Source organism: Pantoea sp. Sc1 (assembly GCF_000255315.1).
In the GTDB taxonomy this organism is placed as follows: Bacteria; Pseudomonadota; Gammaproteobacteria; order Enterobacterales; family Enterobacteriaceae; genus Pantoea; species Pantoea anthophila.
Genome location: NZ_AJFP01000002.1, coordinates 341,404 through 398,907 on the forward strand (window position 1 = coordinate 341,404; position 57,504 = coordinate 398,907).

General features: G+C 58.4%; 52 protein-coding genes (2 of these 52 cut by a window edge). 24 read left to right on the plus strand and 28 right to left on the minus strand.

Features of this window, described 5'->3' with window-relative positions; all coding sequences use genetic code 11:
• Together S7A_RS19400 and S7A_RS19405 are read right to left on the minus strand one after the other, a co-directional pair.
• A protein-coding gene (locus S7A_RS19400) for an NAD(P)H-binding protein (protein WP_009093035.1) crosses the window boundary here: on the minus strand, positions 1–651 show its 5' portion. Its footprint begins 6 nt before the window's first position; 651 of the gene's 657 nt are visible here — the first part of the coding sequence; it begins with the start codon at positions 649–651; its stop codon lies off the left edge, out of view.
• A 74-nt stretch (positions 652–725) separates the two neighbouring features.
• Complete coding sequence (locus S7A_RS19405) at positions 726–1,793, minus strand: SDR family oxidoreductase (protein WP_009093036.1); 1,068 nt, start codon at positions 1,791–1,793, stop codon at positions 726–728.
• A 100-nt stretch (positions 1,794–1,893) separates the two neighbouring features.
• Between S7A_RS19405 and S7A_RS19410 the strand changes: the two genes are divergently transcribed.
• Positions 1,894–2,796 carry a LysR family transcriptional regulator gene (locus S7A_RS19410; RefSeq protein WP_009093037.1) on the plus strand — a complete coding sequence of 301 codons (903 nt, stop codon included), beginning with the start codon at positions 1,894–1,896 and terminating at the stop codon, positions 2,794–2,796.
• Positions 2,797–2,880: 84 nt separating this feature from the next.
• Here S7A_RS19410 and S7A_RS19415 read toward each other — a convergent pair whose 3' ends face one another.
• From S7A_RS19415 to malT, 4 genes are all read right to left on the minus strand, one after another.
• A complete protein-coding gene (locus S7A_RS19415) occupies positions 2,881–3,354 on the minus strand; it encodes an OmpA family protein (protein WP_033736773.1) in 474 nt (157 codons plus the stop codon).
• Positions 3,351–4,565, minus strand: coding sequence for a diguanylate cyclase domain-containing protein (locus S7A_RS19420; protein ID WP_009093039.1), 1,215 nt, complete (start codon positions 4,563–4,565; stop codon positions 3,351–3,353). Before S7A_RS19420 ends, S7A_RS19415 begins: the two co-directional genes overlap by 4 nt.
• A gap of 1 nt (position 4,566) precedes the next feature.
• Positions 4,567–5,127, minus strand: a complete 561-nt coding sequence (locus S7A_RS19425) for a YfiR family protein (RefSeq protein ID WP_009093040.1) — start codon at positions 5,125–5,127, stop codon at positions 4,567–4,569.
• 181 nt (positions 5,128–5,308) lie between these two features.
• Positions 5,309–8,011 carry an HTH-type transcriptional regulator MalT gene (gene malT, locus S7A_RS19430; RefSeq protein ID WP_009093041.1) on the minus strand — a complete coding sequence of 901 codons (2,703 nt, stop codon included), beginning with the start codon at positions 8,009–8,011 and terminating at the stop codon, positions 5,309–5,311.
• 283 nt (positions 8,012–8,294) lie between these two features.
• Here malT and malP point away from each other — a divergent pair, with 283 nt between their 5' ends.
• A complete protein-coding gene (gene malP / locus S7A_RS19435) occupies positions 8,295–10,700 on the plus strand; it encodes a maltodextrin phosphorylase (protein WP_009093043.1) in 2,406 nt (801 codons plus the stop codon).
• Positions 10,701–10,708: 8 nt separating this feature from the next.
• Positions 10,709–12,778 (plus strand): 4-alpha-glucanotransferase, encoded by a 2,070-nt coding sequence (malQ, locus tag S7A_RS19440; RefSeq protein WP_009093044.1) that lies wholly within the window; start codon positions 10,709–10,711, stop codon positions 12,776–12,778.
• 220 nt (positions 12,779–12,998) lie between these two features.
• On the opposite strand, the gene malM is transcribed toward malQ, so the two are convergent.
• The 3 genes from malM to malK all read right to left on the minus strand — a co-directional run bounded on the left by malM (position 12,999) and on the right by malK (position 16,498).
• Positions 12,999–13,940 carry a maltose operon protein MalM gene (gene malM / locus S7A_RS19445; protein WP_009093046.1) on the minus strand — a complete coding sequence of 314 codons (942 nt, stop codon included), beginning with the start codon at positions 13,938–13,940 and terminating at the stop codon, positions 12,999–13,001.
• Between the two features lie 104 nt (positions 13,941–14,044).
• Entirely contained in the window at positions 14,045–15,346 is a 1,302-nt protein-coding gene (locus S7A_RS19450) for a maltoporin (RefSeq protein WP_009093047.1), read from the minus strand.
• 42 nt (positions 15,347–15,388) lie between these two features.
• Positions 15,389–16,498: a maltose/maltodextrin ABC transporter ATP-binding protein MalK gene (gene malK, locus S7A_RS19455; protein WP_009093048.1), complete on the minus strand. Its 1,110-nt coding sequence runs from the start codon at positions 16,496–16,498 to the stop codon at positions 15,389–15,391.
• A gap of 362 nt (positions 16,499–16,860) precedes the next feature.
• Between malK and malE the strand changes: the two genes are divergently transcribed.
• The 3 genes from malE to malG all read left to right on the plus strand — a co-directional run bounded on the left by malE (position 16,861) and on the right by malG (position 20,631).
• Positions 16,861–18,051 (plus strand): maltose/maltodextrin ABC transporter substrate-binding protein MalE, encoded by a 1,191-nt coding sequence (gene malE / locus S7A_RS19460; protein ID WP_009093050.1) that lies wholly within the window; start codon positions 16,861–16,863, stop codon positions 18,049–18,051.
• Between the two features lie 56 nt (positions 18,052–18,107).
• Positions 18,108–19,634: a maltose ABC transporter permease MalF gene (gene malF / locus S7A_RS19465; RefSeq protein ID WP_009093052.1), complete on the plus strand. Its 1,527-nt coding sequence runs from the start codon at positions 18,108–18,110 to the stop codon at positions 19,632–19,634.
• 106 nt (positions 19,635–19,740) lie between these two features.
• A complete protein-coding gene (malG, locus tag S7A_RS19470) occupies positions 19,741–20,631 on the plus strand; it encodes a maltose ABC transporter permease MalG (protein WP_009093054.1) in 891 nt (296 codons plus the stop codon).
• Positions 20,632–20,712: 81 nt separating this feature from the next.
• Here malG and S7A_RS19475 read toward each other — a convergent pair whose 3' ends face one another.
• The 6 genes from S7A_RS19475 to S7A_RS19500 all read right to left on the minus strand — a co-directional run bounded on the left by S7A_RS19475 (position 20,713) and on the right by S7A_RS19500 (position 26,040).
• Positions 20,713–21,321 carry a TetR/AcrR family transcriptional regulator gene (locus S7A_RS19475; RefSeq protein WP_009093056.1) on the minus strand — a complete coding sequence of 203 codons (609 nt, stop codon included), beginning with the start codon at positions 21,319–21,321 and terminating at the stop codon, positions 20,713–20,715.
• On the minus strand, positions 21,318–21,914 hold the full coding sequence (locus tag S7A_RS19480; RefSeq protein WP_009093058.1) for an NAD(P)H-dependent oxidoreductase: 597 nt from the start codon (positions 21,912–21,914) through the stop codon (positions 21,318–21,320). Before S7A_RS19480 ends, S7A_RS19475 begins: the two co-directional genes overlap by 4 nt.
• A gap of 844 nt (positions 21,915–22,758) precedes the next feature.
• The gene (locus S7A_RS19485) at positions 22,759–23,427 is read right to left on the minus strand and encodes a methionine ABC transporter permease (protein WP_033736777.1); all 669 of its coding nucleotides are present in this window, start codon (positions 23,425–23,427) and stop codon (positions 22,759–22,761) included.
• On the minus strand, positions 23,415–24,203 hold the full coding sequence (locus S7A_RS19490; RefSeq protein ID WP_009093061.1) for a methionine ABC transporter ATP-binding protein: 789 nt from the start codon (positions 24,201–24,203) through the stop codon (positions 23,415–23,417). The genes S7A_RS19485 and S7A_RS19490 overlap by 13 nt, the downstream gene beginning before the upstream one ends.
• Positions 24,196–24,999: a MetQ/NlpA family ABC transporter substrate-binding protein gene (locus tag S7A_RS19495; protein WP_033736835.1), complete on the minus strand. Its 804-nt coding sequence runs from the start codon at positions 24,997–24,999 to the stop codon at positions 24,196–24,198. Before S7A_RS19495 ends, S7A_RS19490 begins: the two co-directional genes overlap by 8 nt.
• A 21-nt stretch (positions 25,000–25,020) precedes the next feature.
• Complete coding sequence (locus S7A_RS19500) at positions 25,021–26,040, minus strand: isopenicillin N synthase family oxygenase (protein ID WP_009093064.1); 1,020 nt, start codon at positions 26,038–26,040, stop codon at positions 25,021–25,023.
• A gap of 464 nt (positions 26,041–26,504) precedes the next feature.
• Here S7A_RS19500 and proP point away from each other — a divergent pair, with 464 nt between their 5' ends.
• A complete protein-coding gene (gene proP / locus S7A_RS19505; RefSeq protein ID WP_009093065.1) occupies positions 26,505–27,971 on the plus strand; it encodes a glycine betaine/L-proline transporter ProP in 1,467 nt (488 codons plus the stop codon).
• 85 nt (positions 27,972–28,056) lie between these two features.
• Here proP and S7A_RS19510 read toward each other — a convergent pair whose 3' ends face one another.
• Entirely contained in the window at positions 28,057–28,647 is a 591-nt protein-coding gene (locus tag S7A_RS19510) for an ABATE domain-containing protein (RefSeq protein ID WP_009093066.1), read from the minus strand.
• 178 nt (positions 28,648–28,825) lie between these two features.
• Here S7A_RS19510 and S7A_RS19515 point away from each other — a divergent pair, with 178 nt between their 5' ends.
• On the plus strand, positions 28,826–29,692 hold the full coding sequence (locus tag S7A_RS19515) for an alpha/beta fold hydrolase (protein WP_009093067.1): 867 nt from the start codon (positions 28,826–28,828) through the stop codon (positions 29,690–29,692).
• A 51-nt stretch (positions 29,693–29,743) separates the two neighbouring features.
• On the opposite strand, the gene S7A_RS19520 is transcribed toward S7A_RS19515, so the two are convergent.
• Together S7A_RS19520 and S7A_RS19525 are read right to left on the minus strand one after the other, a co-directional pair.
• Positions 29,744–30,292, minus strand: a complete 549-nt coding sequence (locus S7A_RS19520) for a YbhB/YbcL family Raf kinase inhibitor-like protein (protein WP_009093068.1) — start codon at positions 30,290–30,292, stop codon at positions 29,744–29,746.
• A 110-nt stretch (positions 30,293–30,402) separates the two neighbouring features.
• Positions 30,403–32,043 carry a dihydroxyacetone kinase subunit DhaK gene (locus tag S7A_RS19525; RefSeq protein WP_009093069.1) on the minus strand — a complete coding sequence of 547 codons (1,641 nt, stop codon included), beginning with the start codon at positions 32,041–32,043 and terminating at the stop codon, positions 30,403–30,405.
• A gap of 264 nt (positions 32,044–32,307) precedes the next feature.
• Here S7A_RS19525 and fucO point away from each other — a divergent pair, with 264 nt between their 5' ends.
• The 5 genes from fucO (at position 32,308) to glsB (ending at position 36,596) form a co-directional block, all read left to right on the plus strand.
• Positions 32,308–33,456: a lactaldehyde reductase gene (gene fucO / locus S7A_RS19530; protein WP_009093070.1), complete on the plus strand. Its 1,149-nt coding sequence runs from the start codon at positions 32,308–32,310 to the stop codon at positions 33,454–33,456.
• Positions 33,457–33,760: 304 nt separating this feature from the next.
• Entirely contained in the window at positions 33,761–33,934 is a 174-nt protein-coding gene (locus tag S7A_RS19535) for a GhoT/OrtT family toxin (protein ID WP_009093071.1), read from the plus strand.
• Between the two features lie 103 nt (positions 33,935–34,037).
• On the plus strand, positions 34,038–34,208 hold the full coding sequence (locus S7A_RS21535) for a hypothetical protein (RefSeq protein ID WP_009093072.1): 171 nt from the start codon (positions 34,038–34,040) through the stop codon (positions 34,206–34,208).
• Between the two features lie 170 nt (positions 34,209–34,378).
• A complete protein-coding gene (locus S7A_RS19540; protein WP_009093073.1) occupies positions 34,379–35,578 on the plus strand; it encodes an MFS transporter in 1,200 nt (399 codons plus the stop codon).
• 52 nt (positions 35,579–35,630) lie between these two features.
• Positions 35,631–36,596 (plus strand): glutaminase B, encoded by a 966-nt coding sequence (glsB, locus tag S7A_RS19545; protein WP_050544670.1) that lies wholly within the window; start codon positions 35,631–35,633, stop codon positions 36,594–36,596.
• A gap of 272 nt (positions 36,597–36,868) precedes the next feature.
• Here the strand turns inward: glsB and S7A_RS19550 are convergent, their stop codons facing one another.
• Positions 36,869–37,807 carry a D-2-hydroxyacid dehydrogenase gene (locus S7A_RS19550; RefSeq protein ID WP_033736781.1) on the minus strand — a complete coding sequence of 313 codons (939 nt, stop codon included), beginning with the start codon at positions 37,805–37,807 and terminating at the stop codon, positions 36,869–36,871.
• A gap of 221 nt (positions 37,808–38,028) precedes the next feature.
• Between S7A_RS19550 and S7A_RS19555 the strand changes: the two genes are divergently transcribed.
• The 3 genes from S7A_RS19555 (at position 38,029) to S7A_RS19565 (ending at position 41,025) form a co-directional block, all read left to right on the plus strand.
• Positions 38,029–38,421 carry a DUF2946 domain-containing protein gene (locus S7A_RS19555; RefSeq protein ID WP_033736836.1) on the plus strand — a complete coding sequence of 131 codons (393 nt, stop codon included), beginning with the start codon at positions 38,029–38,031 and terminating at the stop codon, positions 38,419–38,421.
• 69 nt (positions 38,422–38,490) lie between these two features.
• Positions 38,491–40,221 carry a DUF2534 family protein gene (locus S7A_RS19560; protein ID WP_009093077.1) on the plus strand — a complete coding sequence of 577 codons (1,731 nt, stop codon included), beginning with the start codon at positions 38,491–38,493 and terminating at the stop codon, positions 40,219–40,221.
• Between the two features lie 126 nt (positions 40,222–40,347).
• A complete protein-coding gene (locus tag S7A_RS19565) occupies positions 40,348–41,025 on the plus strand; it encodes a pirin family protein (protein WP_009093078.1) in 678 nt (225 codons plus the stop codon).
• A gap of 94 nt (positions 41,026–41,119) precedes the next feature.
• On the opposite strand, the gene S7A_RS19570 is transcribed toward S7A_RS19565, so the two are convergent.
• The gene (locus S7A_RS19570) at positions 41,120–41,347 is read right to left on the minus strand and encodes a hypothetical protein (protein ID WP_009093079.1); all 228 of its coding nucleotides are present in this window, start codon (positions 41,345–41,347) and stop codon (positions 41,120–41,122) included.
• A gap of 171 nt (positions 41,348–41,518) precedes the next feature.
• Between S7A_RS19570 and S7A_RS19575 the strand changes: the two genes are divergently transcribed.
• From S7A_RS19575 to crtB, 6 genes are all read left to right on the plus strand, one after another.
• On the plus strand, positions 41,519–42,049 hold the full coding sequence (locus S7A_RS19575; protein ID WP_009093080.1) for a YtfJ family protein: 531 nt from the start codon (positions 41,519–41,521) through the stop codon (positions 42,047–42,049).
• A gap of 220 nt (positions 42,050–42,269) precedes the next feature.
• Positions 42,270–43,178 carry a polyprenyl synthetase family protein gene (locus S7A_RS19580; protein WP_009093081.1) on the plus strand — a complete coding sequence of 303 codons (909 nt, stop codon included), beginning with the start codon at positions 42,270–42,272 and terminating at the stop codon, positions 43,176–43,178.
• 9 nt (positions 43,179–43,187) lie between these two features.
• On the plus strand, positions 43,188–44,480 hold the full coding sequence (locus S7A_RS19585; RefSeq protein WP_009093082.1) for a glycosyltransferase: 1,293 nt from the start codon (positions 43,188–43,190) through the stop codon (positions 44,478–44,480).
• Complete coding sequence (gene crtY / locus S7A_RS19590; protein ID WP_009093084.1) at positions 44,467–45,627, plus strand: lycopene beta-cyclase CrtY; 1,161 nt, start codon at positions 44,467–44,469, stop codon at positions 45,625–45,627. The genes S7A_RS19585 and crtY overlap by 14 nt, the downstream gene beginning before the upstream one ends.
• Entirely contained in the window at positions 45,624–47,102 is a 1,479-nt protein-coding gene (locus S7A_RS19595; protein ID WP_009093085.1) for a phytoene desaturase, read from the plus strand. Before crtY ends, S7A_RS19595 begins: the two co-directional genes overlap by 4 nt.
• The gene (gene crtB / locus S7A_RS19600; RefSeq protein WP_009093086.1) at positions 47,099–48,028 is read left to right on the plus strand and encodes a 15-cis-phytoene synthase CrtB; all 930 of its coding nucleotides are present in this window, start codon (positions 47,099–47,101) and stop codon (positions 48,026–48,028) included. Before S7A_RS19595 ends, crtB begins: the two co-directional genes overlap by 4 nt.
• On the opposite strand, the gene S7A_RS19605 is transcribed toward crtB, so the two are convergent.
• The 6 genes from S7A_RS19605 to S7A_RS19630 all read right to left on the minus strand — a co-directional run bounded on the left by S7A_RS19605 (position 47,967) and on the right by S7A_RS19630 (position 54,434).
• Positions 47,967–48,494, minus strand: coding sequence for a sterol desaturase family protein (locus S7A_RS19605; RefSeq protein ID WP_009093087.1), 528 nt, complete (start codon positions 48,492–48,494; stop codon positions 47,967–47,969). The genes crtB and S7A_RS19605 overlap by 62 nt on opposite strands.
• Before the next feature lie 190 nt (positions 48,495–48,684).
• Positions 48,685–49,794, minus strand: coding sequence for a fimbrial protein (locus S7A_RS19610; protein WP_009093088.1), 1,110 nt, complete (start codon positions 49,792–49,794; stop codon positions 48,685–48,687).
• A gap of 16 nt (positions 49,795–49,810) precedes the next feature.
• On the minus strand, positions 49,811–52,255 hold the full coding sequence (locus S7A_RS19615; RefSeq protein WP_009093089.1) for a fimbria/pilus outer membrane usher protein: 2,445 nt from the start codon (positions 52,253–52,255) through the stop codon (positions 49,811–49,813).
• A gap of 141 nt (positions 52,256–52,396) precedes the next feature.
• Entirely contained in the window at positions 52,397–53,065 is a 669-nt protein-coding gene (locus tag S7A_RS19620; protein WP_033736783.1) for a molecular chaperone, read from the minus strand.
• Between the two features lie 54 nt (positions 53,066–53,119).
• Positions 53,120–53,710 (minus strand): fimbrial protein, encoded by a 591-nt coding sequence (locus tag S7A_RS19625; RefSeq protein WP_009093091.1) that lies wholly within the window; start codon positions 53,708–53,710, stop codon positions 53,120–53,122.
• Positions 53,711–54,164: 454 nt separating this feature from the next.
• Positions 54,165–54,434: a hypothetical protein gene (locus S7A_RS19630; RefSeq protein WP_009093092.1), complete on the minus strand. Its 270-nt coding sequence runs from the start codon at positions 54,432–54,434 to the stop codon at positions 54,165–54,167.
• A 318-nt stretch (positions 54,435–54,752) separates the two neighbouring features.
• Here S7A_RS19630 and S7A_RS19635 point away from each other — a divergent pair, with 318 nt between their 5' ends.
• Positions 54,753–55,295, plus strand: a complete 543-nt coding sequence (locus S7A_RS19635; protein WP_009093093.1) for a thioredoxin domain-containing protein — start codon at positions 54,753–54,755, stop codon at positions 55,293–55,295.
• Between the two features lie 237 nt (positions 55,296–55,532).
• Positions 55,533–55,946 (plus strand): ASCH domain-containing protein, encoded by a 414-nt coding sequence (locus S7A_RS19640; RefSeq protein ID WP_009093094.1) that lies wholly within the window; start codon positions 55,533–55,535, stop codon positions 55,944–55,946.
• Positions 55,947–55,954: 8 nt separating this feature from the next.
• On the opposite strand, the gene S7A_RS19645 is transcribed toward S7A_RS19640, so the two are convergent.
• Positions 55,955–56,923, minus strand: coding sequence for a HesA/MoeB/ThiF family protein (locus S7A_RS19645; RefSeq protein WP_009093095.1), 969 nt, complete (start codon positions 56,921–56,923; stop codon positions 55,955–55,957).
• Positions 56,924–56,932: 9 nt separating this feature from the next.
• On the minus strand, positions 56,933–57,504 hold the 3' portion of the coding sequence (locus S7A_RS19650; protein ID WP_009093096.1) for a thiazole synthase. It continues 187 nt past the right edge of the window; 572 of the gene's 759 nt are visible here — the last part of the coding sequence; the start codon falls outside the window, past its right edge — the gene reads right to left on this strand; the stop codon is at positions 56,933–56,935.

Below are 57,504 nucleotides of genomic sequence, written 5' to 3' on the forward strand. Positions count from 1 at the left end.
ACGCTGCAACCGCTGCAACGCCTCATCGATCGGGCTGTCGCCCTGAGTCAGTTCGATGATCTGATATTTAATGGCTGGCTGTTCGATCAGCCCGACCAGGGTTGCCGCCACATCTGCCCGCGGCACCACGCCATAGGGGATCGCCAGGTCGGCATGAATCCGTCCGCTGCCCGCTTCGTCAGTCAGCGTGCCAGGGCGCAGGATCACCCACTCCAGGCGGCTCGCCACCAGCTCAGCATCAGCCTGTCGTTTGACCCGCATGTAGTTCTCAAAGCCCTCTGAAGGGGTTTTGCCGCGACCTGCATCGGGAAAAGCCGAAACCAGCATAAAGCGTGGAACATCTGCCTGCTCTGCTGCCGCCACGGCCAGTGTCAGCCCCTCACCATCAATGGCATTGGTCAGCGCGATCCCGGCACCACCGGCCCCCGCCGTAAACACCACGACATCATGCTCAGCCATCAGCTGTGCCAGCTCCGCCGCGCTCAGCTGCTGAAGGTCGCCTGACACAGCCGTTGCGCCTGCTGCCTGCAACGTCTCAGCCTGCTCCGGTTTGCGGTGAAGTGCCGTCACCCTGTGCCCCTTGCTGCTCAGCTGACGGGTCAGCTGCTCACCCACCTTGCCCGCAGCCCCGATAATGAAACATCTCGCCATGGGTTCTGAACCTCCACTGAATGATCAAATATGCCGGAAACAAAACAGGCGCCGGATAGGGCGCCTGCAGGTTTTTACTCAGGGATCACTTTTTCCGCTTTCAGCTTATCGAACAGCTGGGTGAAGGAGTCCAGCGTGCTGCGGTAGCCGGTAAAGCCCGCTTTGCGGCTCTTACTCATGTCGGTAAAGGCTTCCATCGGACGTCCCAGATCGGCATCGGTGTGCCACCAGGAGGCGAGTTTATTGATATCCGCCTCACGCAGCTGATGCTTCTCTGCAATCGCCTGCCATGCGCTGGCGGCCTCATCCATCCGCCCTTCCAGCGGCATCATCTGCGCCGGATAGTCCGCCGCCTCGATACCAAAGTATTCTGCCAGTTTCGGCCACATCCAGTTCCAGCGGAAGACATCGCCGTTTACGGCGTTAAAGTCCTGGTTAGCGGCATTGGGCGAGGTGGCGGCCCAGAGCAGCTGCTCAGCCAGCAGACCCGCATCGGTCATATCCGCCACACCGTTCCACTGCTCAGGCGAACCCGGGAAGATAAACGGCCAGCCCTTCTCTTTACACAGGGTGGCGTAAACGGCCAGCGTCTGCCCCATGTTCATCGCATTACCCACCGCGTAGCCGATGATGGTGTGCGGACGATGCACGCTCCAGCGATAGTCATACTTCTCAGCGCCAGCGAACAGTTCATCTTCCTGCGCGTAATAGAAGTTATCAACCGGCTGACGGCCCTGCTCTTCGCGGAATGGCGTAACCGGCACCGCACCTTTACCGTAGGCTTCAAACGGGCCCAGATAGTGCTTCAGTCCGGTGACCAGCGCCACGTGAGAACCCTGCAGGCGATCGCCCAGTGCTTCGATCACGTTGCGCACCATGCCGCCGTTGACGCGGATATTCTCTTTTTCATTCTCCTGACGCGCCCAGACACTGAAAAACAGCGCATCCGGTTTGACCGATTTCAGCGCGTCACGCACCGCATCGGCGTCGGTCAGATCGGCAGTCAGGCTGGTCGCGCCCGCTGGCACGGCACCACGGCCGCGTGACAGGCCGCTGACCTGCCAGCCTTCCTGCTGTAATTTGTCTGCCAGTGCGCGACCGATTACGCCGCTGATGCCCACAATCAAAGCGTGCTTTATCATTTGATTTCTCCTCAATTTGCGTAATGCTAAGCCTAATAGAGAATTCAGTTCTTATCTCTGTCATTTATTCACATCATTCTCAACCTGAGTTCACGAATCGATGCACGATCATCGCCTGAAAGACATCCTGCCGTTTGTTGCCAGCGTCGAGTGCGGCAGTTTCACCGCGGCGGCCGAACGTTTGCATGTCACCGGCTCGGCGGTCAGTAAAAGCCTCAGCCGGCTGGAAACACGCTTAGGCTCGCGCCTGCTGGAACGCACGACGCGCAGTCTGCAGCTCACCGACGCGGGCAGCGCCTATTACCAGACCTGCCTGCGGGTGCTGGAGGATCTGGCCGAAGCAGAAGCGGTGCTGGCGGCGCAGCGCACCATTCCTTCCGGCCGCCTGCGGCTGGCCGTGCCCACCACCTATGGCCGCCTTAACGTCATGCCGCTGCTGATGCCCTTTTGTCAGCAGCACCCCGAACTGGCGCTGAGCCTGAGTCTGTCCGATCGCTTTGTTGACCTGTTTGAAGAGGGGGTGGATGTTGCGGTACGGATTGGCGGGGCACCTGACCTGCCTGCCTCTCTGGGCTGGCGCAATATGGGTCGCGAGAAGATGCAGTTCTGTGCGTCACCCGCTTATCTGGCACGTGAGGGACGCCCGGAAGATGAGGCGGCGCTGCTGAATCACCCCGCCATCCTTTATGAGCGGGTAGATGGCAGCACCAAACCCTGGCTGTTTACTACTCAGGATGGGCAGGCGCACTGGCGGGAGGTGCCCTGGCGGCTGGCTGTCGGGGACGTTGATGCGCAGTTGCAGGCGGTTATCGCCGGGCTGGGTGTCGCACAGATGCCATCCTGGCTGATCCAGCGCGCCGTGGACGCGGGTGAACTCGACATTATTCTGCCGGAACTGCAGCCTGACGGGCTGACGCTGAGCGTGGTATGGCCACGGCGCAAACAGTTTCTGCCCAAAGTGGATGCGCTGCTGTCGGCGCTGAATGAACTGACCATCCGCTAATCTCTCTTCGTGCGCCAGGCGCGCCACCCTGCCAGCGTCGTGTCATAGCGAGGCCGGAACCCTGCGTCCGGCCTGCCGGGAGAATTACGGCGCCGTGATGACGATGGCCACACGGCGGTTCTGCGCCCGCCCCTGAGGAGTGCTGTTGCTGGCCACCGGGGCGCTCATGCCTAACCCGCGTGTGATGATATTCTCAGGGGGGATCGCCGCGCCCTGCGCCCACTGCGCCGCGACCGCGTTTGCCCTTTTCAGTGACAGCTGCTGGTTGTAATCCGGTTTGCCATAGTTGTCGGTGTGCCCGTCAATGCGCACATGCTCAATACCGGTCGAGGCCAGATTTCTCGCCATCGTCTGAATGGTCGTTTTGCTGGCAGGAGTCAGTTCGGATTCGTTGATACCAAACAGGATTTTATCGGACAGGCCCAATCCCCAGCCCTCCATGTTCTGCGTAAAGCCGGCGCTTTTCATCGCAGCGATCTGCGCCTCACTGAAGCGCGAAGTCGACTGACAGCCCGCCAGCGCCATCACAAGTAATACCAGGGAAAATTTCATTCTCATCTTTTCGCCTTACCTGCTCGTTTATTCCTGTACATGTTCATATCGGCACGTTCGAGAATGGCCGCGACCGTGTCACCCTGCTGTGACCAGGCATAGCCAACGGTCACCGAGGTCGTTATCTGCGTATCCCCGGCAAGCGTGATCGCCTGCGTGATAACCTCATGAATGCACTGCACCAGACGCTGAAGCTCCTCCTCACTGACGCGACTGCTCACCAGCATGGCAAACTCATCTCCCCCTAAGCGGGCAACCAGATCCTGATCGGCCGCCAGAGACAGGAGGCGTGAGCCTATCGCTTTTAAAACGTCATCGCCTGCGGCATGACCCCAGCTGTCGTTGATGCTCTTGAAACGGTCGCCATCCAGAAACAGCAGAGCAAAGCGCCCCTTCTCCTGCTGTCGATCCAGAAGCCGGGCGAGATGCGCCGTAAAGGCGCTGCGATTGGCCAGCCCGGTCAGCGGATCTTCCAGCGCTTTGGCCGCCAGCGAGCGATTGTCACGGATCAGCGAAGCCTTCAGCGACTGCATCTCCTTCAGCAGCGAATTGAGATCATCGGAGAACAGCTGAAACTCACTCGTCGGGCTGCCGGGTATGCGCAGGGAAAAATCGCCCGAATGAATCACATAGTGAATGGAACTGGTAATGTTGCGCAGCGTCGCGACGATCCCCCGATGCAGGAAGGCGCTCAGCATCAGCGAGACAATCAGCACACACAGCATTCCGCTGGTCAGGATCAGGAAAGAGTAGCGAATAAAACGCATCGCGCCGGTCACGGTCCCTTCCAGCGTCAGTGTGCCGACCGTGACGTCAGCGTGATTGATGGCGACATTAAGCGGTTTGCTATACATCCACTCGCGTAACCAGTGTGAATACCAGCCCGTCGGTTCCTGCTGCGCATGCCAGCTGACCAGTTCAATATTATCCCGGGTGACGAGCTTTGCAGAGGCATAAAGGCCCTGTTCACCGAGCTGTTCAATTTTATTACGCGCATCATAGCTGTCGGCAAAAACGGTCGCGGCGGTCAGCGTCGTGCTGAGCGTAGAGCCAATCAGTTCAAGATTACATTTCTCATAATTTTTAATGAAGAGCAGCGAGGTCGAGGAGAGCAGCAGCCAGCACAACAGTAATATTACCGCCGCATTGATGGTGCTTATTTTCTGCAGCTTATTACGTATTGATGATTTGTCGTTTCTTACTTTATCGAATTTCATATTATTCGACTCTCTGGCGGGAGAGCAAAAGCACATCCGGACTCACCCTGACGCCACTTCTGGCGAGCGAGTCAAGATTAACGGAAAAAAGCGTTCGGTCCGGTTGAAATATCAGGCAAAAAGCGGCCCCCACGGTGCACTCCGGGCTGCTCTCTGCAAGGGTAAGCACCGCTCTGCCCTGTAGCTGCTGAATAGTTTTTGCCTGCTGCTGCGAGGTTTCCGCGCCAAAATAGAGTGCATCGCACCGGTGCGTCGCAAGCTGGCTGACAGTCGCTATATAGACAACGGTAAAGGTTGCAGCAGGCGAAGTGATATTTTCCGGCAGGGAGAGATGCCGTGCCGATGAAAAGACACATAACTGGGGCGGACTGTTCAGGCCGGGCCAGTGGCTGAAGCTGATAATTCCGCTGACGATACGATTGGCTTTGCCATCCCGTATTTCGCCATAAGCCAGATGAGGAATGAGCAGCAGCAGAATAATGAGTGTCAGGACGCTTCTGCAGACAGGGCGCAGGGAATGCAGCAAACAGGCATTCAGATAAAAAGGATATTTTACGGTCATACTGCGTTCCCGGAAATAGATCGCTCGGCAGGACGCCTGAATAAGCGCCGGAATATTAACACAGCGTTAATAAGAATTGTACCGGATGAATAATTAAACAGGGTGGTGGAAAACTATATTGTCTTTCTGTCACAGGGACTGTGACGCGATGCTGACCGGAAGACGGACATCGCGCCAGACGTCAGACATAGCCCATCATTTTCAGCAGCGACTGCACCTGGTTCATCGCTTCACTGCGGTGAGAAACGCCCAGCTTCTGATAGAGATTGCGGATATGGGTCTTGATGGTGGTGGAGGCCACAGCCAGCTCCCCGGCAATCTGATCGTTGCTGTAGCCCGAATAGATCAGCCCCAGCACCTGCCATTCACGCTGTGTCAGCGGGCTGGTGCGGATCAGCTCCGGCACGTCAGGATGGTTGAGCAACCGGCTGACAAAACCCTCATCGAAATGGGCAAACTTGTGACGGTGATATTTATTGATCTCCAGCAGGATGCGGCGGGCGCGATGGCTGTCCAGCTCATTCAGGGTATTCAGCTGAATCAACTGCCGCAGCTGTTGTGCCATCATCTCGCCTTCAATCACAAAGTGACTGATAAAACCGGTACTGCGCGCCAGTTTCAGCGCCTCGATCAGCACACGCTGCGCCTCCGCTTTGCGTTCAGTCTGCCAGTAGATCTGATTCAGCAGCAGCAGGTTGCGGTTCAGATCGCTCATCAGGCGGAGGGCGCGGGCATTCTCGTTCAGCTCTTCCAGCACCACTTCTGCCTGGCTGACATCGCCCAGCAGGATCTGCGCACGGGCAATGTTGCGCCACTGTCCCTGCAGAAAATGGTTGTTGGCAAAGGCAGGTTTTGGCGTCTGGCGCATCCAGTCGCGTGCGTTCTGACTGTCGCCGGTCATCTGCCAGTAGATCACCCGGACCTTATCGGCATTGGCAATCCAGTCGCTGTGCCAGTTGCCGTTGTTCAGCAGGTTTTCCAGCCGGTTCAGGTAGCTGCGGGCATTATCCAGATTACCCCGCGCCAGCGAGCACTGCACCAGCAGGCCCAGACACTGGATCTGCTGCTGCGGCTGAAAACCGTTCAGTACGCTGATGCCGTCGCGGGCGGCCTGTTCCGCCTCTTCCAGCCGCCCCCAGGCCCACAGCAACTGAGCGCGAATGCGCAGCAAAAACTCATGCAGCGGGAACTGTGCCAGATGCTGCTCTTCCACCAGCACAAAGGCGCGACTCTGGATCTCATAGGCTGCCTGCAAAAAGCCCTGCGCAAACAGAATTTCGCTCTGCTGAATCAGGCTCCAGAGGGCGTAGTGCCACACCTCATCGCGGCGCGCCAGCTGCTCGGTCTGACGCATCAGCTTGAGGGAATCCTCCAGCTCGCCTTTGCAATGCATCACTTCGCCATGCACCGACATCGCCACAATACGGCTGTAGTGACGATTGCCGGGCAGCGTGTCGAGCGCCACTTTTGCCAGTCGCTCCGCTTCGTCGATGTTGCCGTCGTTAATCGCTACCTGAGCGCGTAATGCATTAAATTCGCCGCGCAGCGCCGCGTCAATCTCGCAGCGGCTGGCCTGTTCAAAGCGTGCCAGCAGGCTGTCCACCTCGGAAAAGCGATGCTGAGTCTGCATCAGCCAGGCCTGCAGCAGCACCAGCATCGGGTTCTCCAGCATCATCTCCCACGGCAGCGCCCTGAGGGAGTTCTCCAGCAGCGGCAGCTCACTCTGATTGAACAGTGTCCAGGCGTGCTCCAGCAGCACGTCGCGCAGCATGCTGGCGTCGCCGGACGCCAGCGCATGATGAATCGCCTCGCCAGGGAAACCCTGCGCCATCCAGCTCTCAGCCGCCGCCCGGTGCAGCGCGGGCAGCTCCGCCGCCAGCTCCCACTGACAGCGCTGCCGCAGGAAATTACCGAACAGAGGGTGGTAACTGAACCAGCAGCCGGAATCATCCATGCGCTGCAGGAACAGCCCCTGACGCTCGATCTCTTCAAGCCGCATCTGGCCGTTCTCTTCACAGGTAACCCGGGCGATGAGTTCATCATTCATGGAGCGCAGCAGCGCGGTTTTCAGCAGGAAATGGCGGGTGGGGAGATCGACATGATCCAGGACCTCCTCCACCAGATAGTCAGAGAGGTGGCTGGCATTGATGCCGGAGAGACGCCGGGCCGAATGCTGAGCCGAACTGGCTCCCTGCCGCGCCGACAGCACAATCAGCTGCAGCGCGGTCGCCCAGCCCGCCACATCGTCACATAACCGGCTGCTCTCTTCGCTCTCCAGCGGGGCCGCCAGACGACAGTCGAAGAATTGCCGCGCCTCCTGATGGGTAAACGCCAGCTGCTGACTGCCCAGTTCAATCAGTTGCTCGCGCACCCGCAGGTTGGCAATACCCAGCTGGGGCAGATTGCGCGACATCAGGATCAGCGTCAGATTTTCAGGCTGGTGACGCAGGAAAAAACGCATCGCATCGTGGATCACCGGATTGGTGATGAGGTGGTAATCATCGACGATCAGCCACAGCGGCTGCTGCCACTCCACCAGCTCGATAAAAAGCTGTGAAAACAGGGCGTTAAGATTGACATACTGCCGCTTCTGCGCCAGCTGTTCGCTGCGCGGACAGCCACCGTGGGTGGCCTGCTGCAGGGCCGCAATCAGGTAATCGGCAAAACGCTCCGGCTGGTTGTCGCCCTCATCCAGAGAGACCCAGCCCAGATCGCTTTTCCCCGCCGCCCACTGTGACACCAGCGTGGTTTTGCCGTAGCCCGCCGGACTGGTGACCAGCACCAGACGATAGTTTCCGGCTGCGGTGAGCTTTTGCAGCAGGCGCTCACGGATGACGGTGCCATCAAGACGCACCGGGCGGCTGAGTTTAGCGGGTATTAACATGGGCGCGCGTATCTCCGTTTGTCGAGCGCAGCATTATTTTACGCTTCGTAATTATTCCTTACACAGGTTCAGCATTTCGTCAGATGAATGCAAGCAAACCCATTAATTAAACTTTACAAAAGTGTGCGCTATCACACTCCTGAACCGATTTCGGATTAGCCTCATCCTCTCCACCCTCCCTATCCTCCTGCGCTAATTCTGTTCAGGAGGAGGAGCGCCAGCTTTCGCGCGGGCACACTGTCGCCATATTGACCCCTTTTTCTGTTTTTCCAGGAGATCAACCATGACGACACAGCCCGAATTTAACCCGATTCAGTTCAATGCCGCCCTGACCCGTCAGTGGCAGCGTTTTGGCCTGCGCGAAGCGCAGGAGATGACCCCGTCACAGTGGTGGCAGGCGCTCAGCGGTGCGCTAGCGGATATGCTGGCCGCACAGCCAGGCGCCCCGGCACCCGCCACACAGCGCCACGTTAACTATCTGTCGATGGAGTTTCTGATTGGCCGTCTGACCGGTAACAACCTGCTGAATCTGGGCTGGTATGACGCGGTCAATGACGCGCTCTCTGCGTGGCATATTTCGCTGACTGACGTGCTGGAAAATGAGACGGATCCGGCGCTGGGCAACGGCGGACTGGGGCGGCTGGCCGCCTGTTTTCTCGACTCTATGGCCAGTGTGGGCCAGCCTGCAACCGGCTATGGCCTCAATTATCAATATGGCCTGTTCCGCCAGCGCTTCGAACAGGGGGCGCAGCACGAAACGCCGGATGAGTGGCAGCGCGATCGTTACCCCTGGTTCAATCATAACGCGGCGCTTAACGTTCGGGTCGGACTCGGCGGCAAAGTGGTCACCACAGAGGGGCAGCCTCAGTGGCAACCGGCGTTTGAACTGGTGGGTGAGGCCTGGGATTTACCGGTCGTTGGCTACCGGAATGGCATTACCCAGCCGCTGCGTTTGTGGCAGGCGAAACACGCTGAGCCGTTTAACCTCAATCGCTTCAACGACGGCGACTTTCTGCGCGCAGAGCAGCAGGGCATTGATGCTGAAAAACTGACGAAGGTGCTCTATCCCAATGACAATCATCAGAACGGTAAAAAACTGCGTCTGATGCAGCAATATTTTCAGTGCGCCTGTGCGCTGGCGGACATTCTGCGCCGCCATCATCAGGCCGGACGGTCAATTGAAACCCTGCCCGATCATGAAGTCATTCAGCTGAATGATACCCACCCTACGCTGGCGATCCCGGAGCTGATGCGTCTGCTGCTGGATGAGCACCAGCTGAGCTGGGATCAGGCCTGGCAGATTACCCGCCACACCTTTGCTTACACCAACCACACGCTGATGCCGGAAGCGCTGGAGTGCTGGGATGTCCGGCTGGTACGCAGCCTGCTGCCGCGCCATATGATGATCATTAACACGCTCAACGCCCGGCTGAAAGCCGTGGTCTCAGCACGCTGGCCGGAGGATGAGGCGAAATGGGCTAAGCTGGCGCTGGTCCACAATAATCAGCTGCGGATGGCGAACCTCTGCGTCACCAGTGGTTTTGCGGTAAACGGGGTGGCCGCGCTGCATTCGAAACTGGTGGTGCAGGATCTCTTCCCGGAGTATCACCAGCTCTGGCCGGAGAAATTTCACAACGTGACCAACGGCATTACCCCGCGTCGCTGGATCAATCAGTGCAACCCGGCGCTGAGTGCCCTGATTACCCGAACCCTGAACACACCCTGGCTGAACGATCTGGATGCGCTGCAGGGGCTGGAAGCCTTTGCGGATGACGCCGCGTTCCGCGCCGAATACCACGCCATCAAGCAGCAGAACAAGCAGACGCTGGTCGGCTGGGTCAAAAACCGCACCGGCATTGCGATCGACCCCACGGCGCTTTTCGACGTGCAGATTAAGCGCCTGCATGAGTACAAACGCCAGCATCTGAGCCTGCTGCATATCATCGCGCTGTGGCAGACGCTGGTGATCGATCCGCAGGCGAATCGTGTGCCGCGCGTGGTGCTGTTTGGCGCCAAAGCCGCGCCGGGTTACGCCCTGGCGAAGAACATCATCTATGCCATCAATAAAGTGGCTGAGGTGATCAATCACGATCCCCGCATCGGCAACCGTCTGAAGGTGGTCTTTATCCCCGACTACAACGTCTCCGTCGCGGAACGGCTGATCCCGGCCGCCGATCTCTCCGAGCAGATCTCGACCGCCGGCAAAGAGGCTTCCGGCACCGGTAACATGAAACTGGCGCTGAACGGTGCCCTGACCATCGGCACCCTCGACGGCGCAAACGTTGAGATCGCTGAGCAGGTTGGCAGTGACAACATCTTTATCTTTGGTCATACCGTGGAACAGGTCGTGGCCTTAAAAGCTGGCGGATATGATCCCGCTCAGTGGCGTAAAAAAGATCCGCAGCTTAATCAGGTGCTGCGGGCGCTGGAGGATGGCACCTTCAGCCAGGGCGATCGTCACGCCTTTGACGCGATGCTGCACAGTCTTGGCCCGGAGGGTGGCGACCCCTATCTGGTGCTGGCCGACTTCCAGCCCTACCTGGAGGCCCAGGCGCAGGTGGAAGCGCTCTGGAGCGATCAGGAAGCCTGGACCCGTGCCACTATCCTGAATACCGCGCGCTGCGGGATGTTCAGCGCCGACCGCGCTATCCGCGATTACCAGCAGCGCATCTGGCAAGCGAAACGCTGAGGAACGCCATGAAAACGAATCCGGTTAAGGATGATTTTTCCGTGGCGGGTATCGCTGCGGAATATATTAACGCCCACGGCAGGCCGCAGGCGATCCCGGCCCTGACCCGCCAGCGTCTGCTGGCGGTGATGCAGCCACCGCGTCAGCAGAGCACGCCGCTGCCGCCAGTAGTGATCTTTCGCAGCGGCGATCTGCTGAGCCTCTCCCCTCAGCTGACGCAGGATGCGCAGTGGCAACTCACCCGTGAGGCGGGAGGAGTCACTTCGGGTCGCTGTCATCCCGCTCAGCCGCTGCATCTGCCGCCGCTGCCGGAGGGCTACCATCAGCTGACGCTGCATCAGGGTGCCCGACAGTGGTCGTGCCGGATCATCATTGCTCCGCCCCGCTGCTATGAGCCGCCAGCGTTGCAGGCGGGGGAATCGCTGTGGGGAGCCTGTGTGCAGCTCTATACATTACGTTCGGCGGAGAACTGGGGCATTGGCGACTTTGGCGATCTGCGCCGGATGCTGCCCGCTGTCGCGGCACGCGGCGGCGCGTTTATCGGGCTGAATCCCATTCACGCGCTGTTTCCCTCCAGCCCGGAGAGTGCCAGTCCCTACAGCCCCTCCTCCCGCCGCTGGCTCAATGTCCTCTATATTAATGTGAATGCGGTCAGTGACTTCCGGCAGAGCAGCGCCGCCCAGGCCTGGTGGCAGCAGCCGGAGACACAGCAGGCGCTGATGCAGGCGCGCGCCGCGGAGTGGGTCGACTATGCGGCGGTCACCCGCCTGAAAATCACGGCGCTGAGCCTGGCATGGCCGCAGTTCAGCCAGCGTGAGGCCACCGATCCTGAGGTGCAGGCATTCCACGCCTTTATCAAAGAGGGTGGCGTCAGTCTGCAGCATCAGGCGCTGTTTGATGCCCTGCACGCCGATCAGATTGCGCAGGATAGCCAGCGCTGGGGCTGGCCGGTGTGGCCGGAGGCGTTGCAGGACCCTGCAAGCCCGGCGGTGAAAACCTTTCTGCAGCAGCATGCCGATCAGGTCCGTTTCTGGCTCTGGCTGCAGTGGCTGGCCGCGCAGCAGTTTGCTGACTGCTGGCACGGCTGCCAGCAGCAGGCAATGCCCATCGGCCTCTACCGCGATCTGGCGGTCGGGGTGGCCAAAGGAGGAGCCGAGACGTGGAGCGATCGCGACCTCTACTGCATGGAGGCCAGTATCGGAGCCCCGCCCGATATCCTCGGCCCGCGCGGTCAGGACTGGGGACTGCCGCCGATGGACCCGCAGGTCATGCAGCAGCGCGCCTGGGAGCCGTGGATTGCCCTGCTGCGCGCGAATATGCGCCACTGTGGCGCACTGCGCATCGATCATGTGATGGCGCTGATGCGACTCTGGTGGATACCGGCCGGCGAACCGGCGATGCACGGAGCCTATGTTCACTATCCCATCGACGACCTGCTGGCGATTCTTGCGCTGGAGAGCCAGCGACATCGCTGCATGGTGATTGGGGAAGATCTCGGCACGGTGCCGGAGGCGATTGTCGATAAGCTGCGGGATGGCGGCGTTTACTCCTATAAAGTGCTCTGGTTTGAACAGACCTCTCCGTCGGGATTCCGTCCACCCGCCGCCTGGCCGCGGCAGGCGATGGCCGTCGCGACCACCCACGATCTTCCGACGCTGCGCGGCTGGTGGCAAAGCGACGACCTGACCACGGGTGCCCGGCTGGGCCTCTACCCGGACAAGGTGGTGCTGGCCGGGCTGTATCAGGATCGGCTGCGGGCAAAGCAGGCGCTGCTCAACAGCCTGCATCAGGTGGGCGCCCTGCCGAAACGGGCCGGACGGTCTGCCGGACGTACCGGGATGAGCAAGGCGCTGAACCGGGCGATGCAGCGCTATCTGGCGGACAGTCACAGCGCCCTGCTGGGTCTGCAACCGGAGGACTGGCTGGATATGGCCACGCCGGTCAATATCCCCGGCACCAGCGATGAATACCCGAACTGGCGACGCAAGCTGAGCGTCACGCTGGAGGCGCTGTTCAGCGATGCGGAAACCCGTGCACTGTTGCGGGATCTGACGGCGCGACGGAAGCGGTCAGCATGAATCAGGGGAGATGAAATCAGCGCGGATCAGGGATGACCGCGCTGTATTGCATGAATAACGCTTTAACCTTAATGGCAGACAACGGCTCTTTCTCCTGACATCTCTGTCACTGAATCCGCTCACAGGTCATATCTCCCCCTCATTCAACATTATTTCAATTCAAAAAAAAGGTGCGCCGGAGCGCACCAGATGGGACAACATCCCTGGTGTCGGGGCGGTTTCACCCCTTGCCTTTAACACCACGGATAAAGGTTTGCCGGGCGGAGGTGGAACCCAGCCGTTCAGCTTCATCCAGCAGCTTCAGCGCTTTGTCAATATTGCCGCTGTTAATCGCCTGAGTGATCTGCTGATTAAAGTAGCGCTCAGTGTCACTCATGATCGGTTCTGCCGCTGTTTTCGTCGCGGGTAAAGGCGCGGCCGTGGCGGCAGGGGCCGAACGATAAGCAGGCGCAGGCGCGGTGTTACCGACGGTGACCGGGCCGGGACCGGACGATCCAAACAGCGGCCCGACCAGAATGGAGGAGCCGGAACTGGTCTGCATTTTCAGTTTGAGGGTGCCCTCCCGGCTGTGGCTGGCGATGGGATCGGGGATGTCCGGCACAGCGTGTCCGGTGCCCTGCGCGTAGGCTTTAGCCGGATCGAGCAGGGTGGTGGTCTGGGTCAGATCGCTGTCGGTGGTGAACACCAGCAGGTAAATTTTTTGCTGGCCCAGCGCCGGGGTCAGTTTCATCACCCCTTCCAGCCGGTCTGCCGCCATCACGCCTGGCTTCTGGTAGGTAAAGTAGCGGCTCGGGAACCAGGCGGCGGGCCGCAGAGTTTCATCCAGTACCAGCACGTTAGGCGCAAAAACCTGCCCGTTGACCACTTCACTGCTCAGCGTCAGCGTCAGTTCGCCGATATTCGCTGGCAGGCTGTAGGCCGCCACCGGTCCGGCAATGTGCGGCGCGTTGAGCGTCTGCCCGCTGCTGGCGAGTTTTGTCGTCTGGGTCTGTGAGGCGGCCAGCGGCTGCCAGCTCAGATGTTGCAGGGTTTCAGCAGGGACAACCGGGGCGGAGGTGAGATCCTGCGGCACCAGGTTGACGTCCGCCAGGGCGGGCAGGCTCTGTCCGGCCAGTAATGTTGCACTCAGGCAGAGTGCAGTCAGCGTCTTTTTCATTTTCATTATGCGTACCTTATTACAGGTCGCGGCATGCACCAGGCAATGGCACACCGCGACCAGAGAGATTCATCAGGCGTGCAGGCACGCCTGTCAGAAACGGTGCGGGTTTACCACCAGATTTCCATCTGCGCGCCGAAGGTAAATTCATCGTTATTACCGCGGCTGTTGGTCAGGATGCCGTTGCCGGTAGAGTCAGCCGAGGCGAAGGTGGTGAGATCGCCGGCGCTGTCTTTGTTGTAGCCCCACTTCTCATCCCATTTGGCATAGGTCGCAAACAGACGCAGCGCCGGACGTGACCAGATGCTGTCACCCGCCTGCCACTGCTGTGCCAGCGTCACTTTGTACTGACCGTTGCGCTCGCTGGCCTGCTGTGACTTCACATTGTCATAGCCCAGTTCCAGCAACGTACTCATGATCGGCGTCCATTTGTACATCGGACGCACGCCGACGGTATACCACTCGGTGCCGCGGTCGTTATCCAGATCGATGTTCTGATACATGGCGACGTACATCAGGTCCCAGCGTTCTGCCAGCGAGATCGCCCCGTGGTCGAGGATGCGGTACATGTCACCATTGTTATTGAGACTGGTGCCCTGCGGCACCCCTTTGCCCTGCGAGGTCATCGCGTCGGTGGCGTACTGCAGTACAAACTTGTTGTAGCCCTTAAGCATGCTCTGGGTATGTTCGGCGGTGAACATCCAGCCATCTTTTGAGGCGCCATCTTCCAGACGGTAGTCGTCACGGGCATTGGCACGACCATAATCGACCCCCAGCTCCAGCACGCCATCCGGGTTGGTTTCCAGGCCCGCCAGGCGCACATCAAATACGTCATTCGCGGTGCTGGTGGCGAAGTCACGGATACGATCGCTGGAGAAGGTGTAAGAGCCGCCCGCTTCCGAAGAGCGGGTTGCCGCGAAGGAGAGTTTACCGAAGCCGAGATCGACATCTTCCAGACCGGCACCCGGTCCGGAGATATCCCAGTAGTAGAAGTCGATCATATGAACGTCATGACGCTGATAGAAACGCTTACCGGCCCAGAGGGTCGATCCTGGCAGCGCATCGATCAGGTTTTTCCCTTTTACGTTGGCTTCACGGAATGCCGGTGAGGTGGCTTCCCAGTCGTTCTGCTGGGCTACGGAGTAAGCCACGTTGGTGTCGAAATAGAAGCTTTTGTCGCCCTCTTTCCACACTTCCTGACCTAATTTCAGTTCGGCGTAGGTTTCACATTCGTTGCCCAGACGGTATTTACTTTGAGCACCGGTAGCCTGGAAACATTGCTGTTCGCCACCGCTGCCCGTCCAGCCGATGCCGGAACGGGCATAGCCGGTGAAATCGACCGCCATCGTCGGGGCGGAGAGCGTGCCCACCGCGACGGCAACGGCAAGGGGAAGTTTGCGCAGAGTTAACATTTTCTATCTCCTGAGGTCATGGCTTTTATTGTTTTGGCAGGGCTACACACCCGGCTCCTGGTACAGCCTGCGGCACGCGCTCCCGTCCTCGCGGAACAGGTGACAACGCTCGGGCGGCAGGCCAATCGCCAGGATCGCGCCCTCTTTTACCAGCACGACGTCCTCCTGGCGGTAGACCAGGTTCTGACGGATTGCGGGAATCTCGATGTGGATCTGTGTTTCATGCCCCAGCTGTTCCACCACCTGCACTTCTCCTTCAAGGGTGACGTCGGCGATATCGCTGGAGAGCAGATGTTCCGGGCGAATGCCCAGTGACATATTGCTGCCGACCAGTACGCCGGCGCTGTCAACCGGCAGCCAGACCAGCTGCTGATTCGGCAGACGGACCTGAACCTGATCGAGGGCGGTGGCGGTCACTTTGACCGGCAGGAAATTCATTTTGGGTGAGCCGATAAATCCGGCGACAAAGCGGTTGGCGGGATAGTGATAGAGCTCCAGCGGCTTGCCGACCTGCGCGATGCGCCCGGCATCGAGTACCACAATTTTGTCAGCCAGCGTCATCGCTTCAATCTGATCGTGGGTTACGTAAATCATGGTGCGCTTCAGGCGCTTATGCAGACGAGAGATCTCAATGCGCATCTGAACGCGCAGGGCTGCGTCGAGGTTGGACAGCGGTTCATCCAGCAGGAAGACGCGCGGTTCCGCCACCAGCGTGCGGCCGATGGCGACGCGCTGACGCTGCCCCCCTGAGAGAGCTTTTGGCCGGCGATCAAGCAGGTGCGCCAGCTGCAGAATTTCGGCCACCTGATTGACCCGCTGATGGATTTCAGCCTTTTTTACCCCGGCCAGTTTCAGGCCAAAAGACATGTTTTCCGCTACGGACAGGTGCGGATAGAGCGCATAAGACTGAAACACCATGCCGATGCCGCGCTCGGCAGGCGGCACCTCATTCATGCGCCGGTCGCCAATGAGCAGCTCGCCGCTGGTGATGGTTTCCAGTCCGGCAATCATGCGCAGCAGCGTCGATTTGCCACAGCCCGACGGGCCGACGAAAACAACAAATTCCCCTTCACGAATGGTGAGATCGATCTCTTTCGACACCACCGTTTCGCCCCAGGCTTTTGTGACATTGCGTAGCACAACGCTCGCCATGATCCCTTCCCTCTTAGCTGCACATTCGTGTCTGCTCAGCGGCAGACGGGTTCCGGGGCTCACTATGCGAGAGGAAACCGGCGGTCACATCCTCCACCGCAGCGCAATCCACTGGGGGAGGAGACGGGAGGAGGAGAAACCGCGGCGGACGAGTCAGCCAGCGCGCCGCCGCGGTTTTTTGTGATCGTTCACGCAGACCTGCACGATTTTTTGCCGCGCCATCTCCCGCTCCGGACGCTTTTTGCCAGCGCGATCACAGTGATGGGCGGCGGGGCGTAGAGCAGAGGAGGATGAGATGCCGGTGTGGATACGCACAATGATGCCGACAGAGTCTTCACCACTTCCGCTAACAGGATGAATTTATGACGATGAAAACCGGAGCAAGAATTCTGGCCCTCTCGGCCCTCTCTGCCGTGCTCTTTTCGGCCAGCGCGATGGCAAAGATTGAAGAAGGTAAACTGGTCATCTGGATCAACGGAGACAAGGGCTATAACGGTCTTGCTGAAGTGGGTAAGAAATTCGAGCAGGAGACCGGTATCAAAGTCACCGTTGAACATCCTGACAAAATGGAAGAGAAGTATCCGCAGGTAGCGGCGACGGGCGATGGTCCGGACATTATCTTCTGGGCGCACGACCGGTTTGGCGGCTATGCGCAGTCGGGCCTGCTGGCGGAAATCAGCCCGGATGCCAGCTTTCAGCAGAAGATTTTCCCCTTCACCTGGGATGCGGTTCGCTTTGACGGCAAGCTGATTGGCTATCCGATCTCGGTCGAGTCACTCTCGCTGATCTACAACAAAAAGCTGCTGCCCAATCCGCCAAAAACCTGGGAAGAGATGGCCGGTCTCGATAAGCAACTGCGCGCTAAGGGCAAAAGCGCCATTATGTTCAACCTGCAGGAACCCTACTTCACCTGGCCACTGCTGGCCGCTGGCGGAGCCTACGCCTTTAAGCTGACCGACGGGCGCTATGACGTGAAAGATGTCGGCGTGGATAACGCGGGCGCGAAAGCCGGGATGCAGTTCCTGGTCGATCAGGTCAAAGCTAAAACCCTGAATGCGGATACCGATTATTCGATTGCCGAGGCGGCCTTTAACAAAGGAGAAACCGCGATGACGATCAACGGCCCCTGGGCATGGAGCAACATCGACAAGAGCGGGATCGACTATGGCGTGACCACGCTGCCAACGCTGAACGGTAAACCCTCTAAGGCGTTTGTCGGCGTGCTGAGTGCCGGGATCAACGCCGCCAGTCCCAATAAAGAGCTGGCGAAGGAGTTCCTGGAGAACTACCTGCTGACCGACGCCGGCCTGGATGCGGTCAATAAAGATAAGCCGCTGGGCGCGGTGGCGCTGAAATCGTTCCAGCAGACGCTGGAGAAAGATTCCCGTATCGCCGCCACCATGACCAATGCCCGTCAGGGTGACATCATGCCGAATATCCCGCAGATGGCCGCATTCTGGTACGCGATGCGCACCGCCACGCTGAATGCCCTGGGCGGTCGTCAGAGCGTTGACGCCGCACTGAAAGATGCCCAGGCGCGTCTGAAGAAATAATTTTTCCCTGCCGCCGGGGCAACCCGGCCTGAGTGACCGTTAAGGAAAACCGCATCATGTCAGGAAAACCGAAAACGCACAGTCTGCTGTTAAAGGGCGTTCTCATCGGAATGGGCTGTCTGCTGGTCGGCTATCTGCTGGTGCTGATGTACGCGCAGGGCGAATATCTGTTTGCGCTGCTGACGCTGATCCTCAGTGCCACCGGGCTGTGGATTTACGCCAACCGTCGCGCCTATGCGTGGCGTTATGTCTATCCCGGCGTGGCCGGGATGGCGCTGTTTGTCCTGTTCCCCCTCGCCTGCACCGTGGCCATTGCGTTCACCAACTACAGCAGCACCAATCAGCTGACCTTTGAGCGCGCGCAACAGGTACTGCTGAGCCGCACCTTCCAGTCGGGGGACGCCGTCAGTTTCGCACTCTTCCCGGCTGGCGACCGCTGGCAGCTGGTGCTGAACGACGGCAAAGCAGACTTTGTCTCGCCGCCGTTTCAGTTTGGCGCTGAACAGACGCTGAAAATGGCCCCCGCGACGCCACCAGCGGGTGAGCGGGCGACCCTGAGGGTCATCACCACCCATCGCCAGGCGCTGAGCCAGATCCATGCTGAGCTGCCGGATGGCCGTCAGCTGCGGATGAGTTCGCTGCGCCAGTTCTCCGGAACTCAGCCGCTCTACCGGGTGGGCGCGCCGGATGAGCTGATCAATCAGCAGAGTGGCGTGCACTATCGCGCCAATCCGCAGACCGGTTTTTATCAGGCCGTCAACGCCGCGAACAAATGGGACAACGAAACGCTGAGCCCCGGCTTCACCGTGAATACCGGCTGGAAAAACTTCGCGCGGGTCTTTACCGACGAAGGGATTCAGAGACCGTTCCTGGCGATTTTTGGCTGGACGCTCTTCTTCTCGCTGATCACCGTGGTGCTCACCGTCGCCGTCGGCATGGTGCTCGCCTGTCTGGTGCAGTGGGAGGCGCTGCGCGGCAAAGCCGTTTACCGGGTGATGCTGATCCTGCCCTATGCCGTGCCAGCGTTTATCTCAATTCTGATTTTCAAGGGGCTGTTTAACCAGAGCTTCGGTGAGATTAACGTGATGCTCAGCGCGCTGTTTGGTGTGAAACCCGCCTGGTTCAGCGATCCGACGCTGGCGCGTACCATGCTGATCATTGTGAATACCTGGCTGGGCTACCCCTACATGATGATCCTCTGCATGGGGCTGCTGAAGGCGATTCCGGACGATCTCTATGAAGCCTCGGCGATGGATGGCGCAGGCCCATTGCAGAACTTTTTCCTGATCACCCTGCCGCTGCTGCTGAAACCGCTGATGCCGCTGATGATTGCCAGCTTTGCCTTCAACTTTAATAACTTTGTGCTGGTGCAGTTACTGACCAACGGCGGGCCCGATCGTCTCGGTACCACCACGCCAGCCGGGTATACGGATCTGCTGGTGAACTACACCTGGCGTATCGCCTTTGAAGGCGGCGGCGGGCAGGACTTTGGTCTGGCGGCGGCGATTGCCACCCTGATCTTCCTGCTGGTGGGTGCGCTGGCAGTGATCAACCTGAAAGCCTCGCGGATGAAATTCGACTAAGCGTCTGGCCCGACAGGCGCAGACCCGGACCGTGAGGATGATAAGCACGATCCGGGTTCAGACTGACAAATCAAATCGCCTGAGGAACCAGGTTTAAGGAGCTGTTATGGCTATGGTACAACCCAAATCGCAACGGCTGCGTCTGCTGACCACGCATCTGCTGCTGCTGTTATTTATCGCGGCGATTCTCTTTCCGCTGCTGATGGTGGTGGCGATTTCGCTGCGCGCCGGTAATTTCGCCACCGGCAGCCTCATCCCGGAGCAGATCTCATGGGAGCACTGGCGTCTGGCGCTGGGTTTCAGCGTGGAACATGCGGATGGGCGGGTCACACCGCCGCCCTTCCCGGTGCTGCTCTGGTTATGGAACTCGGTTAAGATCGCGGCCATCAGTGCGCTGGGCATCGTGGCGCTCTCCACCACCTGCGCCTATGCGTTTGCCCGCATGCGCTTTACCGGCCGTGCCAGCCTGCTGAAGGGGATGCTGATTTTCCAGATGTTCCCGGCGGTTCTGTCGCTGGTGGCGCTCTATGCGCTGTTTGATCGTCTCGGCCAGTATCTTCCGTTCATCGGGCTGAATACCCACGGCGGCGTGATCTTCGCCTATCTTGGCGGCATTGCGCTGCATGTCTGGACGATAAAAGGCTATTTTGAAACCATCGACGGTTCGCTGGAAGAGGCGGCGGCGCTGGATGGTGCCACCCCGTGGCAGGCGTTCCGGCTGGTGCTGCTGCCGCTGTCGGTGCCGATTCTGGCGGTGGTGTTTATTCTTGCCTTTATCGCGGCGGTGACAGAGGTGCCGGTCGCCTCGCTGCTGCTGCGCGATGTTAACAGCTACACCCTTGCGGTCGGGATGCAGCAGTATCTCAATCCGCAGAACTATCTGTGGGGCGACTTTGCCGCCGCCGCAGTGCTCTCTGCGATTCCGATTACCCTGGTCTTCCTGCTGGCCCAGCGCTGGCTGGTCAGCGGCTTAACCGCGGGCGGGGTGAAAGGCTAAACGATCATCATTGTACGTTGCCACTGCTTACACAACCTCTGTTGTGGTTGAAGGATTCGGCGGCCTGCGGGCCGCCTTTTTTTACGCTTCCTCTGCCGGACGGCTGCCTGCCACCAGCGCCACGACAAGCGCGGTTATCGCCTGCTCCCCTGCCTGTTTATCGATATCGCCCCGTGCCACCGCGCCTGCGATAGCATCCGCACCCCCCAGCAAGCCCCACATGCCTGCTTCGGCCATTCCGCTGCTGCCCGTAAACGGAGCAAACCAGCGCTGACAGCGGGCGATAAAGTCGAGCTGATAGTGACGTTTTACCGCAGCGAGTTCAGGCGTGGTGCTGAGCGCGGAAAGCAGTTCAGGAATTTCACGTCCTTCCGTCATCACACAATCCACGTAACAGGCTGCGAGCACGGCCGCTTTTTGCTGCATCTGCATCGGCGCAGCCTCCATGGCCGCTTCCATCCGATCGGTCTGGCGGCGATCGAAATCGTCATACAATGCCGCCAGCAGACCATGACGGGTCGTGAAGTGATCGTAAACGACGGGCTTACTGACGCCCGCTGCCTCACCCACCCGGGCCAGCGTCAGCGCCTCGCTGCCCTCGGCCTGCATGATCTGCCAGGCGACTTCTGACAGCTGTCGGCGACGGGCCTCGCGTGACAGACGTTTAGGGGCAGACTTTTTCGCGGTCATGCGGTTTCCTCACGGGCAAAAATCCGTTGCCCCCATTGCTGCGCCCGCTGATAGTGTGACTCAGGAAACCCCTCGTCGCCGGTCAGTAGCAGCTCGCTGGTAACCACCGGCGCGCCACAATAATCAAAGATGCCGTGATCGATCAGATTCCGCATGCTGCCGAAATAGCCGCGGCGCATGAAAGTTCGCGTATCGGCTGCACCCAGCGCGATCAGATGCACGGGAAGATGTCCGAGGCGCTTCACTATCCGGTCATCCTGCTCATCAAAGGCCCAGCCTGCAATAAAGACCCGGTCGATCCAGCCCTTGAGCTGTGCCGGAAATGACCACCAGTAAATCGGGTAGACCAGCACCAGCGCATCAGCGCGATCCAGCCGCTGCTGCTCGGCCAGCACATCCGGCGGAGTTGCAGCCTCACCATTGAAACGCTGGTGATCGCTGAGCGTAAAACGCGGGTCGAACCCCTCAGCGGCGAGATCGGCCTGTTCAACCGTGTGGTGGCCTGAGGCCAGAACCCCCTGCGCAAGCTGGTCCGCAATGCGGTGGGTGTGAGCATCATGATTGGGATGGGCAGTTACTATGAGTGCATGCATCGTCGTCACCTTACCTGATTAGCCATTAAGCTACTAAAGGTAGGTTACGGTTAGTAGGTTAGCAAGTGGCAACGTATGCAGAGATTCTGCTGACCGCATTTACTGTTCAGGTGAAGCTGTCGCCAGCAGGGATGTTTCAGGGACGGTTAAACGTAAAAGGGAGAAGCGCCAGGCGGTCGGTTGATTAAAAAATTGTGTAAATCAATCGCATCATCAGTTCAGGCTCCCTGAATAAGAGTCAGAAACATACAAAGGCAGGCGCTATAACTGAAACAGGATAACTAGCTTCTCTTATATTTAACGTTGATGATCAGAAAGATAACCGTGTTCAAACAGATTGAGAATAAAAAACTCACTAAACAATAAAAATAAAACGAATCAGACAGGGTATATCTCTGTGTCAGATATACACTGGTTAGTGGATACAGGAAACAGACCAGCAGAGTGACAGGCAGTGAAATCAATAGCTTCCTGTAATTTGTAACAGGTTTTGATTTATTTAGTAGCTGAATGCAAAATGCAAAAACAGAAAGAAAAACAGGTCCGAAAGCAAATTCACCCAACGTCATTACGTAACTCCCTCTCCTTAGCCAGGGAAAATTATTCCCTTATCCTTATTTAGCGACACGCCATCGTGACGCTGATAACAGATAACGTCATTATGAATTAATATGATTTTGCTGGTCACTCTGCACTATATCCCCAGACATCTTTTTTATTCTTAAAAGAAACGCCGGATTATATATGTGTTAATGATGACGGAAACAGAGGCGGGGATTAACGCTTTCTGCGGCGAGATTGGCCTGTTCAGCCGTATGGCGGCCTGACGCCATACGGTCAGCCGTTAACGACGATAAGCCAGCGAGCGCACCAGCCAGTCGCCCAGTTTCTGAATCAGCATTACCAGCGCCAGCAGCACGACAATGGTCGCTGCCATGATCTGATTGTCAAAGCGCTGATAGCCGTAGCGAATCGCCAGATCCCCCAGTCCGCCGCCGCCGACCACGCCGGCCATCGCCGAGAAGCCGATCAGCATCACAATCGTCAGGGTGATCCCTGCCACCAGCGCAGGCAACGCCTCCGGCAGCAGCACGCGGCTGACAATATGCCACAGATTGCCCCCCATCGACACCACCGCCTCAATGCGGCCGCGATCGACTTCATCCAGCGCGTTCTCCACGATGCGCGCAAAGAAGGGAAACGCCCCCAGGGTAATCGGTACGATCGCAGCGGTACTGCCCAGCGTGGTGCCAACCAGCAGGCGGGTAAAGGGGATAAGCGCGATCAGGAGCACGACAAACGGCAGCGCGCGTCCGGTATTCACCAGCGTATTCAGCAGGAGAGAGATGGCGCGATTGGGCAGAATACCCTGTGGACGGGTCAGAAACAGCAGGACACCCACCGGCAATCCGATAGCGACGGTAAAAAGCGCTGCCAGCAGCACCATATAGAGCGTTTCGCCCGTGGCATTCAGCAGCAGTTCCTGAAAACGATCGCGGGTCATGCTACGCATCGGGTAAGAGCCTCCCGCTGATATTTTTCGATAAACGCCCTGTCCGCCTCGCCATCCTTCAGCAGCATCGTGCGGAGACGACCCTCTTCGCGTCCCATGATCTGGCTGAGGGTGCCGCTTTCCACCAGCTGCCCCTTCTCCAGCAGCGCGGCACCGTCACAGATACGTTTCACTACCGCCATCTCATGCGTGATCAGGACGATGGTGATATTCAGCTGCTGCTGAATATCTGCCAGCAGATCAAGAATGGAGAGGGTGGTTTCCGGGTCCAGTGCGCTGGTCGCCTCATCGCACAGCAGATAGCGGGGACGGGCCGCCAGCGCGCGGGCGATGCCGACACGCTGTTTCTGTCCCCCGGAGAGCTGTGAGGGCCAGGCCGTTGCAAAGGCTGTCAGTCCCACCAGATCCAGCAGCGAAGTCACGCGGGCGTGGCGTTCGGCCCTGGGTATCCCGGCAATCTCCAGCGCCAGGTCAATATTGTCCCGCACGTTGCGGGAATGAAGCAGATTAAAGTGCTGAAAGATCATCCCCATCTGCTGCCGTTGCTGCCGGAGCTGCGCCAGACTCAGCCGGGAGATATCTTCCCCATCGATCTCAATCAGGCCGCTGGAGGGGCTCTCCAGCCGGTTCAGGCAGCGCAGCAGCGTGCTTTTCCCCGCCCCGCTTCGCCCCAGTATGCCGAAGATCGACCCTTCACTGATGGTGAGAGAGATATCGTCTAACGCTGGCGCGGGTGCGCCAGCATACTGTTTGCTGAGGTGACGGATATTAATCATGCTGATTATCCGCGACCGGAATCACGGAGCCCTGGTAGTTTTTCCGGATAAACGCGGCCACCTGCGGCGAACGCAGATCCTTTGCCAGCTGCACGACGCGGGGATCTTTTTCCAGTGCCGGGGTGGTGACCAGCAGGTTGGCATACGGGTTATGCGCAGCGGACTCCAGACCCAGCGCATCTTTGGCCGGATTCAGCCCCGCTTCCAGCGCATAGTTGCCGTTGATGATCGCGGCATCAACATCATCCAGCGAGCGAGGCAACTGAGGCGATTCAATCTCGATAATTTTGATTTTCTTCGGGTTTTCGCTGATATCTTTCGGCGTCACCAGCGTGGAGCCCGCTTCACCCTGCGCCCGGAGTTTAATGACCCCTTTATCCTGCAGCAGCCACAGCGCACGGCTCAGGTTGGTGGTGTTGTTGGGTACCGCAATGCTGGCACCCTCTGGCAACGCCGCCAGCGACTTCACTTTGCGCGAGTAGATCCCCAGTGGCTCAATGTGCACGCTGGCGACAACGGCAAAGGTCTTACCCAGCGCCTTTTCCTGATCTTTCAGGTAGGGCAGATGCTGGAAGTAGTTCGCATCCACATCCCCGGAGGCGAGCAGTTCATTGGCGTTTACCCCACCGCTCAGCTCCACGATCCTGATGTCGAGTTTGGGATCCAGCGTCTTAACGTACTCCAGAATTTCGGCATGCGGCACCGGATCCGCAGCCACGCGCAGCGGCGCAGCCTGCAGACTTTGAGCAATCAGCAGTGAAAGACCGGCCAGAGCCAGAACGCGCTTTTTAATCATCATCATTTATCTCTTATGGTTTTAGTGGGAGGTGTGTTCAGGATAAAAACGCTCTGCAACTTCCGGATGCGAACGCAGCCGGCCTTTGAGGTAATTCCAGCCGACTTCACGCAGCAGCGGGTTGAGCGGATCGCTGCCCGGTCCCTGAGCCAGCCCGGCCAGTTGCGGGGGCAGCGGGTAGATCGGCACAACGGCATCGAGCTGCGCACCGAGGAAAAAGGCGATAGAGAGGCGCTCGCGGCTTTGCGGGGGCGATACCACCCGATGAACGGTGGCGCGCAGATAGCCATTGGTCGCCAGCTCCAGCAGCTCGCCAATGTTCACCACAAACGCGCCCGGTTTGGGTAAGGCGTCGATCCAGTTGTCCGGCGTCACTTCCACCTGAAGACCCGGCTGATCGTCCTGCAGCAGCATCGTCAGGAAGCCGGAATCTTTGTGCGCGCCGACGCCCTGGCGGGATTCGCTCTCGCTACGGCCGGGGTAGCGGATAAGCTTGATATGTTCGTTCGGATAGTCGCCATAGAGATTGTCGAAGGCGTTGCGCGGCAGATGGAGCGCTTCGGCAAAGGCGCGCAGCAGCTCCAGCGCAACGGCGGTCATCTGCTGCTGCCAGCGGGTGACGACGGTCTGCAGTTCCGGCAGGGCTTCAGGCCACTGATTGGGGCCCTGCATCCGTTGCCAGGTGGGCGAGTCGGCGGTTACGGGCAGCGCTTCGCGTTCAGCACCAATGTCAAACTGCTCGCGAAAATCGGGCTGGCTGCGGGTTATCTCCACGCCGGCCAGGTTATAACCGCGAAAATGAGGCGAATTGGCCATCCTGACGGCGCTTTTGTCCGCCTGTGGCAGGGCAAAAAACTGGCGTGCGACCTGCTGAACCTCATCGGATAACGCGCGGTCGATCCCGTGGTTGATCAGATAGAAGAAACCCACCTCACGCGCCGCCTGGCTGAGTTTCTCGCGTGACTGTTGCTGCTGCTGTTGATCTCCCGATAACAGTGCGAAATCAATAACCGGTAATTCTGCTGATGTTAACGCGCCCATGTTTAACACTCTGTTGGTCTGGAATAGCAGTACACTGCCACTGCATTTATGCGTTAACTACCAACTAATCCTGCTATGGATATGCGGCGAACGGAAATATCGCGCTGCACCCCAGTCAAATGATCCGCAGATTACTCTGGTTGCCGGATGAGACATTCTGGCGCGCGTCAGGCCTGGCGACGCCTGCTGGCCGGAATCATCCTGCGCTGGATGTTACGAAATGTTTATGGCCGTAAGCAGAGATGAATAAGATTACTATGCTGACTTTGTCAGTAAAAGTAGTTATTTAAGCTGAAAACTTGCAATACCTTACAATTGTGGTCTAAGGTTTGCCCCTGCGGTTAATTGCCGCTTCACTTAAAACTTATTCGGCTTCTTATAGCTTTCATTTCCACGGTTTCTTCTGACCCTTATTTTCGGCTGCGAAAGCTATAAGACTCCTTCATTCAGCAGTTGAGGAGTTTATGGACACCAGAAACAGATCGTCTGACCACGCAAAGAAACATTTCTGGAACAGGAAGCAAAAAGAGCTGACTGTTGATGACATTACCGTGATCGATAACGACATGCTGAAGCGTGCCGTTGGCGCAGCCGCGTTAGGTAATGCGATGGAATGGTTCGACTTCGGCGTTTACAGCTACCTCGCCGTTATCATCGGCAAGGTCTTCTTCCCGGACGCCAACAACGCCGTGCAGCTGATCGCCACCTTCGGTACGTTCGCAGCGGCCTTCCTGGTCCGTCCGATTGGCGGCCTGGTGTTTGGCCCGCTGGGTGACCGCATCGGCCGACAGAAAGTGCTGGCGATGACGATGATCATGATGTCGATCGGCACATTCTGTATCGGCCTGATCCCGGCCTATTCCTCCATTGGCATCATGGCACCGATCCTGCTGCTGGTGGCGCGTCTGATCCAGGGCTTTTCGACCGGCGGCGAGTATGGCGGCGCAGCGACCTTTATTGCGGAGTACTCCACCGATAAACGCCGTGGCTTCATGGGCAGCTTCCTGGAGTTCGGCACCATTGGTGGTTACCTGCTGGGTGCCAGTCTGGTGACGGTGATGACCACCCTGATGTCAAACGAGGCGATGATGTCCTGGGGCTGGCGCGTGCCCTTCTTTATCGCCGCGCCGCTGGGTCTGTTTGGTCTCTATGTGCGACTGAAGCTGGAAGAGACTCCGGCCTTCCAGCAGCACATGGAAAAACAGGAGGCGCTGGAGCAGAGCAAACCGCGCCTGACCCTGATGCAGATGCTGAGCAAATACCGTGCGCCGATGCTGAAATGTATCGGTCTGGTGCTGCTGTTTAACGTCTCCAACTACATGCTGACCTCTTATATGCCAAGTTATCTGACCGGCGTACTGGGTCTGCCTGAACTGAGTGGCCTGCTGCTGGTGATGGTGGCAATGTTTGTGATGATGCCGCTGACGCTGCTGTGGGGCCGCTGGACGGACCGCATCGGGCGTCGGCCGGTGATTGGCTTTGGTGCGGTGGGTCTGATCCTGCTCGCGATTCCGAGCTTTATGCTGATTGGTTCCGGTAACATGTGGGCTGTATTCGGCGGCCTGCTGATTCTGGGCGTGCTGCACACCTGCTTCAGCGGCACCATGCCTTCTACGCTGCCTGCGCTGTTTACGACCGATATCCGTTACAGTGCGCTGGCCATTGGCTTTAACCTGTCGGTCTCCCTGTTTGGCGGAACCACCCCGCTGATCACGGCGTGGCTGGTCGATACCAGTAAAAACACCATGATGCCGGCCTACTACATGATGGGTGCGGGTATCATCGGTCTGCTGACTATTCTGACCGTCCGTGAAACCGCCCGGCAGCCGCTGACCGGTTCATCGCCAGCGGTGGCGACCAAAGCGGAAGCGCATCGCCTGATTGATAAGCTGCGCAAGCGCTCAAAACCTTCAGCGCCCGCCGCGCATTAAGCCTGAAAACACCCTGCTCTGCAGGGTGTTTTTTTATCTGACGCCTCTTCCTCTTTTTCCGGCATCACCTCAGCGCCCGGAGTCGTCATCCCTCTGACTTCACGCCCTGCCGGAAACGCGCCACTTTCGCCCGATTACCGCACAGCGCCATGCTGCACCAGCGACGGCGATGCGCTTTGGTACGATCGTAAAACCACAGGTTACAGGCGGGATGTTCACAAGCGCGTACCCGGCTGAAATCCGCCTGGGCCAGCAGGCTGGCAGCCTGTTCTGCAACCCGCCCCAGTCGCTGCATTGCGCTCTGAGCAGGATAAATCCGGCGGATCTGCAACGTCCCCTGCTCTGTGACGAGCTGCATATGGCTGATCGCCTCGCCCAGCCAGGCATTCAGCACCCGCACATCTATCGCTTCACCCGCCTTCTGTTGCTGCACCATGTCGCGAATGTTGTCCCGCAGCTGACGGGCAGCCTGCAACAGCGTGCCAGCTTCAGAGTGCGCTGCCGGGTTGTCTGTAGCCAGTCCGGCCTGCTGAAGCCATGCGTCAACATCCTCATCGGTTTGCCAGAAATCGTGCGGCTGACCGTCCACGATGGCGACGGTATTAATGAAGTCCAGCGCCGGATGATCGGCCAGAAACCACGGCCCCTGCGCGGTGGATGATTGTGTTTCTGCCATGTTAATGCCTCTCCTGGGAGTCTCGCCTGACACCAGTGTCACCGATAAAAGACGCATTATACAGTTACAAACAGACTGTGTAACCACTTAAATCATCATTGACAGGTTACCAAAAGGCAGCATAATCAGCATTAGTAACCCCTAATAAACGAATTTACCAGTTACAGGAGTGTCAGCTATGACCGACCACGCTATTCAACATCGCTATCTGCAGGCCGATGGGGTCAATATCTTCTATCGGGAAGCGGGCGATCCTTCCCACCCGGTACTGTTACTGCTGCATGGCTTTCCCACCTCGTCACATCAGTTTCGTCACCTTATTCCTCTGCTGGCTGACAGGTTTCACCTTATCGCGCCCGATCTGCCCGGCTTTGGCTTTACTGACGTTCCCGCTGAGCGTCACTACAGCTGGACTTTCGACGCACTCGGTCAGACGCTGACCGCTTTCGTGGATGCGCTGGGTCTGAAACGTTATGCCCTGTATGTTTTCGACTATGGTGCCCCTGCCGGTCTGCGTCTGGCCCTCGCCCGGCCTGAGCGTGTCAGCGGACTGATATCGCAAAACGGCAATGCCTATCTGGAGGGACTGGGAGAAGCCTGGGCGCCGGTGCGTGCTTACTGGGACGACCCCAGCGAAGCTAAGGGTCAGGTGGTGCGCGATACCGTCCTGACGCCGGAAGCGATCAAGTGGCAATACACGCATGGCGTCAGCGATCCGCAGTTAATTGCGCCGGAGACGTATACGCTGGACACCCTGCTGATGGAGCGACCCGGTAATAAAGCGATTCAGCAGGCGCTGTTTCTCGATTACGCCAGTAATTTGCAGCGCTACCCGGAATTTCAGGCCTTTTTCCGTCAAAAGCAGCTGCCGACGCTGGTGATCTGGGGGAAACACGATCCCTTCTTTATCCCGCCGGGGGCAGCAGCCTGGCAGCGTGACAATCCGCAGGCGGTGGTTGAGATGCTGGATAGCGGGCATTTCGCGCTGGAGACCCATACTCAGCACATTGCAACGCGTATCCGGGAGATGTTCAGCGGCGACTGACAAAAGGGGCACAGAAGCTATCCGATACCGCCTCTGTGCCTCTCCCTTCCTTTATTCATTACTGAACCGGCCGACCGTACTGGCCGCGCCCAGCGCATGCCCTTTCAGCTGTGCAATCAGTTCCGCCTGGGTTAAACCCGCTTTTAACTGGCCCGGCGGCAAATCGGTGGCGATCAGCACAAAGTTATAGTGGTGCAGACCGCTACCCGCTGGCGGACAGGGGCCATAATAGTGTGTGGTTCCCGGCGTATTCTTTCCGCCGGTATACCCTTTCCCCTCCGTCAGAGCGCCCTGAGCAAACGATGAACGCGTGGGGGCAATATTGTAAGCCACCATATGGGTGACGCCGAGTCCCCTGGCCCCCACCGGATCGGTCATCAGCAGCGCCAGACTGCGGGTGCCCGCCGGAATAGCCGACCAGTTGAGTTCAGGAGAGATATTCTCCCCGGTACAGGAAGGATTACTTTTATTGGCACCGGCAAACTTTTTATCGAGCAGCGCATTGTCGCTGAAGTCCCGGGATTGCAACGTAAATACGGATGCCGCCAGCGTGGTCATGGGCAGAACGGCCAGCGCCGCCGCGCAGAGTAATTTTTTCAACCGTCACTCCTTATCAGATAGCACCTGAGAAAATTGTCCCGCTACATTTTGTCATTGCCTGCTTACTCTGACGGCTGCGCGACAGAGGCCGCACAGCAGCGTCAGCATTTTTACTTCGCCTTTTGCACGGCCGCAAAGACGCGTGCGACCGCGACGGCCCCCGGATCGGGCACGCCATTGAGGTTTGTGCTGTTCAGATAGGAGGAGCGACCCGCTTTTGCAGTTCCCATGGTGGCCGTCGCCTCACTGCCCTGCTGCGCCGCTTCTGCTGCCGCCTCCAGTGACTGGCCCGCCACCAGCGCCTCAATGGCCGGTTGCAGTGCATCGATCAGTGTCCGATCACCCGGCTTTGCCCCGCCATACTCCTTCATCTTCTCCAGCCCCTGCTGCAGGGCGACAGGCAGGGTATCGCCCTCCGCCAGTTGCTGAGCGGCAGCTGTAAAAAAGATCGCCATCAGCACGCCGCTGGAGCCGCCCATCACCGTCGCCAGCCGCTCTCCCGTGACCGCGAGCAGCTCGGGAAGAGCATTCAGTGGCAGCTGATTATCATCACATTCGCGCTGGATCTGACGCGCGCCCGCGGCAAAGGTCGAACCGGTATCACCGTCCCCGACCTGCGCATCCAGCCGGTTCAGCTCACTTTCGCAGGCCATCAGGGTTTCACAGATAGTGTTCACGTAAGCGGCAACCTGGGGGTTTGCAGAGGGCTGGACCGGGTGGGCTGAAGCCGGAGTGGCGGCACTTACCGGTTCCAGTGGGGCGATTTTCACCGGGGTTACCCAGCCGGTGACCTCAACCGGCGCGCAGAGGGCCTCTTCGAAGAGGGGAGTCAGCCTCATGCAGGTCACGGAAAACCCTTTCATGTCCAGTGCGGTCATCAGCGGCGCAGGCCCCATCAGATAGTTACTGCCCCGGCTGAGCGGTGACGCAATCAGGTCCCGCGTCACCAGACTCATCTCCAGCGCGGACATACCGCCCAGATTATTCACCAGCAGCGCGCAGGGTTCCTCATTCTCCGGCATCACCTTCTCCAGCAGCTGCTGAACAATCTGCTGACTGTTCTGGCTCTGCATCACCTCAACACCCGGTTCTCCGTGAATGCCCAGTCCCATTTCGACACTGCCTTCCGGCACCCGCTGGCTGACCGGCTCATCCGGCAGATGGCAGCCGGAGAGTGCCACGCCCATCGACGCGATGGCCTGGCTGGCCGCCTGCGCGGCCGCGGTGACCGCCGCCAGGTCATCACCCCGTTCGGCGACGAAGCCCGCCACCTTGTGCACCAGCAGGGTACCGGCCAACCCGCGCGGCTGAGGATTCTCCGGCAGGGCCACATCATCACCGACAATCACCATGTTGACGCTGTATCCCGCCTTACACGCCTTTTCTGCCGCCAGGCCAAAGTTAAGCCGATCGCCGGTGTAATTTTTTACAATCAGCAGGCATCCGGCTTCCCCGGTAAGATTGACGATGGCGTGATACACCGCGTCTACGCTGGGTGAAGCAAAGAGATCGCCACAAACGGCGGCCGTCAGCATCCCTTTACCGATAAATCCGACATGCGCCGGTTCATGTCCGGCTCCCCCGCCGGAGATCAGCGCCACCTGCTGTTTCTGCCAGTCCCTGCGCATGACAATGCGGATTCGCGGCGCGACCTGTAGCCGCACCAGATTGCGCCACGGGCTGGCGTAAATCATGCCATCTAACGCGCTGTCGACGAGGTCGTCCTTGTTATTCAGTACAAATCGGGTCATCTCTTCATTCCTCATGGGCGTGCGAAGGGGAAGTAAACAAGTGTTGCACATAACCGCCATACGGGGAGAAATCCACTGCGAAACCCGGCGTATCAGCCCGTCTCGTTCAGCGCCCGGCGCGGCATCTGGCAAAGGCATCGCGCCATTACGGACTAATTTATTGATTTCTATCAAATATTTTTATCCGAAACTGAGAGGTTCTGCGCAGAACCCTGATAGGGAATGGTGGAAGTTAGAGCGCATTCACAAACAGAGGATGTTTTTATGACTCAACGTATGATTCTGAATGAAACGGCCTGGTTTGGTGCCGGCGCGTTACGCCATCTGCCGGAAGAGGTAGAGCGTCGTGGAATGCGCAAAGCCCTGATTGTTACTGACCGTGCACTGGTGGCAGCCGGTGCGCTGAAGCGGGTGACCGATCGGCTGGCCAGCCACCAGCTTGCCTGGGCGGTGTACGATGAGGTGGTGCCCAATCCCACCATTCGGGTGGTGCAGCAGGGCGTGGCGGCCTTCAGGGCATCGGGCGCAGATTATCTGATAGCGATCGGGGGCGGTTCACCTCAGGATACCAGCAAGGCGATCGGTATGATTATCAACAATCCCGAATTTGAAGATGTGCGCAGCCTGGAGGGCGTGGCCCCCACCCGCCATCCCTGCGTTCCGATTATCGCTATCCCGACCACCGCAGGCACCGCCGCTGAAGTCACCATCAACTACGTTATTACCGATGAAGAGAAACGCCGTAAGTTTGTCTGTGTCGATCCGCATGCCATTCCGAAAGTCGCGATTGTTGATGCGGAAATGATGGCGAGCATGCCCGCCTCACTGAAAGCCGCAACCGGCATTGATGCGCTGACCCACGCGATTGAGGGCTATATCACGCGTGGTGCCTGGACGCTGACCGATATGCTGCATCTCAAAGCCATTGAGATTATCAGCCAGTCACTGCGCAAGTCGGTGGCGGGGGATCCCGACGCAGTGGAGCAGATGGCACTGGGACAGTATGTCGCCGGGATGGGTTTCTCCAGTGTCGGACTCGGGCTGGTTCATGGCATGGCCCATCCGCTGGGCGCCTTTTATGATGTGCCACACGGCATTGCTAACGCCATTCTGCTGCCGCAGGTGATGGCGTGGAATGCCGCCTGGACCGGCGAAAAGTATCGCGACATTGCGCGCGCAATGGGCGTGAAGCAGGTCGACACCCTCTCGCTGGAGCAGGCGCGGGAGGCCGCGGTTGATGCCGTTCGTCAGCTCTGTCGGGATGTGGGCATCCCGCGTTCCTTGCGTGAAGTGGGTTTACAGCAGGCCGATATCCCGGCCCTGGCGCAGGCCGCGCTGGATGATGTCTGTACCGGTGGCAACCCACGCACGCCCGATCTTGAGGCGGTGATGGCGCTCTACCGTCAGAGTTAACGCGCGCCAGCTTATCCGCCGCTGACGTCAGGCCCGCTCACGCCAGCGGGCTTTTTTATCGCGCTGGATCTGTCGCGATTCGCCAGGGCGGATAAAGCCAGTCAGCGCGGTGACGGCCGGGGTTTTCTCGATTTTCTGATGCCCGTTTCAGCCTGAAATCGCCCGCGAGTTTTCTGCAGGTTCCGGTGCATGCGCCACCTGACCGGATAATTTCTTTAGATGCTAAACCCTGAGTCACTTGATCTGGATCACAAAAATCCGCATCATGCGCAGCGAAAACCTTTACGATGCTGCGGAGATATTGATGACACTGTACCAGGGTATGCTGATTTTTTATGCCGTTGTTGCACTGTTCGCTACGCTGATCACCTTCTTCATCGCCAAAGATAAGCTCAGCATTAAACTGCTCAGCGCCTTTCTGGTGGGTGCCACCTGGCCGATGAGTTTTCCCGTCGCGCTGATGTTCGCGCTGTTTTAATTGACATTTTCGCCTTACCGACCACACTCAGATTAGACGTCACTGACCCGCTCTGCGCCGATCGCTGATGTCGGCTTGCTCATCACTTATATAAGGAGCGGATATGCGCGTAATCGGTGTGGCGATTCTGATTTCCCTTCTCAGTGCCTGCAGCGGACCCTGGGGCGCCGAAAAACCGGTCCCGGCGGCAGAAACCCGTCAGCAGACCTGCCAGCCTGGCACCAATCCCAGCCAGAATGACTGCGGTCACTTTCCCGAACCGGAATTTCACTGACACACCCGCACACTGTGTTACGGGATCGCATTTGCGCTATTTCATCGCATAACAAGGCTTTACACGCCGATGGCCGGTCAGTAAAGTAGCGCCCAGACATCATTTCTGATGCGTAAGCGTTAACGTCAACCAACGCCCCCGCAGCGCTGCTGCCTGTGATGATCCCTGCCATGAAGCCTCTGCAACCAAGTGTTAAACCTCATGCTGCGCTCTCCGGCGCCTCATTTTTTTTATTTGTGCTGCTGCTGACCGCAGCCAACCTTCGCGCACCGGTGACTGTGGTCGGCCCGGTTCTGCAGGATATTCGTCAGACCTTTGGACTGAGCGCCGGTGAAGCGGGTCTGTTCAACTTTATTCCCCTGATGCTCTTTGCCCTGCTTGCGCCACCAGCCGCCTGGCTCGGCAATCGCATCGGACTCGAACGCAGCCTGTGGGGCGCACTCTGCTTAATGACCGCGGGTTCCCTGTTGCGCTGGCTGCCTGTGGAGGCGGCGTTATGGGGCGGGACCCTGCTGCTCAGCGCCGGGATTGCTGCCGCCAACGTCCTGCTGCCCCCGCTGATCAAACGCGATTTCACCGCCCATACCGCCCGCTATATCGGGCTTTACGCCGCCACCATGTCGATTACTGCCAGCCTGGCCTCCGGGATTGCCGTTCCGCTGAGCCAGCTTTCCTCCGCAGGCTGGCGACTGTCGCTGGTGGTCTGGGCGATCCCAGGGCTGATTGCGCTGCTGGCCTGGCTGCCACTGCTACGCCAGCGTCCGTTAAAGCAGGCATCCGGCGAGACGACAGTCCTCCATCGCCATCCGTGGCGCTCGGCAGGCGGCTGGCAGATTGCCCTGTTTATGGCGCTGCAGTCGCTGGCGTTTTATACCCTGATCGACTGGTTTACGCTGTTCGCCCAGGACCAGGGTTTCAGTCAGGCCACGGCGGGCTGGCTGTTGTTCTGGTATCAGGCCATCGCGATTGTCGCCAATCTTGGCTGCATGATGGCGCTGAAGCGGGTGAAGGATGCCCGCCTCACCGCCTTCATCGCCTCGTCGGCTATCTTTCTCGGCATGCTGGGGCTACTGCTTAACCCGCTGTGGGCGGCGATCTGGCTGACCCTGGCCGGTCTGGGCGCAGGCGCCTCACTGGTGCTCTGCCTCTCCCTCTTTAATCTGCGGGCCAGCAATCATCGTCAGGCTTCACAGCTCTCCGGTATGGCCCAGTGCGTCGGCTATGCGCTGGCCGCGCTCGGTCCTTTGTTGTTTGGCGTGCTCCATGAGCAGAGCGGAAACTGGACGATCCCCTTCAGCGTACTGGTGCTGCTGAGCCTGTTTCAGATGCTGCTGGCCCCCCTGGCCGCACAGTCAAAACCTATCAGCTGAACGTGCGGTCATGCCGCCATCGGCCCTTAACAATATGATCTGCCGGTCGCCGATGCACAGCATCAGCGTCCGGCGGGAAGCGACAGGAGAAGCGAGTGTGTCTGAACTGAATAATGCGCTGTTGCAGGCGATCCTGGATGAGGTGCGTCCGCTGGTTCATCAGGGAAAAGTGGCGGACTATATCCCCGCGCTGGCCGATGTGGCCGCAGACCGGCTGGCTATCGCTGTCTGCCTGCCTGACGGCACCCTCTTTCAGGCGGGCGATGCCCAAACGCGCTTTTCGATTCAGTCGATCTCTAAAGCGCTGTCGCTGACCGTGGCGCTGACCCGCTATGACGATAGCGAAATCTGGCAGCGGGTCGGAAAAGAGCCGTCGGGTCAGCCTTTTAATTCGCTGGTGCAGCTCGAACTGGAACAGGGTAAACCGCGTAATCCCTTTATTAATGCGGGAGCCCTGGTGATCTGCGACCTGCTGGAAACCCGGCTGACCGCGCCGCGTCAGCGTATGCTGGAGATTGTCCGGCAGCTGAGTCAGCAGCCGGACATCAACTATGACCGCCACGTTGCCCGTTCCGAGTTTGAACACTCGGCCCGCAACGCGGCGATTGCCTGGCTGATGAAGTCGTTCGGGAATTTCGATAACGACGTGACCAGCGTGATGCAGACCTATTTTCACTACTGCTCACTGTCAATGAGCTGCGTTGAACTGGCACGCACATTTATCTATCTGGCGAATCAGGGCCGGACGCTGGATGGCAGCCAGATGATTACCGCGCGTCAGGCGCGCCAGATTAACGCGCTGATGATCACCAGCGGGATGTACGATGGCGCAGGCGAATTTGCCTGGCGGGTCGGTATGCCGGCAAAGTCAGGGGTAGGTGGCGGGATCATTGCCATTATTCCCGGTGAGATGAGCATCGCCGTCTGGTCACCCGGACTCGATGGCGCGGGTAATTCCCTGGCGGGCACGGCGGTGCTGGAGTTACTGACGGAAAAGCTGGGCCGCTCTATTTTCTGACCCTGGGTCCCGACGAAGTAGAGTAGTCGTCTGTGCAAGGCGGTATGATGATGAACAGGCACGACGACTCCGGACGCCGGGGAGTGGGATCATAGCCTGCATAACAGACTGAGAGATTCTCTCAGTCTGTTTGACGGATATCCGCCAGCTCCGCTTCGCTCAGCCCGGTCATTTGCAGAATGGTATGGCGGTCCATACCGCTTTTCAGTGCAGAAAGCGTCTTGCGCCGCCCCATGCCGAAACTGCCGAAGATGCCCCCACTCAGACCAGGTTCAGCTCACTACGTTAATCGGCTCGCCCTGAAGAGAAGCGGCGATATTTTTCATCACGCCCTTCACCAGATTCTCTGCGCCGCTGCGGCTTGCCCAGGCAATGTGCGGTGTCAGCAGCAGACCCGGCAGATCCGCCAGCAGCGGATTATCGGCAGCAGGCGGTTCGCTACTCAGCACATCCAGCGCCGCTCCGCCGATAACGCCCTGCGCCAGGGCAGCCGCCAGATCGGCTTCATTGATTAATCCGCCACGCGCGGTGTTGATCAGCAGCGCCTGCGGTTTCATCTTAGCCAGCGCCTCACGATCAATCATCTGTCGGGTCTGATCGCTTAACGGACAGTGCAGTGAAATCACATCGCTGGTGGCCAGCATCTGCTCAAAGCTGACATAGCCGTCACGTACTGTCTGACTCCCTTTGCGCTCGGCGAACTGGACCTGCATCCCCAGCGCCTGCGCCAGCCTTCCTACCGCCTGACCGATTTCGCCCCGGCCCGCGATACCCAGCATGGCCCCGCCGATATCCTGAATCGGCCGAAGATGCAGACAGAAGTGTTGCGCCTGCGGCCAGTCCCGGCGGGTGGTGCTGGCATAGTCAAATAACTGCCGGCGCAGCGCGAAAAGGGCTGCAATTACCGCCTCGGAGACGCTCTGCGTGGAGTAGCCGGGCACATTGCTGACGGTGATCCCGCGTTCGCGACAGGCGTCGAGATCGATACAGTCATAGCCGGTTGCGGCAACACAGACAAAGCGCAGATCCGGCAGTTGCCTGAGTGTGGCGGCGCGTAACGGAACTTTATTGGTGATCGCGATAGTCGCCCCCTGCAGGGCAGACACGATCTCATTAACCGGCGTGTGTGTGCGGATCTCCCACTCACCCTGGAGCTGTTCGATCGGCAGTGAGAGCGGCAGCGTATCGCCATCCAGCATAACTATTTTCATTATCTGTCCTTAATTGCTCAGAGTGTCATCCACAGGCTCAGCCGTGATGTTACCTGTATGTGTTCAGCGGGTAACAACTAAGTTAAATGAAGCTGAAATTAAAGTGAATATGTTCAAAGAGTGCGAATTTCTTTGCTTCAGCAGCCACTTTATTTAACCCTTTTATTCCCTTCGCGTTACACTGCCGCCCGGAAATTTGTCCCATTGTGCCTGTGTAAATGATGCCGAAATGCTTATTCAGACAACGACTCACAGCCGGTATTGCGATACTGGCCGTGCTGCTGTTGTTTGTTGCACCGATGGTCTCTAAAAACCTTGCGGCAGATCATGCCAGGATGCAGCACGTCAGCATGAGCGCAGAGATGCCGATGATGCATCATCACGGCGAGATGTCCATGATGGACCCTGTGATGATGTCCGATGCAGGCTTTGCCTGCGGATACTGTGATTTACTGGTGCATGTGCCCCTGATGCTCTGGAACTTTGTCCCGTTCATCTGGTGGATGTGCCTCATCAGTCGCGCCCCGCCGCCCCGTGCGGTCACGCCGCTCCGGCGGCGGCGAACGTTGCGCCTTCATCGCCCCCGGGCACCGCCCTGTTACGCATCACACTGACGCCATAACATTTCGATTGCGTGACAACGTCACCCGATCGCCCCTGTCTTTTGAAAAGTGTGGAATGCTATGTCCTCTTATCAGGAAACATCCCCTGCACCACGCGGCACGCTGTTTAATCTGCTACGCCGCCTGCATTTTTATATTGGTCTGTTTATTGCGCCGTTCATTTTTATCGCGGCCCTCACCGGAACGCTCTACGTTCTGACTCCGCAGCTGGAACAGGCGATCTATCACGATGCCCTGACGACCCGTGCGCAGGGCGAGCCGCAGCCGCTCTCCGCGCAGATTGCCGCTGCACGGGCCTGGGCAGGCCAGTCAGTGCACATCTACGCCGTACGTCCCGCGCCGGGTCCCGGGGATACGACGCGGGTGCAGTTCACTGCCGCTGATGCGGGTCCCTCTGAGTCACGCTCGGTGTTTATCGATCCCTATACCCTGCAGGTCAGGGGAGATATGACCGTATATGGCACCAGCGGCGTGCTGCCGCTGCGCATGTGGCTGGATCAGTTGCATCGTGGCTTGTTACTGGGCGATTTCGGCCGTAACTACAGTGAACTGGCCGCGTCCTGGCTCTGGGTCGCCGCGCTGGGCGGGCTCATCCTGTGGGCCGGTACCCGCCCTCCCCGTACCCGAAAGAACGTCCGCAGCGGGTTTGCCGCCGTGCGTCACTGGCACGTCACGCTGGGACTGATGCTGGCCCTGGGCCTGATCTTCTTTTCGGTGACCGGGCTGACCTGGTCGCAGTGGGCGGGCAGCAACATTGAAAAGATGCGCAGCGACCTGAACTGGAAAACGCCGCAGGTGAAAACCGCGCTGAACGGTGACGCCCCGGCTGAATCTGCCGATCCCCACGCAGAGCATCGCGGCGCAGTGGAAGGGATGACCATGTCGGGCATGACGATGCCCGCTAAGACTCCCGCGCGGGTCATTCCTAATCAGCCGGATGCCCGCTGGGATCAGGCCCTGTCTGCCGCCCGTCAGGCAGGACTGAAGGCGGCAAAACTCGAACTGCGCCAGCCTAAAAACGCCGGACAGGCATGGACGGTTTCGGAGATTGACCGCAGCTGGCCAAGTCAGGTGGATGCCGTTTCACTCAATCCGGCCGACTTTACCGTGGTCGACAAAGTGGCGTTCGCCAGCTTCCCGCTGGTGGCAAAACTGACCCGCTGGGGCGTCGATGCGCACATGGGTGTGCTGTTCGGCCTGCCTAATCAGCTGATTCTGGCCCTCTTTGGCTTCGGACTCTGCACGATGATTGTGCTGGGCTACCGCATGTGGTGGATTCGTCGTCCGGCGGTGCCGCAGCTTAACCCTTCACAGACGCTGTTAACCACCTGGCTGGCGCTGCCACGCTATGCGCAGGGCACCAGCCTGATTGTGATGCTGGCGCTCGGTTATGCCCTGCCGGTCATGGGCATCAGCCTGCTGCTGTTTTTGCTGCTGGATATTCAGCGCTGGCGCAGCGCCCGGCGTCGCAGCCAGGCCCGCACCGAGATTGCACCCGACAAGCAGTCGCCGCTGGCGATCGTGCAGTCCCGCTTCGCCGTGAAGCGCAAAGAGATGCGCTATTTTCTGCGCAGCGTGACGGTTCTGGCGCTGATTGTGATTTCGGTGATGGCGAATGCGATGATAGGCGGCGTGATTGATCAGTATCAGATCCCCTTCAGCCACTGGTCGCTGACGATGTATATCACGCAGGCGATGATGATTCTGCTCTACTCCACGGTCTTTACCGGACTGCTGTCGATTCCACTCTGGTATTTCTTCCTGGGTGAAAGCGATGAGCAGGGCAAATAGGCTGTCGCCTCCGCTGGCAGTCTCTCCTTCAACATAACTGACGAAGCCGGGCAAATTTCCCGGCTTTTCATTCTCTCACTAAAGGCTATGATCGTTGTCACTGACCCTTCTGTTTAAAGGCAAATCATGAACATCCTGCGTGCTAATCCTGAACAGCTGTTTGAGTACGGCCCCTTTACCGTCCGCCGTCAGCGACCTGGCGAGGCGCTAAGCCCGCTGGTCAGCGTTGATCTGATGTCGCTGAAACTGGATGCCCGGATCCCGATGCAGCAGCACTGGAATGAAGAGGTTTTTACCTATCTGTGGCGGGGATCGATGCAGCATCAGGACAGTAACGGCGAGCGGACCCAGCTCTCGGCTAAGCGGGTGATGGTGGTTAATGCGGGTGACGGCGTTCAGTACGAAGAGTCGGTGCCTCTGTTTGAAGCGGAACTGTTACAGGCGGTTATCCGTCCCGCCCAGCCCGGGGGTGAAGCAATGACCCAGGTGCTGGAGCGCGATCAGGGCATTATGATTAATGGCTGGACCGAACTGGCCGGGCCGGAGGAGTCAGACGCCCCGCTGGAACTGCGTCAGGCAGCCTATATCTATGACACCCTGCTGGAGCGCAACCACACGCTGGACGTGCCCGCTCTGCCGGGCTTTGTGGCTTATCTCGTCGTGCTGGAAGGCAGCATTCGTATCGGCGAGGCGCGACTGGGTCGGGGTGATGCGGTCAGCGGGCTGGCGGCCGGGAGTGAAATCACGGGTGATCGGGATGCCAATCTGGTCTGCTTCCTGATCAAGCCCGATAACGCTGCATAAAAAACGCGCTGCCTTTCCCGGTGAGGTCGCGGGCAGCGCCACGCTTCAATTAAAAGCGCCGCGCGGGACGATTCCCGTGCGGCGATCATCGTCCTTACTCCCGGTTACGGGGCTGCTTCGCCTGAACCCGTTTATAAACGTGGTCAAACTGACGCACATCGTCGAGTAACCAGTGGCGCTGCGTCAGCGGCGCATCATCCAGTGCCTGCGGCAGCGGCACCCCATCCAGTGAACCCCGACAGCAAAAGGCGCGCGCCAGGGTCGGCGTGGCAATACCAATGTAACGGGCAAATTCGGGCAACGTCATCAGTGCAGCACTCATCTTCCACCTCCGGCAATTAACTTTACTCTGCATTCTCAGGCTAAATCTTTACTGCTTTTATTGATCTGAAACATGGATGTGGTACTAATCTTCTGCCTGCTGATGAGAAAGCTCGCCTCGCCCACCGCAAACCGAGAAAGAAGTGAGGAACCTGTGCGCCATTATGGATTGATGATAGCCCTGCTGTTTTCCGGCGTTGCGTCCGCCCACACCCTGACACCCGGCCAGCCGGTTCCGCCGGTCTTTGTGGCCGATAAAGGCGAAATGGTGCTGAATCAGGGCGATATCGGCTACCAGCGCTGGAACAGTCAGGCGCTGACCGGCAAAGTGCGGCTGGTGATCCATGTCGCGGGCCGTCTTTCAGCCAAAGAGCAGAGTGCTGCCCTGATTGAGGCCGTTCAGCAGGCCAGTCTGCCGCGCGATCGCTTTCAGACCACCACCATCGTGAATACCGACGACGCCCTGCCCGGCAGCGCCATTTTTGTGGTGCGCAGCATCGCCTCCAGCAAAAAAGCCGCTCCCTGGCAGCAATTCATCATCGACAGTAGCGGCGTGACGGCGCATAGCTGGCATCTTCAGCCAGAAAGCGCAGCCGTCGTGGTCGTTGATCAGCAAGGTATTGTGCGCTTCGCTAAAGATGGCGCATTATCTGCTGACAACGTCGCTAGCGTGATGAAACAGCTACGGGCATTGCTGGGCTGATAACCGCTGAGTTTACACCCGGCTGACGCCGCAAATCGCGGAATGCTCCTGAATTTCCCGACATTTTTTATTACCGTAAGCTACGCTTAGTTGTAATGGATTTACCCGCCGTTCTTTGAAAACCTGCCCACTATGCCGGGGCAGCCGGGGACGATGATTGAAGATGGCATCGAATCATTTCGACCTGCTGTGACTTCCTCTGTAGATAAGGACAGCCCTGATGACGGTCTGCGCAGAAAAACACGTCAATGTCATACACAGCGATGCAGCGATTCTGTTGAACGATATTGAGCAACGGCTCGATCAGCTTTTACCGGTCGACAGTGAACGTGACCTGGTCGGCGCGGCAATGCGCGACGGCGCGCTGGCGCCGGGAAAACGTATTCGTCCGCTGCTGCTGCTGCTGACCGCGCGCGATCTGGGGTGCAATGCCAGCGCAGCCGGTCTGCTTGACCTCGCCTGCGCGGTTGAGATGGTGCACGCCGCTTCGCTGATCCTGGACGATATGCCCTGCATGGATGATGCGCAGCTGCGGCGCGGACGCCCTACCATCCACTGTCAGTATGGTGAACATGTCGCCATCCTCGCTGCCGTGGCCCTGCTGAGTAAGGCCTTTGGTCTGGTCGCCGTGGCAGAGGGCTTAACTGCCAGCGCCAGAACGGACGCGGTTGCAGAGCTGTCTCAGGCGGTTGGGATGCAGGGGCTGGTGCAGGGGCAGTTCAAGGATCTCTCGGAGGGAGATAAACCCCGCAGCGCCGACGCTATTCTGATGACCAATCACTTCAAAACCAGCACTCTGTTCTGCGCCTCCATGCAGATGGCCTCTATCGTCGCGGAAGCCCCCAAAGAAGCCCGCGAACAGCTGCACCGCTTTTCGCTGAATCTCGGTCAGGCGTTTCAGCTGCTGGACGATCTCACTGACGGTATGAGTGACACCGGTAAAGATGCCCATCAGGATGAGGGAAAATCGACGCTGGTGAATCTTCTCGGCGCAAAAGCGGTGGAATCGCAACTGCGCGACCATCTGCGCTGCGCCGGAGAGCACCTGTTGTCCGCCTGCCGCGACGGTTACGCCACCCATCATTTTGTTCAGGCCTGGTTTGAGAAAAAACTCGCTGCCGTCAGTTAAGGATGCTGCATGAGCCACTTTGCGGTTATTGCACCGCCCTTCTATAGCCATGTGCAGGCGCTTCAGCATCTCAGCCAGGCCCTGATAGCACGCGGACACCGTATCACCTTTATTCAGCAGACGGACGTCAGCGCACTGCTCACCGACCGCCGCATCGGCTTTTTTCCGCTGGGCTTAACCTCGCATCCTGCCGGAAGTCTGGCGCATACCCTGCAGCTGGCTGCACACCCCCTTGGCCCGTCGATGCTGAAACTGATCAGTGAGATGGCGCGCAGCAGCGATATGCTCTGTCGCGAACTGCCGGTGGTGCTGAATACGCTGGCAGTGGATGGCGTGATTGTCGATCAGATGGAGCCGGCCGGCGCGCTGGCCGCTGAAGCACTCGATCTGCCTTATGTTTCGGTGGCCTGTGCCCTGCCGCTTAACCGTGAAGCGGATTTCCCGCTGGCAGTGATGCCGTTTGATTATGGCACCAGCGACCAGGCGCGCGAACGTTATCGTGCCAGTGAAAAAATCTACGACTGGCTGATGCGCCGCCACGACAGGGTAATCGCACGTAACGCCCATGCAATGGGGCTGTCACCGCGGGAAAAGCTGCACCACTGTTTTTCTCCGCTGGCACAAATCAGCCAGCTGATCCCGGCGCTGGATTTTCCCCGTCAGGCGCTGCCCGACCATTTTCATGCTGTTGGTCCGCTGCGCGCCCCGGACGCGCCCCAGGCCGCACAGCCGCGCTATTTTCCGCATGGCAACAGGCCGCGCATTTTTGCTTCCCTCGGCACCCTGCAGGGACACCGTTACGGCCTGTTTAAAACGATCGTCCGCGCCTGTCAGGAGATCGACGCGCAGTTACTGCTGGCCCACTGTGGCCGCCTGTCGCCGTTTCAGGCGGAGAAACTGGCGCAGGCCAGTCATGTTCAGGTTGTCGATTTTGCTGACCAGGCCGCCGCGCTGGCCCAGGCCGACCTGGCCATTACCCACGGCGGCATGAACACGGTGCTGGATGCGATTAACCATCTGACGCCACTACTGACAATCCCGCTGGCCTTTGACCAGCCGGGCGTGGCCGCCAGGGTGGTCTGGCACGGTATCGGCCGCCGCGCCTCACGCTTTACCACCAGTCACGCCATGGCCCGCCAGCTTCAGACCTTACTGACGGATACGCACTATGCTCAGCAGATGAAGCCCCTGCGCGCCGCGCTTCGTCAGGCGGGTGGCGCCTCGCTGGCAGCGGATATCGTCGAGCAGGCGATGCTGACCCGCCAGCCTGTGCTGAACGGGAGTGCCTATGCCACGGTATGATCTGATCCTGGTGGGCGCGGGGCTGGCCAACGGGCTGATTGCGCTGCGCCTCCGCCAGCAGCGGCCGTCGCTGCGCATACTGCTGATTGACGCGGAGAGTCAGCCTGGCGCCCATCACACCTGGTCTTTTCATGCAGACGACCTGACTGAAGCGCAGCACCGCTGGATCGCCCCGCTGGTGGTGCATCACTGGCCCGGTTATGAGGTGCGCTTTCCGCAACGTCAGCGCCATCTGAACAGTGGCTATTTTTGTGTCACAGCAGAGCGCTTCGCTCAGGTCATGCGCGATCACTTTGCCGCTGACCTGCTGCTGAATACGCGTGTCGCAACGCTCGATTCACACTCGGTCACGCTGGACGATGGCCGGGTAGTGGAAGCGGATGCCGTGATTGATGGCCGGGGCTACCAGCCCGATGGCGCGCTGCGCATGGGCTTTCAGTCGTTTGTCGGACAGGAGTGGCAGCTGAGTGCTCCACACGGGCTGACCGCGCCGATCATTATGGATGCCACGGTTGACCAGCAGGCAGGCTATCGCTTTGTCTACAGCCTGCCCTTTTCGGCCGATACGCTGCTGATTGAAGACACCCATTATATCGACCGCGCCACGCTGGACGGTGAACGCGCCCGCCAGAATATTCGTGACTACGCGGCGCAGCAGGGCTGGCAGCTGGCCCGTTTGCTGCGCGAAGAACAGGGTGCCCTGCCCATCACGCTGACAGGCGACGTTGACGCATTCTGGCAAAAGCGTGACCTGCCATGCAGCGGCTTACGCGCCGGGCTGTTTCATCCCACCACCGGCTACTCACTGCCGCTGGCAGTGGCGCTGGCTGATCGGCTGGCGGAGATGCCCGCAATGACATCGGCCTCACTCAACGCCACTATCAGACAGGTGGCCTCCCAGGCCTGGCAGCAGCAGCGCTTCTTTCGCATGCTGAACCGGATGCTGTTTCTGGCGGGGCCAGCCGGGCAGCGCTGGCAGGTGATGCAACGTTTTTATGGCCTTCCCGAAGGTCTGATCGCCCGTTTTTATGCGGGAAAACTTACTTTGCCTGATCGGCTGCGTATTTTAAGCGGCAAGCCCCCGGTCCCCGTACTGGCGGCGTTACAGGCTATCATGACTCCTCACCGTCAACAGGCGATGCAATGAACAGAACGACAGTAATTGGCGCAGGCTTTGGTGGTCTGGCGCTGGCGATTCGCCTTCAGGCGTCAGGCATTCCCACCCGACTGCTGGAGAAGCGCGATAAGCCAGGCGGCCGGGCGTATGTTTATCAGGATCAGGGATACACCTTTGATGCCGGCCCGACGGTGATCACCGATCCCAGCGCGATTGAAGAGTTATTTACGCTGGCGGGCAAAAAGCTCGCTGACTATGTTGAGCTGCTGCCGGTCAGGCCCTTTTATCGTCTCTACTGGGAGTCAGGGAGGGTGTTCAGTTATGACAACGATCAGCCCGAACTGGAAGCGCAGATCGCCGCCTTTAATCCGCGTGATGTCGAAGGCTATCGCCGTTTTCTGGCTTACTCCCGCGCCGTGTTCGCCGAAGGCTATCTGAAACTGGGCACCGTGCCGTTTCTCTCGTTCCGCGACATGCTGCGTGCCGCGCCGCAGCTGGCAAAACTGCAGGCCTGGCGCAGTGTCTACAGCAAGGTGGCAAGCTACATTGATGATGAACACCTGCGTCAGGCGTTCTCCTTTCACTCGCTGCTGGTGGGCGGCAATCCCTTTGCCACCTCCTCTATCTACACGCTGATCCATGCGCTGGAACGTGAATGGGGGGTCTGGTTCCCGCGCGGCGGCACGGGCGCGCTGGTGCAGGGCATGGTGAAACTGTTCGAGGATCTGGGTGGCGAAGTGGAACTGAATGCCAGCGTGGCCCGGCTGGAAACGCAGGAAAACCGGATTACGGCCGTCCATCTCGAAGATGGTCGGGTACTCCCGACCCGCGCCGTCGCCTCCAACGCAGACGTGGTACACACCTATCATGATCTGCTGCGTCAGCATTCCCCTTCTGTGGCTCAGGGAAAGACACTGCAGAACAAGCGCATGAGCAACTCCCTGTTTGTGCTCTATTTTGGCCTGAATCATCATCATGACCAGCTGGCTCACCACACCGTCTGCTTCGGCCCGCGCTATCGTGAACTGATCGATGAGATCTTCAATCGTGATGGCCTGGCCGAGGACTTCTCGCTCTACCTGCATGCCCCCTGCGTCACCGATCCCTCACTGGCTCCGGAAGGCTGCGGCAGCTACTACGTGCTGGCCCCGGTACCGCATCTCGGCACGGCTGATATCGACTGGGCGGTTGAAGGTCCGCGCCTGCGCGACCGTATTTTTGACTATCTGGAACAGCACTACATGCCGGGCCTGCGCAGTCAGCTGGTGACGCACCGCATCTTTACGCCGTTCGATTTCCGCGATGAGCTGAACGCCTATCAGGGCTCCGCCTTCTCGGTTGAACCCATCCTGACCCAGAGCGCCTGGTTCCGGCCACATAACCGCGATAAACACCTCAGTAATCTCTACCTGGTCGGCGCAGGCACGCATCCTGGCGCAGGCATTCCTGGCGTGGTGGGCTCGGCGAAAGCCACGGCAGGATTGATGCTGGAGGATCTGGCTTGAACAGTCCGTCACTGCTCGATCATGCTGTAGAAACCATGGAAGTGGGTTCAAAAAGTTTTGCCACGGCATCGAAACTGTTCGATGCCAAAACCCGACGCAGTGTGCTGATGCTCTACGCCTGGTGCCGTCACTGTGATGATGTGATTGACGATCAGGTGCTGGGTTTCAGCAACGATACGCCGTCGCGGCTCTCCGCCGAACAGCGTCTGGCGCAGCTGGAGACAAAAACCCGCCAGGCTTATGCCGGGTTGCAGATGCATGAGCCTGCCTTTGCGGCCTTTCAGGAGGTGGCGATGGCGCACGATATTCTGCCTGACTACGCCTTTGCTCATCTGGCCGGTTTTGCGATGGATGTGCGTGAGACGCGCTATCAGACCCTGGACGACACGCTGCGCTACTGTTATCACGTGGCGGGGGTGGTCGGTCTGATGATGGCGCAGATCATGGGGGTGCGCGACAGGGCCACGCTGGATCGCGCCTGCGATCTCGGTCTGGCGTTTCAGCTGACCAACATTGCCCGCGACATCGTCGAAGATGCGACCGCAGACCGCTGTTATCTGCCTGAAGCGTGGCTGGCTGAAGAGGGGCTTACACGGGAAACTCTGGCCGCGCCACAACATCGTCAGGCGCTGAGCCGCGTCGCACGTCGCCTGGTTGAAACGGCGGAGCCCTACTATCATTCGGCCACAGCAGGTCTGCCAGGCCTGCCGCTGCGATCGGCATGGGCAATCGCAACCGCGAAGCAGGTCTATCGTAAAATCGGCATGAAGGTGATTCAGGCAGGGCCAGCGGCGTGGGATCAGCGCCTGTCCACCAGCACACCCGAGAAACTGGTCATGCTGATGGCGGCGTCAGGTCAGGCGGTTACTTCCCGGATGGCGCGTCCTGCTCCACGCCCCGCTCACCTCTGGCAGCGCCCCGTTTAACGCCGTGACGTTCACGCAGCGTCGCCTGCAGTTTTGACAGCGGTGGCGCATAGAGGAAGCCAAACGAGACACACCCCTCTTTTCCGCGCACCGCGTGATGCATCCGGTGCGCCATATAGAGCCGACGTAAATAACCCCGACGCGGAACATAGCGGAAGGGCCAGCGCTGGTGAACCAGGCCGTCATGAACAATAAAGTAGAGCAGGCCATAAAGCGTCATTCCGGCGCCGATCCACTGCAACGGCCAGACGCCCGTGCTGCCCAGCCAGATCAGTAAAATCGACAGGCCCGCGAACACCACAGCATAAAGATCGTTAACCTCGAACCAGCCCTTGTGCGGCTCATGATGCGACAGATGCCAGCCCCAGCCCCAGCCATGCATAATATATTTGTGCGCCAGCGCAGCCGTAATCTCCATGCCGATCACGGTGACCAGAACAATCAGGGCATTCCAAATCCACAACATAGCTTCTCCCGAACATGCATCCTGCAAAGTGGCGCAGAGGTTCAATTTTAACAGAGAATGGCAGAAACAGCGGGTTGGGTTTGGCGGGTTTTAACAATTACTGCAGATGATAAAGCGGATAAGCCAGGTAGCCGGACCCGGAAGGGAGACCGGTCGCCATAACCGGTGAATCCGCGTCAGCAGCAACGGCTCAGTTATACACCAGATTAAAGGTGACGGTCCCGTCCGCTTTGCCCGCCATCACCTGGCTGTCGGTCTGAATATATTGGGCATTAAACGACATCGACCTCGCCTGATCGGGTGAGGAGACGGTAGTCAGCACCGGCAGCTGATCGGTCGGCACATTCAGCGGCACGCGCTGGCCTTCTGCGACCTGCAGACCGGGGCCATAGGTCAGGGCAATGCCCACCCCTGACGCGGCGTTACTCTGTGGTGTCAGGCTGATGGCATTTTTGTCGCCAGCGGTCGCCATGCCAAAAAAGCCCACTTTGACTGCGGCGCTGTGTTCGCACATCACCTGAATCCGGAAACTTTTTTCGCTTCCCGCCCGACTGCCGATGCCGGTGAACTCCGCCTTACTCACTTTTCCCATCCCGACGTTAATCGCAGACTGGGATGTGACAACGGCACAGCTGCCATATTGCACCGTAAAGCTGGAGAGAAAGAGCTGCGGCCTGTCGTTGATCGGCTGGCTGCTGACCGCACTGTTCCCCACCTTCAGGCTGGCATTACCGATATTTACCTCACCGACATTCGCGGGTTGGTTGCCTGGGTTCAGCGGGGAATGCTGCCCCGGAATTTTGTAAAACACCACATAGGACTGCAGTTTGATGTCGTGTGCCGCGTTGAACTGTGGACTGACCTGCGAGTTACAGATCGAACTGGTTTTGCCTTTGCCGGTGGTGTCGAAAAAGCCGCTGTTGCAATATGAAGGCTCTTTAAATCCAATCGCGAATCCGATGCTCTCAACACCCGGTACGCGATAGATTGGCGTCGTGTGCCCTCCCGCAATTGAGGTCTGTAATCCCGACTCTTCAGCATTAATCTGAAACCCCATATCTTTCCAGGCATAGCCCTGCTCACCGCTGTTTTTATTGCAGGTAAACGCATTGGTACTTTGCACGGGCATCTGCGCGGAGATGGGGGTGCCGTCAGCGGCGCCCGGGACATAGTTGACATTATGCACCTGCACGACCACCTGACTCACCCCCTGACACGACTCCTGGGCCAGAGAGGGCCAGCAGACCAGTGCCGGGATGAGCAGCACGATCCCTTTAATGACACGCTGAACTGATTTCATCTGAAACTCCTGTGAATTACTGGCAAACCGCAGAGACCAGTCTGACCGGATTCGTGCCGCTGGCGTCAGACAGGCGGAACGGCGCGCGACAGCTTTTCTGTTTCCCCTCCTCCTGCCACTTCACTTCAACCGTCCCCTGAGCGGGCACACCGCTCAGATAGAGTTCGCCCTTTTCTGCGACAATGCCGCTTGTGCTGCTCTGATTCCCCCCGGCATGGATTGCAATCTGCCCTGTGGCACCAAAAGGCGGGAAGGTATGCTGCCAGGTAAGCGTGAACAGCACCCGGTTCCCCACATGGGTCGCGTAGTCAGCCAGCACAATCGCCCCGCGGGTCGGGATAGCCGTTTGCCCATCCAGTTCCACGTCTACATTGTCGGGCAGCGTTTCAGTTTCCAGCTCGATGGCATTTTCATGATACGGCGAGAGTGAAGGCACAATTGCATAGCCGCGGCCGTCCGTGAACACATTGCTGCCGCTCTGGATGCCCACATTGGCGGTATCCGGAACCCGGACAATCGCGAAGGTATCCCCCAGCGGCTGGCTTAGCGTCACGCCGTGCGCATGGGCCACGATCCCGCCCGAGAGTCCATAGCTGTACTGCGTACTGTGACGGTCATGACCAACTCCGACACTGACGCTGCCCTGACTGCCGCGATAGTCCAGCGAGCCGCTACTGTTCACGTTCTGCCCCTGACTGTCGTGGCCCTGCTGCAGGGTGTAGTGCAGGTTATTGTTCTGCAATGCACTGCCTGACAGGCCGACCTGCTGCGAGACATCCCCGCGATTGCTGGCATTCATGCTGTAACTGACCGAACTGTCCGGCAGTAAGGCACTCAGTGGAACCGAAATATTGAAGGAGATAGCGCGGTCAGCTTTACGGGCCTGGGTCGAGTCGGTGTAAAACCAGGCCACGCCCCAGGAGATGGTTTTATAATTGCTGTAGAAACCCAGATGCAGGGTGCGATCGTTTCTGTTTGATCGCCAGTAGCGCTGCATATAGGCAGACGCACTGAGACTGCCCACGTCACCGATACCCTGGGAGACGGCAATTTCTGAACGACTGCGCTTGTTATCGACATAGCTCGCCGGGCTGGTGAGGGCATTGGCTTCGCTGAAGGCATAAAATCCGCTGGAGGAGTAGCGATAGCTGGCCATGCTGAAAGTGGTATTCGTGGAGGCAAAATTTTTCTGATACTGCGCGCGCACTGACTGACCACTTCGGCTCAGCCCCTGCGGTAACCGGGTGCTGGCGAAGGTCACATCCATTCCCAGCGAGCCGAAATCACCCAGACTCTTGCCCAGACCCGCCGCCACAGCATGATAGTTTTGCGCGAGCTGTACGCCACCAAAGGCGGTAAAGTCATGCGGCAGTCCGTAAAACAGCGTGGACTGGACAAATTCAGGTGAGCGCAGATTGTGACTGCCTGAATAGTGATAACGACCGCCGCTGACGCTATATTTCAGATGTCCCTGACGCAGCATATAAGGCACCGCAGAGTAAGGCTGGGTGAAGGTGCGCACCGAACCATCGCTTTCATGGATAGTGATATTAAGATCGCCGCTCTGAGCGGTGGGATAGAGATCTTTGATCTCGAAAGCACCCGGTGCGACCACGGTTTCATAAATCACATAACCCTGCTGACTCACCGTCACCCGCGCATTACTGTGGGCGATGCCATGGATCACCGGGGCAAAGCCGCGCTGACTTTCGGGAAGCATGGTGTCATCAGACATCATCTGTACCCCCCGAAACTGCACGCTGTCAAACACGTCACCCGAGGTGTAGGTATCACCGACCCGGAACTGGCTTTTCAGCGTCTTAAGATCCCGCTCCAGCCAGGTCGTCTGAGACTGCCAGTGACTGACCAGATCGTAACGCCAGCTGGACGTGTTACGCAGACGCCATGCGCCAAGATTAGCCCCGCTGCGCAGGCTCAGCAGCGTCGAGTTCCAGCGGTCATTCTGATTGCGGCCGCTGCTGCCAGAGAGGTTATAGTCAACGAAAGCCGCTGATACGCCCTCATCCCAGCTGGCGGGATCGACATAGTCACGATCTTTCATCTTCAGGGCAATCTGGGGAATGGAAAGGTTTAACTGCTGGTGCGCAAAATCAAAGTCACTTGAGGCATCGGGAATGTAATCGCCCAGCTCAGCAATCGCCTCATCTTTCTTCAGGTGGCTGAATGCAGAGAAACCCTCAACGTTTACCCCCATCGCGGAGAGATCGGCTACCGTCAGCTGTGGAATCAGCCCGTTTTTGCCCTCAACAAAAGAGACATCACGGCTATCGATCACTTTGTCGTTGAGCAACAGCGAGACATGATAGGTGCCGGGCTGCTGGCCGCCCTCACGGGCGAAATAGTGCAGATCGGCGGCCGTGTGTTGATCGGATGAAAACTCCAGCGCCGCCGGATTAAAGTAGTCGTCGGCGCGGGCAGCCCGCAACGGGCAGAACACCATCAGTATCACTCCCGGTACACCCGCCAGCCATGAAGAGGCATGCTTCGTCTTTGCATATTTTCTCTTCTTTAACTGCGCGTGCTGCGTCACTTTCACGGTTAAGGCCCCGTCATCAGATAAGTAAAACCACAACAAAATCCATCAGCGTGTACGTTCTTCAGTAACGCCGCCATAGTCATTGATGGCAGACCAGCTCACCGGGCCGGCATGGCTGACTGTCCAGTGACGATCTTCACCCGGACCAATCATGCCGGGATCGTTGATCGCCTGATGATTCACGCTCAGCGTATAAAAGGAGACGAAATAGGGCGTTGGGTTATGCGCAATCAGCTGGTTGCCCTGCTGGCGAAACGCGATGTCCTGCCAGGCGTCAGCCGGATTTCCCGCCAGCCCTTTTGGCCGGAAAAAGAGTTTAAATTTCGATTTAATATTGACCTGCAGCTGATTGCTTTTATCGCGCGGTGTGGGTGAGATCGATTTGACATTCAGCCAGAAAACAGACTCCCGATCTTTCGGCAGTGGCATGCCCAGATAATTAATCCTGAGCAGGTTCTCTTTATTGGCATCCAGGCGAAACAGCGGGGGCGTCACAATAAAAGGGACGCGGGTGTGATTATTTTTATCGGCATTCTCGATCCAGGATTCGATCAGATAGGGTGTCGTCTTATCCTGATTTGTTACCGACAGCGTGGCTTCCTTTTTTCCTTCAGCAAAAATAACCCGGGTCCCTCCCATCACCACACCTGCATGCGCCGCGAGATGAAGCAGACACGCCGAAATGAGCGAAATAATTCTTATTACCTTAATCATAGAGCGTTACGCCATTGAATTACGGAGGGAAAGCAGGGTTGCCCCTGCTATGAATCAGTTATAAACCATCACAAAATTTGATACGGCATTGGCCGCGCCCACATTAATAGCGGCACCGTCACTTTTATAATCAGCATAGAATTTTAAATCGGCGTGCCCCCCCGTGCTGGCTGCCACTACATCAACGTTTTTGGAGACGGCGCCGATAGCCACCTGAGTCTGACGGTCAGCTTCATAAAGTTTCACGCCGACACCGGACGCCCCGCCGCTGGCAACTTTAAGCAGGGTACTGTCGCCACTGTCTTTATCGCCATCGAACAACACCGCCACTTTTTTGACGGATGTCGGGCAGTCTGTGACTGAAATAGTGAACGGCGTTTCAGTGGTTTCCGTACGGCTTTCGAAATAGGATTTGGCCCATTTGCCTAAATCAATACTCTGCTTACTACTGGCGGTTGTCACGTTGCAGGATACATCGGTAATTTCACCGGTAAATTTAACTTCACCACCGGCTCCCTGCGTTCCCGCTGCCGTTCCCGGATTCGTATTAATAGGGGATGGGCCGTCAGTCGGGGTGGCGAATGCTGATCCGGAAATCATAAGGCCCGCCAGCGCCACTGGCAGAATACGTTTTCTGATATTCATCAACTGTTTCTCTTTTCAGAACATGCAAAGTGGCCGCAACCAACCACCTGATGGATAAATATGCACCAATAAGAATGCGCCAACATAATAACGCGCTGTTTATTATGTTGCGGGTATATTAATTAAACAAAGGTAGACGAAACTTAAACGAGCAGATTTATCCGGGGCTGAGATTTAATATTGAGGAAGTTAATTGAGCAGGATCAATTCCAGCAATCCCGACTTAAATAGTCGGAAAATAAACGACAGGATGTGATGAATAATATGATCACTTTAATTACCCATTATATTTTCAAAAAATATTTATGAATTCCAGAATGGGGATTTTTAAGCAGTCCATCGTTAAATCAGGTATGAATGGGCGCTCTGCGCTATGACCCGCAGGGATCTCTCTCCGGTTCAGGCGTCGCCCTTTCTGTTATGTTCACGGCTGACGCGCACCTGTCCGCTTCACTCAGGGCAGATCGTTATCCAGCGGCGCACGAAAAGCATGGCGGGCAGCCAGCATTAACTGGCTGGCAGTCACGGTGGCAGGTAAACGCCTCAGTATTTTGCAGGCCTGCCAGTAGCAGAGCAACATCACCTCATCCTCCTCTTTTTCCGCCCGTTCAAGCAGACGGGCGCGCAGTGACAGGACATCCAGGGTCTGCTGTTCATCCAGCATGTCCGCGATCGTCTGGTTAATAATGCGATAGAGTGTTTTCCAGGTGAGATCGGTATACAAATTTAGCCTCTTCTAACACGTATCCGCTTCCCGTGTATCCCCGACAGGGAAGTCACAGAAAGGATCTTCTCATTCAGGCGAATGAACGCTGCTGATTAACTATAGCGACTCGCCAGCGGCCGTCCAGAACCGGCGGCGAAGATTGCCAGAACGGATAATTCTAACGATTCAGAGGCCTGCCTGTCGCCTGTTACCTGCGGCTCCGCTTCTGATTGCCGATTTTTGTAACAATTGAGCCCCATTCTTAACTGGCTGCTGTGCCGCAGATTTGCCAGAGTAAAACGACTTCCCGTTACGTTTAAACTTAAGGAGTGGTTAATGAATCAGCACGCTGATGTTCTGGTCTGGGGTCAGGGTCCTGCGGTCTTCGAAGTCTTTCTGGAACCTACCTGTCCGTTTTCCGTTCGCGCTTTCAATAAATTCGACGCCTTACTGGCGCACGCAGGCGAAGAGAACATCACTCTGAAGATCCGTCTGCAGTCCCAGCCGTGGCACCTCTATTCGGGTCTCATTGTGCGCTATATCCTCGCCGCGGCCTGCGAAAGTAAAACGGCCGCCAGACAGGTGATGCAGGCCGTTGCCGATCACCGCGAAGAGTTTGAATTTACCGACCACTGCACCGGTCCGAACCGCGATGCCACCCCGAATCAGATTCTGGAACGCCTGAAAACCTACAGTGGCGTCGACGCCATGGCGGCATTTGATCGGCCCGATTTGCAGAACGCCATCAAGTGGCATTGCAAATACGCCCGCCAGAATGGCATTCACGTCTCTCCTACCTTTATGGTCAACGGCCTGGTGCAGCCTGAGATTAGCAGCGGTGATGACATTGAGCAGTGGGCGAGCTTCCTGAAACGCTAGTTCGTCTCTCCTGAGTCACTGCTTTGCCTGACAGCGGCGCTTGTGCACGACATCGGCGGGCGAAACGGCTTATCCCGGAGATTCGCCTGTTTTCCTGCCGGAATGCCGGGTAAGCTGTTCGGCGACAAGCAGCCTGCTCCGCAGATAACGCTGTTGCAGAGAGAACGGCTGCACACCTTTTCGGTGCCTCTGCAATGATGCAGGCAGGCACGCACCCACTTTCATAAGGATTTGCTGATGGCGATGACGCTGGAACAACTGCAGGAAAAATATCCGGATGCGATGGTCGATGCATTTGGTGATTCACCCGAGCTGGCGAACGCGTTAAGTACGCTGATTATTGCGGGTAAAAAAGTGGCCACCTGTGGGTCGGCAGCCAACTGGCAGGATCAGGAAAAACTGCCCCAGCCGGGCGGTTACAGCATTGTTCTCAACGGTGAACAGCAGCCCGTCTGCGTGATCCGCACCACCGGGCTGTTCCTGACGCGCTTTGACCGGGTGACGCCGGAGATGGCGATGCTTGAAGGTGAAGGCGATCTCAGCCTCGACTACTGGCGTCAGGAACATCAGCGATACTTTCAGCGGGAAGGCTCTTTTCACCCTGAGATGGAGCTGATTTTCGAAACGTTCCAGCTGGTCGAGGTGATCTGAACCGGCAGTTACAGCGCCTTTGCCGCCATCAGCGCCAGACGCGTGACCCCGCGTGCGGCAAGATTTTCAGCCGCACGCGCGGCCCGCATTCCGCTGGCGCACACCAGGACCACGCGTCGATCGGCAGGCGGCTGCCAGCCGGCGATCTGCTCTGGCAGCATGCGCAACGCCCCTTCCGCCACGCTGACCGGAGCCTCTTCGGCGCTGCGCAACTCCACAATGCAGTCCTCACCGGTGAGCATGGCCAGGTCGATGAACGGCGTGCCCGGCGCCTCCGGTTCCGGGGCATCGTCAAAGCGGAACTGTCGCATATGCCACGAGGCCAGGTCGCAGTGGATCATACAACCCAGCGGTGAAGGCGTCAGTTTCAGCAATACCGTGAGCACCATCTGTGCCTGCATGGCCCCCAGCGTGGCCACCGCAGGCCCCATGACGCCCGCGGTGTTACAGTCAGCCGATGCAGTGGGCAAGTGCGGAAACAGCGCTCGATAGCCAGGCGCACCGCCGCAGAATCCGCCGACATAGCCTTTACGCCCCAGCACTGAGGCGCAGATCAGCGGCAGGCCGCGCGCATAACAGGCGTCCGAAAGCTGATAGGTAATGGCAAAATTATCCGCCGCATCCACCACCACATCAATCTCCGCCAGCGCCTGCGGCAGCAGACTGGCGCTCAGTGACTGCGGATGCGCGTCGACTTCACACTCAGGGTTTCGCTGCGCCAGTGCCCGCTGTGCGCAGAGGGCTTTTGGCTGCCCGACATCGTCCACGCCAAACAGCGTCTGCCGGTGAAGGTTATGCAGTTCAACCCGATCGCCGTCGTAAAGACGAATGAACCCTACCCCGGCACCTGCCAGCAGGGGCAGCAGCGTGGCACTGAGACCGCCCGCCCCCACAACCAGCACCCGCGCCCTGCTCAGTCGCTGCTGCCCCGCCTCACCAATTTCCGGCAACATCGTCTGTCGCTGATAACGATTCATTGTCGCTCCTTAACTGAACTGTGCCAGACCAAACAGGGGCGTGGAGGCCGACGCCATATCGCGCTGCTCCATCAGCCCGGCCTGAAACGCCTCATGTCCCCCATGGATCGCGGCGGCAAAGGCACCGGCCATCCGGACCGGATCGCGAGCTTTTGCTACGGCCGTGTTGAGTAACACGCCATCAAAGCCCATCTCCATCGCCTGAGCCGCCTGGCCCGGTGCGCCGATCCCCGCGTCAATAATCAGCGGAATATCCTTAAACCAGGCACGCATGGCGCGCAGCCCCTCGATATTGCGCAGTCCCTGGCCGGAGCCAATCGGCGCCCCCCAGGGCATCAGCACTTCACAGCCGGCTTCCAGCAGTTTTTCACCGACAATGAGATCTTCCGTGGTGTAGGGAAACACCTGAAATCCGTCAGCGCAGAGAATGCGGGCGGCTTCCACCAGGGCAAAGGGGTCGGGTTGCAGCGTGTCGGCATGACCTATCACCTCCAGCTTGATCCACGGGGTATCAAACAGTTCACGCGCCATCTGCGCCGTGGTCACCGCCTCCTTTACCGAATGGCAGCCGGCCGTATTCG

Coding starts and splice junctions, on each gene's coding strand:
- S7A_RS19405 (WP_009093036.1), bottom strand. CDS start 1,793: ATGATAAAGCACGCTTTGATTGTGGGCATCAGCGGCGTAATCGGTCGC.
- S7A_RS19410 (WP_009093037.1), top strand. CDS start 1,894: ATGCACGATCATCGCCTGAAAGACATCCTGCCGTTTGTTGCCAGCGTC.
- S7A_RS19415 (WP_033736773.1), bottom strand. CDS start 3,354: ATGAGAATGAAATTTTCCCTGGTATTACTTGTGATGGCGCTGGCGGGC.
- S7A_RS19420 (WP_009093039.1), bottom strand. CDS start 4,565: ATGAAATTCGATAAAGTAAGAAACGACAAATCATCAATACGTAATAAG.
- S7A_RS19425 (WP_009093040.1), bottom strand. CDS start 5,127: ATGACCGTAAAATATCCTTTTTATCTGAATGCCTGTTTGCTGCATTCC.
- malT (WP_009093041.1), bottom strand. CDS start 8,011: ATGTTAATACCCGCTAAACTCAGCCGCCCGGTGCGTCTTGATGGCACC.
- malP (WP_009093043.1), top strand. CDS start 8,295: ATGACGACACAGCCCGAATTTAACCCGATTCAGTTCAATGCCGCCCTG.
- malQ (WP_009093044.1), top strand. CDS start 10,709: ATGAAAACGAATCCGGTTAAGGATGATTTTTCCGTGGCGGGTATCGCT.
- malM (WP_009093046.1), bottom strand. CDS start 13,940: ATGAAAATGAAAAAGACGCTGACTGCACTCTGCCTGAGTGCAACATTA.
- S7A_RS19450 (WP_009093047.1), bottom strand. CDS start 15,346: ATGTTAACTCTGCGCAAACTTCCCCTTGCCGTTGCCGTCGCGGTGGGC.
- malK (WP_009093048.1), bottom strand. CDS start 16,498: ATGGCGAGCGTTGTGCTACGCAATGTCACAAAAGCCTGGGGCGAAACG.
- malE (WP_009093050.1), top strand. CDS start 16,861: ATGACGATGAAAACCGGAGCAAGAATTCTGGCCCTCTCGGCCCTCTCT.
- malF (WP_009093052.1), top strand. CDS start 18,108: ATGTCAGGAAAACCGAAAACGCACAGTCTGCTGTTAAAGGGCGTTCTC.
- malG (WP_009093054.1), top strand. CDS start 19,741: ATGGCTATGGTACAACCCAAATCGCAACGGCTGCGTCTGCTGACCACG.
- S7A_RS19475 (WP_009093056.1), bottom strand. CDS start 21,321: ATGACCGCGAAAAAGTCTGCCCCTAAACGTCTGTCACGCGAGGCCCGT.
- S7A_RS19480 (WP_009093058.1), bottom strand. CDS start 21,914: ATGCATGCACTCATAGTAACTGCCCATCCCAATCATGATGCTCACACC.
- S7A_RS19485 (WP_033736777.1), bottom strand. CDS start 23,427: ATGCGTAGCATGACCCGCGATCGTTTTCAGGAACTGCTGCTGAATGCC.
- S7A_RS19490 (WP_009093061.1), bottom strand. CDS start 24,203: ATGATTAATATCCGTCACCTCAGCAAACAGTATGCTGGCGCACCCGCG.
- S7A_RS19495 (WP_033736835.1), bottom strand. CDS start 24,999: ATGATTAAAAAGCGCGTTCTGGCTCTGGCCGGTCTTTCACTGCTGATT.
- S7A_RS19500 (WP_009093064.1), bottom strand. CDS start 26,040: ATGGGCGCGTTAACATCAGCAGAATTACCGGTTATTGATTTCGCACTG.
- proP (WP_009093065.1), top strand. CDS start 26,505: ATGGACACCAGAAACAGATCGTCTGACCACGCAAAGAAACATTTCTGG.
- S7A_RS19510 (WP_009093066.1), bottom strand. CDS start 28,647: ATGGCAGAAACACAATCATCCACCGCGCAGGGGCCGTGGTTTCTGGCC.
- S7A_RS19515 (WP_009093067.1), top strand. CDS start 28,826: ATGACCGACCACGCTATTCAACATCGCTATCTGCAGGCCGATGGGGTC.
- S7A_RS19525 (WP_009093069.1), bottom strand. CDS start 32,043: ATGACCCGATTTGTACTGAATAACAAGGACGACCTCGTCGACAGCGCG.
- fucO (WP_009093070.1), top strand. CDS start 32,308: ATGACTCAACGTATGATTCTGAATGAAACGGCCTGGTTTGGTGCCGGC.
- S7A_RS19535 (WP_009093071.1), top strand. CDS start 33,761: ATGACACTGTACCAGGGTATGCTGATTTTTTATGCCGTTGTTGCACTG.
- S7A_RS21535 (WP_009093072.1), top strand. CDS start 34,038: ATGCGCGTAATCGGTGTGGCGATTCTGATTTCCCTTCTCAGTGCCTGC.
- S7A_RS19540 (WP_009093073.1), top strand. CDS start 34,379: ATGAAGCCTCTGCAACCAAGTGTTAAACCTCATGCTGCGCTCTCCGGC.
- glsB (WP_050544670.1), top strand. CDS start 35,631: ATGCACAGCATCAGCGTCCGGCGGGAAGCGACAGGAGAAGCGAGTGTG.
- S7A_RS19550 (WP_033736781.1), bottom strand. CDS start 37,807: ATGAAAATAGTTATGCTGGATGGCGATACGCTGCCGCTCTCACTGCCG.
- S7A_RS19555 (WP_033736836.1), top strand. CDS start 38,029: ATGCCGAAATGCTTATTCAGACAACGACTCACAGCCGGTATTGCGATA.
- S7A_RS19560 (WP_009093077.1), top strand. CDS start 38,491: ATGTCCTCTTATCAGGAAACATCCCCTGCACCACGCGGCACGCTGTTT.
- S7A_RS19565 (WP_009093078.1), top strand. CDS start 40,348: ATGAACATCCTGCGTGCTAATCCTGAACAGCTGTTTGAGTACGGCCCC.
- S7A_RS19570 (WP_009093079.1), bottom strand. CDS start 41,347: ATGAGTGCTGCACTGATGACGTTGCCCGAATTTGCCCGTTACATTGGT.
- S7A_RS19575 (WP_009093080.1), top strand. CDS start 41,519: ATGATAGCCCTGCTGTTTTCCGGCGTTGCGTCCGCCCACACCCTGACA.
- S7A_RS19580 (WP_009093081.1), top strand. CDS start 42,270: ATGACGGTCTGCGCAGAAAAACACGTCAATGTCATACACAGCGATGCA.
- S7A_RS19585 (WP_009093082.1), top strand. CDS start 43,188: ATGAGCCACTTTGCGGTTATTGCACCGCCCTTCTATAGCCATGTGCAG.
- crtY (WP_009093084.1), top strand. CDS start 44,467: ATGCCACGGTATGATCTGATCCTGGTGGGCGCGGGGCTGGCCAACGGG.
- S7A_RS19595 (WP_009093085.1), top strand. CDS start 45,624: ATGAACAGAACGACAGTAATTGGCGCAGGCTTTGGTGGTCTGGCGCTG.
- S7A_RS19605 (WP_009093087.1), bottom strand. CDS start 48,494: ATGTTGTGGATTTGGAATGCCCTGATTGTTCTGGTCACCGTGATCGGC.
- S7A_RS19610 (WP_009093088.1), bottom strand. CDS start 49,794: ATGAAATCAGTTCAGCGTGTCATTAAAGGGATCGTGCTGCTCATCCCG.
- S7A_RS19615 (WP_009093089.1), bottom strand. CDS start 52,255: ATGGTGTTCTGCCCGTTGCGGGCTGCCCGCGCCGACGACTACTTTAAT.
- S7A_RS19620 (WP_033736783.1), bottom strand. CDS start 53,065: ATGATTAAGGTAATAAGAATTATTTCGCTCATTTCGGCGTGTCTGCTT.
- S7A_RS19625 (WP_009093091.1), bottom strand. CDS start 53,710: ATGAATATCAGAAAACGTATTCTGCCAGTGGCGCTGGCGGGCCTTATG.
- S7A_RS19635 (WP_009093093.1), top strand. CDS start 54,753: ATGAATCAGCACGCTGATGTTCTGGTCTGGGGTCAGGGTCCTGCGGTC.
- S7A_RS19640 (WP_009093094.1), top strand. CDS start 55,533: ATGGCGATGACGCTGGAACAACTGCAGGAAAAATATCCGGATGCGATG.
- S7A_RS19645 (WP_009093095.1), bottom strand. CDS start 56,923: ATGAATCGTTATCAGCGACAGACGATGTTGCCGGAAATTGGTGAGGCG.